This is a genomic window from Bradyrhizobium murdochi (assembly GCF_000472965.1).
In the GTDB taxonomy this organism is placed as follows: Bacteria; Pseudomonadota; Alphaproteobacteria; order Rhizobiales; family Xanthobacteraceae; genus Bradyrhizobium; species Bradyrhizobium murdochi.
On sequence record NZ_AXAU01000001.1, the window covers coordinates 792,114 to 849,491 of the forward strand.

Consider the following 57,378-nt stretch of genomic DNA (forward strand, 5'->3'; position numbering starts at 1 on the left):
CTGATGATAGTGCACGCTCGGGTCATAAACCGTCGTGGGCAGGTTCAGCACCTGCGGCTGCAGCCGTCCGATCTGGTTCAGCACGGAGTATGACGCAACCACGCGATCATGCTGCGCGGTGACGAGCGCGACGCGCGCATTCACCAGCGCCTGCTGGGCGTTCAGCACGTCGAGCGTGGTGCGCTGTCCGGCCTTGGCTTCCTCGCGCACGCCGTTCAGCGCGATTTCCGACGCCTGCACCTGCGCTTGGGCGGAAGCAACCTGCGCCTTGCCGGCGACGAGCTGCCCCCATGCCGTGACAATGTTGGCGCGGGTCTGATCCCGGGTCTGATCGAGCACGAGACGTTGTTGCGCCGCCGTTTCCTTGGACTGGCGGATCAGCGAATATTCAGCGCCGCCCTGATAGATCGGAACGCTGAGCTGCGTGGTCACGGATGCGCCGAACGAGCGGTACTGGATCAGGCTCTGCTCCCAGGACTGCTGCACTGCCGCCTGAAGCGTGACCGTCGGCAACAGCGCGCCTTCGGCCACCTTGACCTGGAGGTAGCTGACGTCGATGCCGAACATCGCCGCGGTGACGTTCGGGTTCTGCGTCAGGCCGAGCTCAACGGCGGCCGGCAGCGTCGATGGCAAAAAGCGATCGACCGGCGAGCCCGGCGCAAGCGCTTGCGGCTCGTTGCCGATGATGCGGCGGAAGTTCGAGCGCGTCGTCGTCAGATTGGCTTCGGCGGTCAGGAGCTGCGTCCTGCCGGCGGCGAGCTGCGCTTCCGACTGCGCAACGTCGGTGCGGGTGACTTCGCCGACATTGAAGCGGTCGCGCGTCTGTTTCAGCGTCTGCTCGAGCACGCGAACGTTGCTCTTCTGCACTTCGACGATCGCCGAATCGCGCAGATAGTCCATGTAGATCGTGGCGGCGCTGAGCAAGACGGACGATTCGAGTGCCCGCAGCGCTTCGCGCGCGCCGGAAACCTGGCTTTCCGCCGCTCTGGTCCTGTTCGCGGTCTGCTGGCCGTTGAATAGCGTCTGCGTGACGGTCCCGCCGATGCTGCGCGGCGGATTTGCGCCGACAATAGGGGTTCTCACGAGCCTGGTTTCGTCACCGCCCTGAGTGCTGAGCGTATCCGTATATTGGTAGCCCGCGCTCGCGGTGACCGAAACCCTGGGACGATAGCCCGACAGCGCCTGCGGCACGTTTTCGTCGGTGACGCGCACCTGCGCGCGCTGCGCGTTGAGCTGCGGATTGTTCTGATAGGCGCGCACCAGCGCAGCCTCGATTGTGTCGGCTAAGACGGGCGTCGGGCCCATGCACACTAATAGAAGGGCCGAAGCCGCGGCCCCGGCAAATGCCTTCACCCCACGCATCCCAAGCAATCCAATCATTTTTGAACGCCCGGCCCATGACCATGATCACACACGATCATTAACCGAACGTCGCTTCACTTGAAGTGAGTCCCGGCTCACCTTATTCCGCACCTAGGCTGGACGGAACACCCCCGCAAGCAAAACCCCATCGAAACTCTTCACGTGGGGCAATCGGGCCACACTTCTGATTTCGAAGGGGATTTAGCTGGCCGCGGCGGGCTATTATTGGGCGTGGAAAGGGCTGAAAGGCTAGAAAACGAAGGCCGGAACAAGTTCCATGCCGGGCAGTACCGGGGCGACGGCATCGAACAGCGTCCGGTGACCGAAATCGCCGTGCGAACAGGTCACCATGGTGGCCCGCGCGGGCTGCGACTTCGCAAAAACGCCCACCAATCGGCCACCATTCTGCAATTGCCCGTAGAGCCGCTCCGGCACGATCTCGGTTGCGCCGTTCAGCACGATGACATCCCACGGCGCGTTGGCCGGGTCTCCATCGGCCGGCGCCGCGGTCCGAACCGTCACGTTTCCACAGCCATTGGCGGCCAGAATCGCCTGTGCCCTCGCCGCCAGCCCCGAATCGCTCTCCGTCGCGGTCACTTGGGTCGCGAATCGAGCGATGACGGCTGCGGCGTAGCCAGTAGCGCAGCCGACCACGAGGACGCGATCAGTCGCCCTGATCTCGGCTGCCTGCAGCATCTTGGCCAGCACTGCCGGCTTGATCAGGAAGCGCTTGGCCGAGCCCCCTTCGCTGACGTCGAGATCGAGATCCAGATAGGCCAGCGCCTGCTTGTTTTCGGGAACGAAGGCCTCGCGCGGCGCCGCCAGCATAGCATCGAGAATTCGGATATCGGTCACGTCGCTCGGACGCACCTGACCATCGACCATTTTCTGGCGCGCGGTCGCAAAACCGGACATAGGCGAAGACCCTGAAAGCATGCGGCGTTGCCGCCGCGGGAGCTGAAACCGGGCCATCTTTGGTACAAGCTCCGGCAAAACGCAACATGCGGGCGGCTGTTGCGAGCCACCGCCGCCTGGAAAAGCCGCTGCTGTCGCCTATTCTATCGGGACGGCTAATCGGGCGATCAGCCGCGCCACCTCATCCAGATGCCCGTCATCATGTTCTTCAACGGCTTGCGCGAGCCGAACCAGACATTCGTCGTCGCTCATGGCGGGAATGTCGCTCGGAACGATCGGAGGTGCCGCACGTGTCAGGTCGGTCACTTTGGCTGGCATCGAATCAGCTCCCGTGAAACCCGGCACCACAGAGGCTCCGGGCCGATTGAGTCGAATTGGCGGCCCGATCCAGGGCCGCCATAGATGACGCAATTACCCGGCGCCCGGTTCCGTCCGCCGTCTGCCCGGAGGACGAAAGCGGTGACAAACTGTTGTAGTGCGGGGACTTTCCGGCCCGGCGTCAAGCAAATGCGGAGCCTGTGATTTGGTCCTTTGCAAGCCCGAAAGGCTTTGTTATACGCTGCCCGCTCGCGAACCTTTGTTTCGCCTATTCCTCGGTAGCTCAGCGGTAGAGCATTCGACTGTTAATCGAATGGTCGCTGGTTCGAATCCAGCCCGGGGAGCCACCCTATGGCTCTTCTATATTTTCCGCCGGGACCGCCATCAGGGTCTGGATATCGGGTCCGGATATCGCCGGGGAACACCTCCTTCCGGGCGCGAATATGGACTATCGCGCAACCTACCGTTCCCATATTTAATTTCGCTTCCCGCGGCCTGACGTCACTCACCGAAAACAACGCAGAAGCCGCCCCTGATCGATCCGGGCGGCTTTTGTTTGCCGGTATCTCCGTCGCCCTACTTCGCCGCAATCGCGGCAATGAACAGCGCGCAAGCCGCTGTCGATGCGACCGTCCGCACGTGGTTCCACCACGTCCAGTCCGTCAAATAGCGCGCCCACAGCGAGGCGGCCTCTTGGCTTGCCGGATCCGCCGCGGCAAGCGCGTTGTTCAGGGGCACGTTAAAGACCATCGTCACCACGAACATGCCGAGCACATAGAGCACGCCGCCGGCCAGCATCGCCACCGCGCCGGGCTCGCTCCAGCGCAACAGCGCGGTCACCGCCAGCGCCGCACTCGCCGCCGTCGTTCCCAGGAAGATCGGCATGAACAGCGACTGCACGATCGTGACGTTGATCGCATTCATCGCCGCGATGCCGGAGGCTTGCCCGATCCGGCCGAGCGCCGTCATGATGAAGGTCGAAAACGCGAAATAAAGCCCGGCGAGCAGACCGCAGCCGATGGCGCAAAACCACAGCAGACTGGTGATCAACATCTGCAGCATGATCATGCCCTCCAGACACCGGTCGCGGCGTTTCGGCGGGCATACTCGGAAAAGTCCCGCGCCGGCCGCCCGAGCGCCTGCTCGACGCCGTGTGCGACAGCCGAATTGCGCCCATCGAGCACGACGGTGAACAGCTCCAACATCAGTTCGATGACGTCGTCCGGCATATGGGGCCGCATGCCGGCCGCAAAATCTTCCGCCACGATCTGCCGGTATCGGACCGGGCGGCCGACGGCACCGGCGATCTCGGCGACCGCTTCCGCGAACGTCAGCGCGCGCGGTCCCGTCACCTCGTAGACCTTGCCGGCATGGCGCCGATCCGTCAGCGCCGCGACCGCGACTTCGGCGATATCGTCGGCGTCGACGAACGGTTCGGGCACGTCGCCCGCCGGCAGCGCGACTTCGCCGGCGAGCACGCCTTCAAGCAGATGCCCCTCGGAAAAGTTCTGATTGAACCAGCTTGCGCGCACGATGGTCCAGGGAACGCCGGATTGCTGCAGCGCCGCCTCCGCCCGCTGCGCGCCCGGCTCGCCGCGCCCCGACAGCAATACGACGCGCTCGAGCCCATTTTCGCGCGCCAGCCGGCCCACTTCCGCGATCGCATCAGCGGCACCTTCGACCGCCAGGTCCGGCTGGTAGGTGACATAGGCCATCGATACGCCGGCAAACGCGGCCGGCCACGTCTCGGGCCGGGTCCAGTCGAAAGGGACAGGTGTCGAACGCGACACCGGCCGCGTCGGGGTGCCGCTCGCCTTCAGCAGCGCATCGACCCGCGCGCCGGTCTTGCCCGCGCCGCCGACGATCAGGATCGGGAGTTCTGACATGGATTACTCCTTTCAGAATACAATGCGAGAACATCTCGTATTTGCTAAACCCGATAAACTCTCGTATTGGTAACGTCAAGTCGCTTTTATGTGAGAGGACCGATGGCGAGGCAAAAAGCCGGACAGAAGGTGGCCGCAACGGCTGCGCCCGTGTTGGCGCGGCTGGTCCCGACCCAGCAGCGCAGCCGCGAGCGCTTCGAGAAAATCCTGCAATGCGCCGCAGAGCTGATGGCCGAGAAAGGCAGCGAAGCCTTCCGCATGAGCGACGTTGTCGAACGCAGCGGCGTGCCGTTCGGCTCGCTCTATCAATACTTTCCGGACAAGACCGCGATCATCGGCACACTCGCGGAACGCTACAACGCGATCGGCCGCGACTGCGTGCGGCGCGATCTCGCCGTGGTCAGGACTACCCGCGATCTGCACCCGGCCCTGTGCCGCATTACCGACAGCTACTATCGGATGTTCATGGAAGTGCCGGTCATGCGCGACATCTGGCAAGCGACGCAGGCCGACCGGGCGCTGCAAAAGCTTGACGAGGAGGACGGCGTCTATCTCGCCGGGCTGCTCGGCGACACCCTGCGGCGGATCGCACCCGATGTATCAGCAACTGCACTGGCCTCGTTTTCCCGACTGATGATGACGCTGATCGCGGCGACCGTCCGCCATGCCATCACTCAGGACACAAAGGAGGCCGTCCGCATCCTCACTTTGTTCAAGCGAATGCTGCCGAAGAATCTGGCGGCGCTGGAGATGTGAGAACGTCGGCGCGGGAATGCCGTACCGCTCTGCCCTTACCGCTCGAACACCGCAGCGCAAGCCGGGCTCAGGCTCGGCTTCTGCCGGCGCAGACATGCGGTGATCGCACGCGCGTTCGGGATCTCGCCGGCACAGAGCCGGTAGACGTCGGGCGTGCAGGCCCTGCGCTGTTCAGGCGTCCCTTGCTGGGCATTGGCCGAACCAGTGGCCATCAGCGTAAGCAGGAAACCGAGCGTCGACGCCCGACGGGAACGGCAGAGAATAGCCGCACCTCGCGCAAACCTTGCCTTCATGAGCCGCATCTCCCTGGACCATGCCCGCCTTGACAAGGCAGGCGTCGTCCGCCGAATACGCGAACTGATTTCTGCAAAAAGTGATTTTTCTCACACGCGCCGCGCGTGTGCGGACGTAGTGTTCGCGCGGGACCTCAACACTTTAGTAACCAGCTTTGCCGCGATCGCCGAATCGTTAAAGTTCGAGCAATCTGCTCAATCTGGAAACAAAATCCATTTGAGACCATCCGCCTCCGGAACCAGGAGAGCGCGATGAGCGAAGTTGAATACGATTTGCTGCTGGAAGCCGTGCAGACGGCCGTTGCGCCAGCCCCGGAGGATGATTTCGTGGTCCAGAACCAGGGCTTTTATCCGTCGCCGCGCGCCGCCAACGACAATGGAGCCTCTTGGCCGCTGGTTCCGTTCCCTGAAGGCTGGTACGCCGCCTGCTGATAGCGGCTGGCCTCCTGCGGCCTCTACACTAAGTCATTGATTATATGAATGGAGGCCACGACCAGAATTGAACTGGTGTACACGGTTTTGCAGACCGTTGCGTAACCACTCCGCCACGTGGCCCCATCGGCGAATGCCTTAGACATTTCCGTCGCTTGTCGCAAGCGCAACCGTTGCGCAAGTGAAGGTGGTTTTGTCACACGCGCCCGTTCTCGTTCCGTATCCGTTCGTGCGTTTGTTGAATTCGATAGCGTTCTCACTCGGCTCGCGGCCAAATTTGGAAAACGCGCGGAAACAGCGGGAATGATCGGCTTCCGTGCCCGATGTGAAGCCGACCAGTCATCGCGTTAATCCGCAGGTTGTCCCAGGATTTTAGAACTAGTAGGCACTGGAACCACAGACGCTCCAATTCCCCGGCATCACGCGCCGCAAGGGCCTTGCCGTAGCGTTCGACGAGATCTGGGCGCTCGATTGCGATTTCCTGAAGCCGATTGGCCAGTTCTCTGATGTCGACTGGATCGAAGTCGGCTGCTTCCAGGCAGGCAATCACTACACCCATGAAGTGGGTCATTGGCCCCATTGACCTTTAGCGGCGGTGGGTCGCCTCAGTTGGCGCTCTCTTTGAGCATGGATACGCAACGGTCTGATCAACCGTTGCAACAGTCATCGTCAAGGCGATCGGTTACGCAAGCGATGTGACTGCGTGAGCGCATGTGTCGCAAGCGCTAAGTCACGCAAGTGCCTATCCTGGCAGAATTTGGACGCCGTTGGCCGAGTACACCAGCTCGCATTTGCAGACCGTTGCGTAACCACTCCGCCACGTGGCCCCATGAGCGGCGTTTAATATAGAGTGTCAGGCACTTAGGCAACCACCCTCGTCTCGCCTGTCGCGAACTTCTGAAACTCCAATCCGTGACAGTCCTGAAGCCGACGTGCCGATCCGATCTTACGCGATCCGTCGGTCGGGTGCTCTCCGAATCCAAGCTCCTGTGTCCTAAAATTGATTTGGGGAACGTCTTAATCTGTCATACGTCTTAGGTGGGAGCGGCTCATGAGTGCACTCACTACATTAGCCATCTACATCGGACCCTTCGTCGTGCTCGGTATCGTCACGAAGATGCTAATGAAGCGAAGGGTCGTTGATCTCAGCGATGTTCAATCGGAAGCGGGGCCGAACCGCAGGCCGCGCAAGGTGTTCCTCCTCGGAGGATGGCGGACTGAAGATTAGGTCCGCCTCAGTCGGCGGACCTATCGCCGAGACGATTGTTCCGCAGACCCAGCTTGGCGGTCCTTGCGCGGATCCCCCCTACCGTTCGCTTCATTTCCAGCGCGATCGCCCTCGGGGGCTTGCCGCTGCCGATCAGCGAGCGCAGCAGCGCATCGTCTTCCGCCGTCCATTCGGCGCCGCTCAGCTGAAAGCGGTCTTCGCAGCCGGTTTCCTTGGCCGGTGCCGCAAACCGTTCCCAGCCCAGCGTCTCATGGAAAATGACGACAAAGGCGATCCAGAGAACGATAGCCCGCCCCTCGGACAAGGCGGCCGATTTGAGATGTTCTGCGCTGAACGTCGCCGGCCGCAAAGCGTCCAGCGCAGGCCAGATGTCTGAAGCGATCGAATTGACGAAATAGACGTACAGCGACACGAAGGGGCCGGAGACGACGGCACCGATGGCTGCGATCAGCCAAAGCGGCAGTTTTCCCTTGGCTCTTTTACTCACCAATTGGGTGGCGAGGCCGGTCAGACACCAGGGCACAACGGCGAGCGAGAGAACATAGAGCGTCGCGCCGGCGCCTCCCATGGTTGCCGCATGCGATCCGAGAACGACCGAAAGCAATGCCAGCACGATCGGAACGCCGCAGAAGAAAACGAGATCGATCAAAGCCTGTTTGGACAGGCGCCTATGCGCCACCAGTTCCATCGCGTTGCTCCGCTTGCATCCGACGAGTCAGTCATAGTGCGAGCGCCGGAATGGAGCAATGTGTGTCCGCAACATCCAACCTGCCATCTGGCGCGGTCGGGGCAACGTCAAACAAATAGAGTGTACGGACGCGGACGGCGTACCGCCGTCGCCGCGCCATCCAGACATCTTCGTTGGCTGGCCGCTATTCCGAATCGCGGCCTATTGCGGCCGGGCTCACGCGCCTCTGTTTGGCGTGAATGCCCGGTTACGCGATTACAACAGCATGCTGATGGCCACGACGATGAACGGCGCGGCCACCAGTAGAACCGGCCACAGCCGGAACATCAGGCGACGAGACTACTACCTGCAATTTTCTTTTTGAGCGTCTCGCAGACGGTGCGGACTTCGGACGTCATCAGGGAACAATCCTCGATCTGCAGGAAGTAGCGCTTGCCTTCCTCGCGATAGTTAGCAGCCAATTCCTTGATCTCGGAAACCATGGCGTGAACGCCGGCCACCATCGCTTCACATCGTTTGGCGGCGTCGGTTAGTTCCGCACCGAGCGCTTCAATCTCCTTCACTGCCGCATCATATTCGCGGACCACAGCTTCGGCCGAGAGTTTGCCGACCTGATTGACCCCTTCCTTGTGCTCGACATAGTCGGGCATCGGGCCTTTCGGCAACGGGTGGCCATCGCTGTGGGGTATTTCTCGGATAGCGGGCGCCCGCCGGGCATTGTAGATGAGAGTACCGATTTCCCCTTCGATTTCATCAGCGTCAAGCAATGGAGATCGAGTGAGAATTTCTGTGGTCAAAGACATCGACTTTGCTCCAAATGGTTACGCGGAGAGCGAAGAATTTATCATCGTCAATGGGAATGTCATCCTTGTCCACAAGCCGCTATGTATTCTTGCAAACATTGGAACCGCCGCGTTGGTATCATGGTCATGACGGTTTACGGGCAACGCTGCACAACTTGAGATGCAGCAATCTCTTCGACGCAGCTCTTGCTTGGGTTAGCCGCGCTTACGACGGCGGTAATCCCGCTTCTTCGGCTTCGGTGCAAGTTCCGGCATTTCCGCCTGAACCTCGCGATACCGTGCAAGCATGCGATCGAAGCTGGCGTTGAGTGCCTGCGCGATCTCGGGCCGCTTCTCAAGCCCGGCGAGCAGCAGGCCGGCGGCCTCGATGGTGGATAGGCCATCGCGGCGCGGTTCCTTGCGGAGTTTGCCGTAACGCGACGGACGCTTCGGGCCCAGAATGACCCGCTGGCACTTCAGCATCCACGCGTTGCGCCACCACAGCGCCTTGGCCTGGCTCCATGTGCCGTCCAGCAGCACGATGCCTTCGATGTCGGACAGGATGGCGCGCTGGTGCGGCTCGACCTCGCCCTTGCGGTTGATCGCCACGATCTCGGCATCGGTGTCGAGATCGTTGACCTTGGCCGAGCCGAGATAGAGCACCGCCCAGCGGGAGGGATCGTCGACCTTCCGTCCCAGCGCCTTGGAGAGGCTCGGCCAGGACAGGCCGATTTTGACGACCGCGTCCTTGAAGTGCATCGCCGTCAGCCGCGCGGTTCCGAGCGCCCTGTCCTGCTCCTGCGGATGCTGCAGGATCAGGAGCGAGATCTTGCTCTCGATCGGCGTGACGCTGCCGCAGATGCAGAGCGGCGGCGGCTTGCCGCAATGCGGACAGTCCGGAACGGCCTCCACCGCGGTTCCGGCCTCGGAATTGGATTGGTCTGACATCCGCCCGCTATACGCTTTCCGCAGGTAGTAATCCAACTATTCGGCAGGCGCGGCGATCGCCGCCGGCCGGGATCGCTGCCGCAGCCGGTCGATCAGAAGGTAGATGACCGGCGTGGTGTACAGCGTCAGGATCTGCGAAACCAAAAGTCCGCCGATGATGGTGATGCCGAGCGGCCGGCGCAGCTCGGTGCCGGGGCCGGTGGCGATGACCAGCGGAATGCCGGCGAACAACGCCGCCATCGTCGTCATCAGAATGGGGCGGAAGCGGGCGCGGCAGGCCTCGAAGATCGCGTCAGCCGACGACAGGCCGCGGTGGCGCTCGGCATCGAGCGCGAAATCCACCATCATGATGCCGTTCTTCTTGACGATGCCGATCAACAGGATGATGCCGACAAAGGCGATCACGGTGAGCGGCGTATTGGTCACCTGCAACGCCAGCAGCGCGCCGAGGCCCGCGGACGGCAGGGTCGAGATGATCGTGATCGGATGCGCCAGGCTCTCATAGAGCACGCCGAGCACGATATACATCGCCACCAATGCCCCGAGGATCAGCAGCGGCTGCCGCCCGCTGGTCTTGTTGAAGTCGCCGGCACTGCCGTCGAAACTGCCGCGGATTCCCTCCGGCATGTGCAGTTCCTCGACCGCGCGCTGGATATTGGAGGTCGCGACCTCCAGCGGCACATCGGGCAGCAGGTTGAACGAAACCGTCGTCGAGGGAAACGATTGCGAGTGGTACACCGCAAGCGGCGACAGGCCGCGCTGGTAGCGCACCACGGCCGATAGCGGCACCTGGGCGTCGTTGGCGCCTGCTACATAAATGCGCTCCAAATTGGAAGGATCGCTCTGGAATTTCGGATCGATTTCCAGCACCACCATGTACTGGTTGCGCTGGGTATAGATGATCGAAATCTGGCGCTGTGCGAAGGCGTTGTTCAGGGCGTTGTCGATGTCCTGGACGCTAACGCCGAGGCTCGAAGCGGTCTTGCGGTCGATCACCAGCGACAATTGCAGCCCGCCGGGATCGCGGTCGCTGGAGATGTCGGTGATGCCCTCCACCGTCTCCATGCGCTTGGCGACCAGCGGCGCCCATTTCTGCAGGAGCTCGAGATTCGTGCTCGACAGCGTGTACTGGTAATCGGAATCGCTTTGCCGGCCGCCGGTGCGGAGGTCCTGTGCCGCGAACATGAACAGGCGGATGCCGGCGACCCGGTAGAGATTCTTGCGCAGGCGATCGATCACCTGCGCCGTCGACATGCCGGCCCGCTCCTCCGGCGGCTTCAGGCTGATGAACATGGTGCCGCGGTTGGACCCGCCGCCGCCCGGACCGGCGGTGCCGCCGAGTGAAGAGCCAATGGCGGCGACTGCCGGATCGGCCATCACGATGTCGGCCAATTGTTGCTGCAGCCCGAGCATCGCCTGGAACGAGGTATCGGGAGATGCGCGTGTCGCGCCGATCACAAGACCGCTGTCGTCGGTCGGGAAGTAGCCCTTCGGCGTCTTGATATAGAGCACCACCGTCAGCGCAATGGTGGCAAAGAACACCAGCAGGGTCAGGAACGGGAAGCCGAGCACCGCCCGCAGCGTCCAGGTGTAGAAGGAAACGATGCGCGACAGCGTGCCCTCGACCAGCCGGTCGAACCAGGTCGCGCGATCGGAGGTCGCTTCCTTGATATAATGCGCGCAGATCATCGGCGTGATCGTGAGCGACACAACGGTCGACACCAGGATGGCAAAGGTCAGCGTCAGCGAGAATTCGCGCAATAGTCTCCCGACGATCCCGTCCATGAAAATCAGCGGCGTAAACGCCGCGATCAGCGACAGGCTGATCGACAGCACGGTAAAGCCGATCTGCTTGGCACCTTCGACCGCCGCCGGATACGGCGCCATGCCATGTTCGAGGTTGCGGTACATGTTCTCGATCATGACGATGGCGTCGTCGACCACGAAGCCGACGGAAATCGCCAGCGCCATCAGCGACAGATTGTCGATCGAGAAGCCGGCGAGCCACATCCCGGCGCAGGTGCCGGCCAGCGCCAGCGGCACGGAGACGCCTGCCGCAATGGTCGGCGTCAACCGGCGCAGGAACGCGAACACGACCACCATGACGAGAAATGCCGTCGCCAGCAGCGTGTACTGCATATCGAGCACGCTGGCGCGGATGGTGCCGGTGCGGTCGACGAGGGTCGAAATTTCCACGCCGCCGGGCAGCCACTGCTTCAGTTCCGGCAGCAGCGCCCTCACCCGATCGACAGTATCGATCACGTTGGCATCGCCCTGCTTGGTGATCTGGATCAGGACTGCCGGCTGCTTGTTGAACCAGGCGATCGAGCGGCTGTTGCGGACGGAGTCCTCGACCTCGGCGACATCGGCGAGGCGGACGAAATTGCCGGCCGAGCTCTTGATGATGATGTCGCGGAACTCGGCCGCGGTACGCATCTGCTTGTTGGTCGAGATCGTCTCGCTCTGGCGGCCGCCGTTGAAGATCCCGACCGGCCCGAGCGGATTGGCATTGATGATCGCGAGCCGCACATCGTCAGTCGCGATCCCGGCATTCGACAGCGCCACCGGGTTGAGCGCAATCCGTACCGCTGGCTGGTCGGCGCCGGTGACGTTGACTTCGCCCACCCCCGGAACCTGCGAGATGCGCTGCGCAATCACGGTATCGGCGACGTCGTACATCGCACTCGTCGTCAGCGTCTTCGACGTCAGTGCCAGCACGAACACCGGGGCAGCCGCGGGATTGGCTTTGCGAAAGCGTGGCAACGACGGCAGGTCGGTCGGCAGATCCGCCAGCGAAGCGTTGATCGCAGCCTGCACGTCGCGCGCGGCGCGGTCGATGTTGCGGCCGATCGAGAACTGCAACTGGATACTGGTGGTGCCGAGCGAACTGGTCGAGGTGATCCGGTCAAGGCCCGCAATCTGGCCGAGCCGGCGTTCCAGCGGCGCGGCAACCGTCGAGGCCATCACGGAAGGATCGGCGCCAGGACGCGTGGCGGACACCCGGATCATCGGGAAGTCGACATTGGGCACCGATGAGACCGGCAGAAAAACATAGGCGACCATACCGACCAGGAAGAGCCCGATCGCCAGCAGCGTGGTGCCCACCGGCCGGCGGATGAAGGGCTCCGAGATCGATGCCATCTACTGCATCCCCTCGGTGGCGCCGGCGACCGGCGGCCCGGTGGGCCCGGGGTCCGGCACCGCCTTCTGAATTTTCCGGTTGAGCCGGTCGAGCGCCAGGTAAATCACCGGTGTCGTATAGAGCGTCAGCAACTGGCTGAGCAGCAAGCCGCCGATGATGGAAATGCCGAGCGGAAAGCGCAATTCTGCGCCGGTGCCGCTTTCGATCGCCAGCGGCAGCGCGCCGAACAGCGCCGCCAGCGTCGTCATCATAATGGGGCGGAAGCGCAACAGGCAGGCCTGCACGATAGCCTCGGAAGGCGACATGCCCTGATGCCGTTCGGCTTCAAGCGCGAAGTCGATCATCATGATCGCGTTCTTCTTGACGATGCCCATCAACAGGATGATGCCGATCAGGCCGATCACCGACAGATCCTCCCCGAACAGCATCAGCGCCAGAATGGCGCCGACGCCGGCGGACGGCAGCGTCGAGAGAATGGTGATCGGGTGAATGTAGCTCTCATAGAGCACGCCGAGCACGATGTAGATGGTAACGATCGCCGCTAGAATGAGCCATGGCTGGCCGGCCAAGGACTTGGAGAATTCGGCCGCATCGCCCGAGTAGACGCCGACGATGCTGCCGGGCATGCCGATCCTGGTCTCGATCCGCTTGACCGCCTCGACGGCATCGCCCAGCGCCTCGCCGGGGGCGAGATTGAAACTGAGCGAGACCGCCGGAAACTGCGCGAGATGCGAGATCGCCAGCGGCGCGGTAGTGCGGGTCAGCGTCGCCACCGCCGACAGCGGCACCTGGGCGCCGGGCGCGCCGGCGATCGCGCTCGCAGCCCCCGGGAGATAGAGTTTCGACAGGATCGACGGATCGCGCTGGTACATCGGCATCGCCTCCAGCACCACGCGATACTGGTTGGCCTGGCCATAGATCGTCGAAATCTGCCGCTGCGCAAAGGCGTCGTTGAGGGTGTCGTTGACCGCCTGGAGGCTGACGCCGAGTTGGCCCGCGCGCTGGCGATCGATGTTGAGCGCGGCGCGCAAGCCGCCCTCCTGTGCTTCCGACGAGACATCGCGGAACAGCGGATCCCGGCGCATCTCGGCAATGAGCTTCTGCGACCACAGCGAGATCTGCGCGGCATCGGTGCCGGTCAGCGTATACTGGTACTGCGAGCGGCTCGACTGGGTCGAGATCTGCACGTCCTGCACCGGCTGGAAATAGATGGTCATGCCGGGAATTTTCGCTGTGCGCTGTTTCAGCCGGTCGACCACCACGGAAATATCATCGTGCCGCTCGCCACGCGGCCTAAGCGTCATCACCAGACGCCCGACATTGGTGGTCGGATTGACCGATCCGGCCCCGATCACGGAGACGACGCCGATCACGTCCGGATCGGCCTGGATCGCGGCCGCCGCCGTTGCCTGCCGGCTTTGCATCTCGGCAAAGGAAACGTCGGGACCGGCCTCGGTCACTGCGACGATCGAGGCGGTATCCTGCAGCGGCAGAAAGCCCTTCGGCGCGATCACGTACATGATTAGCGTCGCGGCGATGGTGGCGAACGTCACCACAAGGGTCGCGCGCTGGCGCTGCAGCACCCACAGCAGCGTGCGATGGTAGAAGGCGACCATGCGGTCGATGAAGCGGCTGACGGCGGCAAGCCCCGGGACCGTCATCTCTTCCCCGACATGCTTCAATAGCCGCGAACACATCATAGGCGTCAGCGTCAGCGACACGATCGCCGAGGTCACGACCGCAATCGTCAGCGTCAGCGCAAATTCGCGGAACATGCGCCCGACCAGCCCGGACATGAACAGCAGCGGGATGAAGACCGCGATCAGCGACACCGTCAGCGAAATCACGGTGAAGCCGATTTCGCTGGCGCCCTTCAGCGACGCCTCCATTACCGATTCGCCGTTCTCCATGTGGCGGACGATGTTCTCGATCATCACGATGGCGTCGTCGACCACGAAGCCGGTGCCGATCGTCAGCGCCATCAGCGACAGATTGTCGAGGCTGAAGCCGCAAAAATACATGATGCCGAAGCTCGTGATCAGCGACAGCGGCAGCGCCACGCCCGCGATCAGGGTCGCGCGCAGCGACCGCAGGAACAGCAACACCACCAGCGTGACCAGCACCACGGAAAGGATCAGCGTGAACTGGACGTCCCGCACCGAGGCGCGGATGGTGACGGTGCGGTCGGAGACGATGTTCAGATTGACGCCGGCCGGGATCGCGCGCTGCACCTTGGGTATTTCGTCGCGGATCTGCCTGACGACGTCGATCACATTGGCGCCGGGTTGGCGCTGGATGTCGATGATCACGGCCGGCGTGCCCTGATACCAGCCGCCGGTCCGGTCGTTCTCCAGCCCATCGACGATGGTGGCGACGTCGCCGATTGTGACAGGTGAGCCATTGCGATAGGCGATGATGATGGGCTTGTAGGCCTCCGCTACTGCGATCTGGTCGTTGGCGGCGATGGTGTAGGCCTGCTGCGCGCCGTCGAGCGAACCCTTTGGCCCGGAGACGTTGGCGCCCGCGATGGCGTTACGTAAATCTTCCATCGAGATGCCGTAGGCAGCGAGCCGCGCCAGATCGGCTTGCACCCGCACCGCAGGCTTGAGCCCGCCGAGGATGGCAACGCGCCCGACGCCGGAAATCTGGCTGAGCCGCTGTCCCAGGATCGTGTCGGCGATATCGCTCATGGCGCGCAGCGAAATCGTCTCCGACGTCAGCGCCAGGGTCAGGACCGGTGCATCCGCCGGGTTTACCTTGGCGTAGGTCGGCGGATACGGCAGATTCCTTGGCAGGACACCTGCCGCTGCGTTGATGGCCGCCTGCACGTCCTGGGTGGCGCCGTCGATGTCGCGGTTGAGGTCGAACTGCAGCGAGATCTGGCTGACGCCGAACGAACTGGTCGACTGCATCGAGGACAGCGAGGGAATCTGCCCGAGCTGGCGCTCCAGCGGCGCCGTGATGAGCGAGGCGACCACGTCGGGGCTGGCGCCCGGCAGTTGCGTCGTCACCTGCACGGTCGGGAAATCGACCTGCGGCAACGCCGATACAGGCAGCGCCCAGTAGCCGAGCGCGCCGCCGATCATCAGCGCGATCCCGAGTAGCGAGGTTGCGATCGGCCGGCGGATGAACGGTTCGGAGACGCTCATGGTTGCGTGCTCACTTTACGAATTCATTTCAGGCGTGCGGCGCATCGATCATGGCTGCGATTTCGCAGCGCCGCCGCGCGCTGGCTCGGCTGGTGCCGGGCCGGTTTGTCCCTTTTGATCGCCCTCGCCGCGCTCGCGCTTGCCGCGGCGCTCGCCATCGTTTGCTTGCCCCTCCTTGCCCGGACCTGCCTTGGCATCGGGGCTGCGGCTGCGCTTGCGCGGCGCGAGGTCGGCGGTCGGCGCCCTGTCGTCGGTGCCGATCAAGACATTGGCGCCGTCGGAGAGATTGGCAAAGCCGGTGGTCACCACGCGGTCGGAGATCGAAAGGCCGCTCGCGATGACGGCATCGTTTTCGTTCTGCTGCGTCACCACGACCGGCTTTGCTGTCGCGACGTTGTCGGGGCCGATCACATAGCTGAATGTCCCAACCGGACCACGTTGCACCGCCGAACTCGGCACCACGATCGCCTTCTCCAGCGTTTCGACCTTCAGCCGCACATTGACGAACTGTCCGGGCCAGAGCTGGAATTTGGCGTTGGGAAACTCCGCCTTCAGCTTCAGCGTGCCGGTGGTCGGATCGACCTGGTTGTCGATGCCTTTGAGCGTACCGGTGTCGATGACGGTCACGCCGTCATTGCCGAACACGTCCACCGTCAGCACGCCTTTGGCGGCGGCAGCGTTGACCCGCACGATCTGCTGCTGCGGCAGGCTGAACTGCACGGCGATCGGCTGCAGTTGGGTGATGATGACGAGGCCGGTGACGTCGGAGGCGCGGATGATGTTGCCCTGATCGACCTGGCGCAGGCCGGCGCGCCCAGACAACGGCGCGATGACCTTGGTATAGCCGAGCATCGCCTTGGCATTGTCGATGGCGGCTTGATCGGCCTGCACCAGCGCCTCCTGCTGGGCGACCACGGCGCGCTGCGTATCGGCCTGCTGCTTGGAGCCGGCATTTGACGCGGCGAGCTGCTGATAGCGCGCCAGATCGAGCCTCTGGTTGGCGAGCAGCGCTTCGTCCTGCGCCTTCTTCGCCACCGCCTGGTCATACTGTGCCTGGTAGATCACGGGATCGATTTCGGCCAGCACGTCGCCCTGCTTGACGTCCTGGCCTTCCACGAAGTTCACCTTGATCAGCTTGCCGTCGACCTGGGCGCGCACCGTCACCGTGTTCAGCGCGCGGACCGAGCCTACGGCATCGAGATAGACAGGCACATCCTGCGTGCGTGGCATAGCCGCCAGCACCGGCACCGGGAGATCGGGACGTGCGCCGGGCCCGCCACGGCCCGTCTGTTTCTGCTGAAAGGCGTTCCAGCCGAGATAGCCGAGCCCGCCGAGGATCAACAGCGTGATCGAAAGCGACACCATCCGCCGGCCAATGCCGCGCACGACGCGCCTGCGCGTCGTCTTCGGGTCGTCCTTCACTTCCGGCTTAAAGAGCATTGACCGGCCTTTCCATCCTGGGCTCCCAGCCGCCCCCCAGCGCCTGATAGAGGCTGACGATTGCCAGCAGCCGGGCCAGTTGAGCCTGCGACAGCGCATCCTCGGCCTGGAACAATGTTAGCTGCGTATTTAGCACAACTACGATGTCGGCAGTCCCGGCCCGCAACTGCTGCTCGGACAATTCAAACGCCCGCCGCGACGACGCCACGACCTCGCGCTGCAGCCGCAGCCTCTCGGTGGTCTGGCGGATCGACATCAGGGCGTTATCGACATCGGCAAAGGCCTGCACCACCGTCTTGCGGTAGGTCTGCAGCAGTTCATCCTGCAGCGCCTTGGTGAGTTCGAAATTGCCGAGGATCCTGCCGCCGTCGAAGATCGGTTGGGTCAGGCTGCCGACCATGCTGAAGAACGCGGCTTGCGGCTGAAACAGCGCCGTCAACGCCGAGCTTTGATAACCGCCCTGCCCCGTCAGCTGAATGCTCGGAAAGAACTGCGCGCGGGCGCTGCCGACATTGGCGGTGGCCGAGGCAAGCTGCGCTTCCTGCCGGCGGATGTCAGGGCGCTGCGTCAGCAACTCGGAAGGCAGGCCCGGCGTGACGCGTGGGGCGGCAATCCGATTGAGGGTTCCGCCGGTGACACGCACGGATTCCGGCGGGCGCGACACCAAAATTGCCAGCGCGTTGATGTTCTGGTCGAGCGTCTGCCGGAGCGGCGGCACCAGCGCACGCTGATTGGCCACCACGCTTTCCTGTTGCGCGACGTCGAGGTCGGTACCGGTACCGGCTTTGAAGCGCTCCTTGATGGCATTGAGGATGCGCTCGGCGCTCGCGATGTTTCGCTGTGCGGTACGAATCCGGTCCTGCGCGGCGAGCACCTGAAAATAGGCATTGGCTACCGTCGTCAGCGTGGTCAGCGCGATGACGTCGCGGTCAAAGCGGCTGGCAACCGCAGTCTCCTCCGCCGCCTGGGCGGCGTCGCGGTTCTTGCCCCAGAAATCCAATTCGTAGCTGGCGCTAAGCGATGCCGAATAGTTGACCACCTCTCGGCCGCCAATGGACAGGCCGCTGCTGCTCGAACGGGAGGTGCGGGAATAGCTTTCCGACCCGGTAGCGCTGAGAGTTGGCAGCAGCGCCGCGCCCGCGATTCGCGCCTGCGCATCGGCCTGCCTGAACCGCGCGGTGGCGGCCGCAATATCCAGATTGACGGTCTGCGCCTCTTCCATCAGGCCCGTTAGCTCCCGCGAACGAAATCCGCGCCACCAGTCGAGCGTCGGAGGTGCATCCGTGGCCTTCGAAAGCCGGGCCGCCTTGTAGCCTTCGGGGATGTCGAGCGCAGGGTCGGGAAGGTCCTTGGTCAGGATGCAGCCCGCGGAGCTGGCGACGAGCCCAAGCACGGCAAGCGATCGCGCCAGCCGCTTGCCGCCCGGAATGAGAACAGGCCAACCTTCGATCGCAGCAGTTGCAATTCGCTGGCTCACACCCGTTCTCCACCGGGCAAGTCCCGGCCCGGCGCAATATGCGCGCTTCTCCTGTTGGGCTGCGATACGTTCACAGGGGGTGATGCTTCCGTTGGAACCGAACGGCGATATTAGCCTTGCGACCAGCACGCGGACAGCCCCGCGCAGCCTCTCGCCGATCATGCGTTCGGGTGTGTAAAACGGGCGGCAAAGAGCTCAATTCCCCTTGTTTTATAGGGTTTGGAACAATATCGGGACGCCGCAGCACCGCCGAATTCTTACGAAGATTTCATGGGGCTTTTCCCCTGTTCTGACGCCCCGATACCGGCTCGTCGCACAGCGGAGCCCCCGGCCTGTGGCCGAATTGAAACTCCAGGAACAGCCGAATCTCGCGCATCGACCGGACACCGTTTCCACGAGACTCGGCCATCGCTTCGGCTATCGCGTGACAAGCCTGCTGATCGATCTGGACGTGGCCGACTCAAATCGCTGCTGCTCTGCATCACCTGCGGCTCTACAGTTTCCAGGAGGCATGTGGGCCGAATGCACGGCAGGCGCGGCCTTCAATACCGGCTTGGCGAGCGGAAAAATCACCGTTTATACTTCGCCGGCGTTGTCCACCCGTGCCAAGCATTGAAGCAGGGTCGATCGGCCATGCGAAGCCCGGTAAACCGCAATTCGATGGATCGCACATGCCCGAGTTGATTTCGGTCACATCGGAAACTGTAGACGCGACGTTTCCGGAATTGCCCCGCATGGCCCGGCTGGCGCTGGGCTTTGGTTCAAAGCTGCAACGCGGCACGCTCGACGTGACGCTGGCCGACGGGCGCGTGGTCCGGTTGGGCGGCAACGCGCCGGGTCCTGCCGCCGTGATGAAGATTTACGATTACGGCTTTGCCTCGCGGCTCTTGCGCGGCGGCGACATCGGCATTGCCGAAGCCTATCTGTGCGGAGAGTGGGACACGCCCGACCTCACGCAATTCCTCTATCTATTCTGCGTCAACCAAGACTGGATGCAGACCATGCTGATCGGCAACCCGCTGACGCGCACCTTCCAGGCCGTCAGACATTGGCTCAACCGCAACACAAAGCGGCAGGCTCGCCGCAACATCTATGCGCATTACGACATTGGCAACGCCTTCTATTCGGCGTGGCTCGATCCGAGCATGACCTATTCGTCGGCACTGTTCGAGGATAACACACCCGACCTGACGGCCGCGCAGCACAACAAATACCAGCGGCTCGCCGAGGCCATCGATCTGCGGCCGGGCCAGAAGCTGTTGGAGATCGGCTGCGGATGGGGCGGCTTTGCCGAATATGCTGCCAAGACGTTCGGCGCCAAGGTCGTAGGCCTCACCATCAGCAAGGAACAGCGCGATTTCGCACAGGCGCGCATTCAGAACGCGGGACTCAGCGATAGGGTCGAGATCAAGCTCAGGGATTACCGCGACGAGCGCGACCGCTATGACCGGATCGTCTCGATCGAGATGATCGAGGCGGTCGGCGAGCAATTCTGGCCGAAATATTTTTCACAGTTGCGCGACCGCCTGCTGCCTGGGGGGCTGGCCGGCATTCAGGCCATCACCATCCAGGACCGCCTGTTCCACGCCTATCGCCGCGAGGTCGATTTCATCCAGCGCTACGTCTTTCCGGGCGGCATGCTGCCGTCGCCGCAGATCCTGAAAACGCTCGGCGAACGCTTCGGCGTTCCCGTCATCAGCGAACGTATCTTTGGGCAAGATTATGCCAAGACGCTCGCGATCTGGCGAAGCAATTTCCGCGCAGCCTGGCCGAACCTGACGCCGTCGGGTTTCGACGATCGCTTTCGGCGGCTGTGGGAATATTACCTCGCCTATTGCGAGGCCGGTTTCCTGTCCGGAAATATCGACGTGCGCCAGGTGGTGTTTGCAAAATCGGGCTGATAGCCTGCCCCAACGCTGGCTTGTATGGCTGGCGGCCCTCCTTTAGGGTCGCCTAACGATTAGGCAAACAAACCGGCGATTTCAAAGTCATGGCCTTCAACAAAGACGTCATCGAAGCGATCGGCAACACGCCCCTCATCAAGCTGAAGCACGCTTCGGAAGCGACCGGCTGCACCATTCTCGGCAAAGCCGAATTCATGAATCCCGGCCAGTCGGTCAAGGACCGGGCCGGCAAATGGATGATCCTCGAAGCCGAAAAGCGCGGCGACCTCAAGCCGGGCGGGCTCGTGGTGGAATCGACCGCCGGCAATACCGGCATCGGGCTCGCCGTGGTCGCCAACGCCCGCGGTTACCGCACGCTGATCCTGATCCCGGAAACGCAGAGCCAGGAAAAGAAGGACATGCTGCGGCTGTGCGGCGCCGAGCTCGTCGAGGTGCCGCAACTCCCCTACGCCAATCCCAACAACTACCAGCATGTCGGGCGGCGGCTCGCCGACCAGCTTCGCAAGACCGAGCCGAACGGCGTTTTGTTCGCCGACCAGTGGAACAATCTCGACAATGCCAAGGCGCACTACGAATCCACCGGACCCGAGATCTGGGAGCAGACCGGCGGCAAGGTCGACGGCTTCATCTGCTCTGTCGGCACCGGCGGCACGCTCGCGGGCGTCAGCCGCTTTCTGAAGGAGAAGAACAAGGACATCGTGACCGCCTGTGCCGATCCGCACGGCTTTGCGATGTACGAGCTGTTCAAGCATGGTCAGGCCAAATCGACGCCAGGCGACTCGATCACCGAAGGCATCGGACTCGGCCGCGTCACGCCCATCATCGAGACCGCAGTTGTCGACGATGCTTTCCTGGTTTCCGACGAGGAAGCCGTAACGGTGATCTACGAACTGGTCGAGCAGGAAGGCCTCTGCCTCGGCGGCTCCACCGGTATCAACGTCGCTGGCGCGATCCGATTGGCAAAGCAGCTCGGACCCGGCAAGACCATCGTCACCATGCTGGCCGATTCCGGCGGCCGCTATCAGTCAAAGCTGTTCAATCCGGCATTCATGCGCTCCAAGAACCTGCCGGTGCCGGCATGGCTGGAGAAGCGCACCAAGATCGACGTGCCGTTCGAGAAGGTGTGAGCGGATTTCGTAGGGTGGGCAAAGGCGCTCTTGCGCCGTGCCCACCATCTATCGGACCGCGACACTGTTGGTGGGCACGCTGCGCTTTGCCCACCCTACGCGACTACAGCAGCCGCTAGTGCCGCAAGATCTGGCTCAGGAACAGCTTCGTCCGCGCGTGCTGCGGGTTGGCGAAGAATTCCTGCGGCGTGTTCGACTCGATGACCTGGCCCGCGTCCATGAAGACGACGCGGTTGGCGACTTCGCGGGCAAATCCCATTTCGTGGGTGACGACCAGCATGGTCATGCCTTCCTTGGCGAGGTCGACCATGGTGTCGAGCACTTCCTTGACCATTTCCGGGTCGAGCGCCGAAGTCGGCTCGTCGAACAGCATCACCTTCGGATTCATGGTCAGCGCGCGGGCAATGGCGACGCGCTGCTGCTGACCGCCCGACATCTGGCCGGGATATTTGTTGGCCTGATGCGGGATCTTGACCCGCTCCAGGAATTTCATCGCGGTCGCCTCGGCGTCCTTTTTCGGAATGTTGCGTACCCAGATCGGCGCCAGTGTGCAGTTCTCCAGCACGGTCAGGTGCGGAAACAGGTTGAAGCTCTGGAACACCATGCCGACCTCGCGGCGGACTTCATCCACCCGCCGCAGGTTCGGGCCGAGTTCGATGCCCTCGACCACGATCTGGCCTTCCTGGAATTCCTCCAGCGCGTTGATGCAGCGGATCAGCGTCGACTTGCCCGAGCCTGAGGGGCCGCAGATCACGATGCGCTCGCCCTTGGCGACATCGAGGTTGATGTCGCGCAGGACGTGAAAATCGCCGTACCATTTGTTGAGTGCGTTGATGCCAACGATCGAGTTTGCGGTCATGGTGATGTACTCAGTTGCGACGATGGGCGTTCAGCCGGTTCTCGACGAACAGCGAGTAACGCGACATCCCGAAGCAGAAGACGAAATAGATCAGTCCGGTAAAGGCAAAGCCGGTGAACAGCGTCGTCGGCGTCGACCAGACCGGATCGCTGAAGGAAGCCCTGAGCTGCCCCAGGAGATCGAACAGCGCGACGATCGAGACCAGCGAGGTATCCTTGAATAGCGCGATGAAGCTGTTGACGAGGCCTGGGATGACGTGGCGCAGCGCCTGTGGCATCACGATCAGCGCCGTGGTCTTGGCCCAGGACAGGCCAAGCGCGCTCGCCGCCTCCGCCTGCCCCCGCGGAATCGCCGCCAGGCCGCCGCGGATCACTTCGGCCTGGTAGGCGCCGGCGAACAGTGCAATGCCGATCAGGGCACGCATCAGCCCGTCGATGGTGAAGCCGGCCGGGACGAACAGCGGTAGCATATAGGTTGCGAAGAACAGCACCGTAATCAGCGGAACGCCGCGCCAGAACTCGATGAAGGCAATCGAGAAAATCCGGATCAGCGGAATGGTCGAGCGCCGCCCCAGCGCCAGCGCAATGCCGACGGGCATCGAGGCGACGATGCCGGTAACGGATACCACCAGCGTCACCAATAGGCCGCCCCACAATCGCGTGTCGACCTCCGGAAGTCCACCGTTATCGAGCCCCATCACCGCGATCACCAGCGCGATGGCGACAAAGACCCCAAGGCAGGTGATGAGCGGACGCCAGCCGGCGCGCAAGCCGCCGCCGAGCCAGAACAGCAGCGCCGAAACGATCACCGTGGTCGCGCCGAGATCAGCCCAGACCGGCTGGCCGGAGGCCTGGATCTGGTCGCGCAGCGAGGTCAGCGGCAGCAGCACCCAGCCGACGATCGTGCTCAGCAGCACGATCAGCTTGCCGATGACCCATAGCAGCGGGCCGATGACGGCCGTCGCCTCGCCGGAGGCCACCAGCTTCCTGCCGCCGTCGCCGATACTGTCGTTGAAGCCCGCGAGAAGCCCGGCCGTCCAGCTCACGCCGAAGCCGCCGATCCCGCCGCCGCGCAGCAGGAAGAAGCCAATGACGGGAAACGCCAGGAAGAACAGGATGGCGTTCGGACCCTTGGCCGGCAAACGCGGAATCAGCAGCGGCACCAAGAGGATCGCGGCAAGAATGAAGGTCAAATTGACCCGCCAGCGTTCCGGCTCCGGATAGAATCCGTAGATGAATTGCGAGAACTTGGCCTGAATGAAGGGCCAGCAGGCGCCGACTACATCGGTCGGATTTTTCGGGAGGCAGGCGGTGCGGTCCTTGCCGATCCAGACCGCATCGACGAACGCGAATTTCAGCGCGGGTACCAGGATGACCCACAGCAACAACACGCTGACGATCGTGATCAGGATATTGGTCGGCGAATTGAACAGCCGCGTACGCAGGAAGCCGATGAAGCCGGTGGTCTTCACGGGCGCGGCCCGCTCGGGCACGAGGTCTTGGCGGACGAAAATGGATGAAGTCGTGTCGCTCATCCGCCCATGCTCCGGCTGATCCGCCATCCATAGAAACTCATGATTGCGCTGGTGACCAGCGAGATCAGGAGATAGACGCCCATGGTGATACCGATGATTTCGATCGCCTGCCCGGTCTGGCTCAGCGTGGTTCCGGCGAACACCGAGACCAGATCGGGATAGCCAATCGCGACCGCCAGCGAGGAGTTCTTGGTCAGGTTGAGATACTGGTTGGTGAGCGGTGGCAGGATCACGCGCATCGCCTGCGGGATCACGATCAGCCGCAGCACCGAACCGCGCTGCAGCCCGAGCGAGGAGCCGGCTTCCATCTGGCCCTTATGCACGGAGAGAATGCCCGCGCGCACGATCTCGGCGATGAAGGCTGCCGTGTAGGTCGACAACGCCAGCGTCAGCGCGACGAATTCCGGTATCAGCCGCGAGCCGCCGGCGAAGTTGAAGCCCCTGAGCACGGGCACCTCAAACGTGACAGGTACGCCGAAGATCAGCACGCTGAGCAGCGGCAGGCCGATCAACATGCCGAGCGCATAGGGCCAGACCTTGATCACCGTGCCGCTCTGGAAGAGCTGACGGCGTGCGTATCGCCACAATGCGATCGCGGCGACGATCGCAACCAGCACGGCGACGACAAACGGCTCGAAGCCGGCCTGGCCGATCGGCTTCGGAATGACCAGCCCGCGGTTGCTGAGAAAGAAACTGTCGAAGACCGAGATGCTCTGCCGCGGATTGGGCAAAGCGGCGAGCACCGCGAGATACCAGAACAGGATCTGGAACAGCAGCGGCAGGTTGCGGATCAGTTCGACATAGCCGCCCGAGATTCGCGCCAGTAGCCAGTTCGGCGACAGCCGGCCGAGGGCAATCAGAAAGCCGATCAGGGTGGCGAAGAAGATGCCGATCACAGAGACCAGCAACGTGTTGAGCAGGCCAACCACAAAGACGCGCGTGTAGGGATCGGACCCCGAATAGGGGATCAGGCTCTGGCTGACGTCAAAGCCGGCATTGTTGGCAAGGAAGCCGAAGCCCGCGGTGATCCGCTGCGCCTGCAAATTGGCGCGGGCATTGGCGACGATCTCGTAGGAGATCCACGCGAGCGCGGCGACGAACAGCAGTTGGAGGACGAAGCCGCTCCAGCCAGCACGGCCGCCGAGCGCGCGCTGCAGCCTGGTAAGTAGCTGCGATGGTGGTTTTCGGGGTTCGATGGCCATCGCCGCAGCCCCTCTCGCTGGCGCTTAGCGGATCGGCGGGGCGTACTGGATACCGCCCTTGCTCCAGAGTTGGTTGAGGCCGCGGGCAATACCGAGCTTGGAGCCGGAACCGACATTGCGCTCGAAGGACTCGCCGTAATTGCCGACCGCCTTCACGATCCGCACCATCCAGTCCTTGGTCAGGCCGAGTTGCTCGCCCAGATTGCCGTCCGTGCCGACGGCGCGCTTGACCTCGGGTTTGTCGGACTTGACCATCTCGTCCACATTCTTCTGTGTCAAGCCGAGCTCTTCGGCGCCGACCATCGCATAAAGCGTCCATTTCACGATATCGAACCACTGATCGTCGCCATGGCGGACCATCGGCCCGAGCGGTTCTTTCGAGATCACCTCGGGCAGCACGACGTGCTCGGCCGGGTTGGCGACCTTCAAGCGTTCGGCATAGAGCTGGGAGACGTCGGAGGTGAAGACGTCGCAGCGGCCGGATTCATAGGCCTTGATGGTCTCGTCGGCGGTCGCGAACGCGATCACCTCGTACTTCATGTTGTTGCCCTTGAAGTAGTCGGCGAGGTTTTGCTCGGTCGTGGTGCCGGTCTGCACGCAAACCGACGCACTGTTGAGCTCCAGCGCCGAATTCACCTTCAGCGACTTCTTCACCAGGAAGCCTTGGCCGTCATAATAGGTGACGCCGGTGAAGTTGGCGCCCAGCGAAGTATCGCGCGACAGCGTCCAGGTGGTGTTGCGGGACAGCACGTCGATCTCGCCCGACTGCAGCGCGGTGAAACGGTCCTTGGCCGAGAGCGGGACGAACTTGATCTTGGTCGCGTCGTTGAAAACGGCAGCCGCGATCGCGCGGCAGATGTCGACGTCGAGCCCGGTCCAGTTACCCTTGTCGTCCGGCGTCGAGAAGCCTGGCAGGCCCTGGCTGACGCCACAGGACAGCATGCCCCGGTCCTTGACCGTCTTGAGGGTTTGCGCCGAGGCGGCCTGGGCCGAGAGGCCGGCGGCAAGGGCAAGGGTAACAACCAAAGATACGCGTTTCATGGGTTAGGCCTTTCAAAGGGACGTCCGGAGATCGTTTTAGGCAACGCCTGACGTTGTGGGGCCAACCCGCTGATCCCTCGCTGAAAAGCATCGTCCCGACCGTGCATTTAGCGTGCCAGTCCGGTCAGGCGGTGGATCTGATATCGCGGCAGGCCCCTCAACTTGCAGCGACTGTTCGTTGGCGCGCATCTCAGAACGACTGGCGTGCCGGGTCAAGGGGTTGACTGCCCTCTTCTGTCTCTTGTTATTAACGCACCCGGTCTCGACCCGCCGCTCGCCAGTGTTTTCGCGATCAAGTTGTGGCTGCGGCATAACGTCTTGGATAATGCAAACGCATGAGCTTTTCGCACGACGGTTCGTCCAACCCGCAAAGACCCGAAACCAGACTGGTCACGGCGGGCCGCGACACCAAGGGACAAAGGGGGTTTGTCAATCCGGCGGTGTACCACGGGTCGACCGTGCTCTATCCGACCGCCGAGGACCTGCACGCCCACCGTGCCGAATTCTCATACGGGCGTCACGGGAGCCCGACCACACTGGCGCTGCAGGACGTGCTGATGTCGCTGGAAGGGCCGCAATGCGCCGGTGTCGGCCTGGCGCCGTCGGGCCTTGCCGCAATCAGCACCGCCCTGCTGTCGGTCTTGAAGGCCGGCGATCATCTGCTGGTGACCGATAACGTCTACCGGCCGTCGCGCAACTTCTGCAACGGCATGCTGGCCCGTTACGGCGTCGAGGTCGGCTATTTCGACCCGCTGATCGGCGCCCGGATCGAGGAACTGTTCAAACCGAACACCAGGGCGGTGCTGGTCGAGGCGCCCGGCTCGCAATCGTTTGAAATGAGCGACATTCCCGCCATCGCTGAAGTCGCGCATGCAAGGGACGCGCTCGTCATCGACGACAACACCTGGGCGACGCCACTGTTTCACCGCTCGCTCGACCAGGGCGTCGACATCAGCATGCAGGCCGCCACCAAGTATATCGGCGGCCATTCCGACATCATGTTCGGCACGATTTCGGCGAATGCAAAAGCCTGGCCGCTGCTCACCGAGGGTATCCGCCTGCTCGGCGTCTGCGCCGGACCCGACGACGTATTCCTGGCGCTGCGCGGCACCCGCACGCTGTCGGTGCGGCTCGCGCAGCATTATCGCTCGGGCCTGGAAATGGCGCGCTGGCTCGCCGGCCGGCCAGAAGTCCTGCAGGTCTTGCATCCGGCGCTCGAAAGCCATCCCGGCCACGCGATCTGGAAGCGCGACTTCACCGGCGCATCCGGCCTGTTCAGCATCGTGCTGAAGCCGGTGCCGCAGAAGGCGGTCGATGCCCTGCTCGATGCGGTCAGGCTGTTCGGCATGGGCTATTCGTGGGGCGGCTTCGAAAGCCTCATCATCCCCTTTGACTGCGATCCCTACCGCACCGCGACCAAATGGTCTCCCGGCGGGCCGACGCTGCGGCTCCATATCGGCCTGGAGAATGTCGACGACCTCAAGGCCGATCTCGAGCGCGGTTTTGCGGCATTGAAGGCGGCCACCTAGGGCGTGAAGCCATAAGCTCGAGCGTCCAGGGCTTCAGCCGCAAGAGCGCCCGGCCGGGCCCTCGCCTGCAGGCGGGACACCGCCTCGGCCAGAGGAACGTCGGCCTGTGAGCCGTCGCGCTCGCGCAGGGTTACCCGGCCGTCCCTCATCTCGCGCCCGCCGACGATAGCCATCACCGGCACTGCCATTTCATGGGCCGCCACGATGCGCCGCGAAAGGGTATCGGCGCCGTCATAGGCAACGGCCCGGATTCCGGCATCCTCGAAAGCCGACAGCACGTCCGCGCCGTATCCGGCCTGGTCTTTCGAGATCGGCGCAACCGCGACCTGGTCTGGCGACAGCCAGAACGGAAGCACGCCGCCGTGGTGCTCGAGCAGGATCGCGATCATGCGGCCGAGCGATCCGAAGATGGCGTGGTGGATCATCAGGGGCCTCGCGCGGCTGCCGTCCGGGGCGACGTAGGACGCCTCGAGCCGCTGCGGCAGCACGCCGTCGACCTGCACGGTGCCGCACTGCCAGGATCGTCCCAGCCGGTCGCGCAGCGCGAATTCCAGCTTTGGTCCGTAGAACGCACCTTCGCCGGGGTTGATCTGAGGCACGAGGCCGCATTGCCGCGCGGCATCGCCGAGCTTCGCCTCCGACCAGTCCCAGACCGCATCGTCGCCAGCACGCACCGCCGGCCGCGTCGCCAGCGCCACCTCGTAGTCGGGAAAACCGAGCTCCCGGTAGACCTCGTCCAGCAGGGCGATGAAGCACGCGACTTCGCCCTCCACGTCCTCCTCGCGGCAGAACACATGAGCGTCGTCCTGCTCGAAGGCGCGTGTCCGCATGATGCCGTGGAGCGAACCGGACGGCTCATTGCGGTGGCAAGCGCCGAACTCGGCATAGCGGATCGGAAGCTCCCGCCACGAGCGCAGCCCCTTGTTGAAGATCTGCACGTGGCACGGGCACGACATCGGTTTCAGCGCCATCGCCAGTTCGCCGTCGTCGACCCGGAACATATGCTCGCCGAACTTGTCCCAGTGCCCGCTGCGGCCCCAGAACTCCTTTGGTAGAAGCTGCGGTGTCCGGACCTCGGCATAGCCGGCTTGGCGCATCTTGCGCCGGACATAGTCCTCCAGCACCCGGTAGACCGCGTAGCCGCGCGGATGCCAGAACACCATGCCCGGCGCATCTTCCTGAAGGTGCCAGAGTTTGAGCTTCACGCCGAGATTTCTGTGGTCGACATCGTCCATTGCTGTATTCCTTGTGACGGGAAAAAGCGCGGACGGGCACCATCAAAAACCAGAAAAGGCCCCGTCCGTCGCCGGCGGGGCCTTTTCTGCGTGAAGTACGCTTGTCTCTAGCGCGCGCAACCAGCAGGCGATCCGCCGTAAGCGGTCGCGGTCAATGCGGCTGACTGAAGCTTCTTCATGCGCTGTATATGGCGGTAAAACGCTCAGGCGTCAACGCCAGCAGCCTAGCGTTCGTCAAGCTCGCATCCATTCGCACCTGGCTGTGTGCTAATGAGTCCGAGGCCGAGGCCGGCGCTTCACGCCACCCGATTTCGCAACCCGGCCGTATCAGCCATCTCAGCCGCGAGCAACAAGGCCGCGCGGCTGGCGCCAACCGAGGCGACGCCCTGGCCGGCGATGTCATAGGCCGTGCCATGCGCCGGCGTGCAGATCGGAAACGGGAAGCCGCCGAGAATTGTCACTCCGCGATCGAAGCCCATCAGCTTCATCGCGATCTGGCCCTGGTCGTGGTACATCGTCAGCACCGCGTCGAAGGCCCCGTTCTTGGCGCGCAGGAAAACCGTATCGGCCGGAAACGGCCCTTCCGCCGCTATTCCTTCGGCCCGGCCGGCCATGACCGCGGGCTCGATCACATCGATCTCCTCGCGTCCGAAATTGCCGCCGTCACCGGCATGCGGGTTGAGACCAGCCACCGCGATACGGGGCTCGGCAAAGCCGGCCTGTCGCATGCAGGCATTGGTCAGTTTCAGCGCGCGATGAATACGTTCGACGGAGAGACGCGAGGCCACATCCTTGAGCGCGATGTGCGAGGTGACGCGGGCATTCCAGAGCCTGTCGAGCACGTTGAATTCGCTGGCTGGCGTTTTCAGGCCGGCGACCTCGGCGGAGAACGCGATCTCGTCGTCATACTCCGCGCGCGCGAGCCGCATCGCCTTCTTGTTGAACGGCGTGAAGCAGACGGCGTCGGCCTGCCCGTCACGCGCCAGCGTGAGCGCGCGACGATAATTCTCCAGCGCGAACGCGCCACCGGCCTGGCTCGCGACACCACGTTCGACGGTCGCGGGATCGAGATGGCCAAGGTCCATAAAAGCGGCGTCACTGCCGATTGTTCGCGGGTCCCCAGATGGCGCTACATTTGGCAGGTCCGTCCTGACGCCGGCCACGCGCGCGCCTTCGTCGAAAACGCGGCGGTCTCCGATCACGATCAGGCGTGCGCGGGAAAGGATTTCATCGAGGCAGGCGAGTTTTGCGGTCAACTCCGGGCTGATACCGGCGGGGTCTCCCATCGCCAGCGCGATCACCGGCTTGCCGGGGTTATGCAGCTTCATATGGTCCTCACCTTTTCATCAGCGGCTTCCTCCGGCTTTCGCAGCAGACGCACGATCTGCAGGGCGAGCGGAAGCAGCAGCAACGCCATCCCGGCCAGAACGAGGGTCGTCACCAGCCGGTTCGCAAAGAATATCCCGAGCGATCCCTTCGACATCAGCATGGCCTGCCGGAACGCGTCCTCAGCCTTGTCGCCGATCACGATCGCAAGCACCAACGGAGCCAACGGATAATGCAGCTTCTTGAAGAGATAGCCGACGACACCGAAGCCGAGCATCAAGACGACGTCGAGAAAGGAGTTCGAGACCGAATAGGCGCCCACCACGCAGATGATGACGATCAGGGGAGCGATGACGGCGAAGGGAATGCGCATCAGGGCGGCGAACACGGGAACGGTGAGCAGCACGAGCGCAACCGCAACGATGTTGCCGACATACATCGAGGCGATCAGCCCCCAGACGAAATCCTTCTGGTCGACGAACAGCATCGGTCCGGGATTCAATCCCCAGATCATCAGCCCGCCCATCATGACAGCAGCCGTAGCCGAGCCGGGAATGCCGAGCGAGAGCATCGGCAATAGCGCGCTGGTGCCGGCGGCGTGGTCGGCGGTCTCGGGCGCGACGATGCCCTCGGCCTCGCCGGTGCCGAAATGCGCGCCATTGCGCGAGAAGCGCTTGGCGATACCATAGCTCATGAAGGAAGCCGCGGTCGGACCGCCCGGCGTAATGCCCATCCAGCAGCCGATGGCGGCGCTGCGCAGCAACGCAATGCCATGCTGCGGCAGACGCCCCAGCGCCCGGAAGACTTCCTTCCAGTCCACCCTCGACGATACCGCGCGGGCCTGAAACTCCTCCTCCACCGCAATCAGCAACTCGCCGATGCCGAACAGCCCCATCACGGCTACGACGAAGCTGACGCCCTTCACCAGTTCGTCGATACCCATGGTGAGCCGCACGCTGCCCGAGACCGTATCGATTCCGATCGCGGCGATGGCAAAGCCGATCGCGAGTGCCACCACCGTCTTGATCGGCGCCGCACCGCCCATGCCGACGAAACTGGCGAAGGCGAGGAAATAGACCGCGAAATATTCGGGCGGTCCGAAGGCGAGCGCCACCTGCGCCACCCACGAAGCCAGAAACGTAATCAGGACAACGCCGACAAGGGCGCCGAACGCCGCGGAACCGAAAGCGGTGGCCAGCGCCGTCGTCGGCCTGCCGTCGCGCGCCATCGGATAGCCGTCGAAGGTGGTGGCGACCGACGAAGGTTCGCCCGGGATGTTGAACAGGATCGACGTCACCGAACCGCCGAACAACGCGCCCCAATACATGCTCGAAAGCAGGATGATCGCCGACACCGGCTGCATGCCGAAGGTCAGCGGCAGCAATAGCGACACTCCGTTTGGCGCACCAAGGCCAGGCAGAACGCCGACGAGAATGCCGAGCAGAACGCCGATCACCATCAGCGTCAGGTGCGGAACGGTGACCGCGATGGTGAAACCGTGCAGCAGCGATTGAAGATTTTCCATCGCCCGTCCCTTCAGAAACCGAACGCGGCGGCGAGCGCGCCGTGCGGCAGCGACACCTGGAACATGCGCTCGAACACGACGTAAAGCGCAAGCGGCGTGGCCGCGGCGATGACAAGTGCGCGCAGGACCGATTGCCGTTTCGGCAACGCCAGCACCGCAAAAACGTAGCCTGCCGAGGCGAGATACATTCCAACCATTGGAATGACGGCGACGAAAATCGCGGCTGGAACGAACAATCCCGCGAGGCGGCGCAACTCGGATGGCGTTATGGCTGTCCTGACCATTGCGAGGGTGCCGCGCCCAATGGCGCCCTGCCCCATGTTGTAAAGGCTGCCGAGCACGATGATGATGCCGGTCAGGAACGGAAACGTGCCGGCATCGACGCCGGCGCTCGACCAGCCGATGCCGTTGTCGATGCTGGAAACAATGACAACGACGCCAAAGAGCCCAGTCAGCGCCGCGGCGGCTATCTCGAGCGCGCGTCGTGATATCATCGGTCCGGCCCTACTTCACCAGCCAGCCCTGTTCGCCCGCGACCTGCTTTACATGTTCGAGGTCCTGCTTGATGAAGTTGTCGAGCGCAGGGCCGGTCAGGAAGGTATCAACCTGCGAGGTCTTTTCGATGTAATCCTTCCATTCCGGCGTCGCCTGCACCTTCTTCAACAGATCGACGTAGAACGCCGCCTGCTCCGGGCTGACCTTGCCGGGCAGCCACACCGTGCGCGGCTGCTCATATTGTGAAATCGCAAGCCCTTGCTCGACACAGGTCGGCACGTCGCTCCAGCCTTCTGACGTCGTGACCTTCGGCCCTTGCGGCAACCGCTTCGGGCTGAACGCGCAAAGCGGACGCTGGGTGCTGCCGCGCCATTGCCCAAGGCTCTCGGAGGGATTGTTGACGTGGGCATCGATATGGCCGCCGGCCAGTTGCACGGCAGCCTCCGCGCCGCTCTTGAAGGGGATGTAGGTGAATTTGACGCGCGCCGCCTTCTCGATCATCCGCGTCAGCACCTCGTCGGTGTCCTTGGACTGCGCGCCGCCCATCTTGAACTCGGTCGCGGCCGCCGCCTTGAGAAAGTCGCCCGCCGTCTTGTAGGGCGCGTCCTCTTTCACCCATAGCAGGAACTCGTCCTGCGCCATCGCGGCGATCGGGGTGAGATCGGTGTAGTTGAAGGCGACCTTGGAGACGAGCGGTTGCTGCCACGCGTTCGAGGTACCAAAGATCACCTTGTAGGGATCGCCGGCGGACGCCTTGCCGTAGACATAGCCTTCCGCCCCGCTGCCGCCGCCCTTGTTGACGACCACGATCGGCTGATCGGTCAGTTTGTACTTGGTGACGATGCTCTGGACGGCGCGCGCAAGATTGTCGGTGCCGCCGCCCGGTCCCGCCGTTGCGACGAACTCGATCGGCTTCTGCGGCTGCCAGGCCGCGGTGGCCGGAAGCGCGCCCGCGAGCATGAAAGCCGTCGTGGACAGCAGCAGTTTTGACGTGATCTTCATGGTTTCCTCCCCGTAGGCATTTTTTGTTGTCGTTCGTATTCTCGTTTTCTCGTCAGGCGACCTGCTCCTTGCGGCCGGCCGAGGCGGCAACGATCGCACCCTCCCGCTCGAACGTGTCGATCTGCGCCTGATCAAAACCATGTTCGCGCAGCACCTCGCGCGTATGCTCGCCATAAACAGGCGCGCCCGAACGCACCTTGCCTGGGGTCGCCGAGAATTTGACCGGCAGCCCGATCGTCTTCACCGGCCCGAGCGTCGAATGTTCGACCTCAACCACCATCTCGCGCGCGAGCGTCTGCGGATCGCTGAGCGCTTCCAGCATGTCGTGCACGGGGCCGCAGGGCACGCCCTTCTCGTCAAGTGCCGCCAGCCAATGCGCCCGCGTCTGTTTGCGGAAACGCCCGCTCAATTCGGCTTCGAGCTCCTTCAGATTCGCCATGCGGTCGGAGCCGTTGACGAAGCGCGGGTCGGAAGCCAGTTCCAGCGCGCCAAGCGCTTCCAGCATCAATAGCCAGTGCTTCTTGTTGGCGCCGCCTACCACGAGCCAGCCATCGGATGCCTCGAACGCCTGATACGGTGCGTTGAGCGGATGGGCCGAGCCCATGGCGCGCGGCGCCATGTTGCTGGCGAGCGCAATGGTCGACTGCCAATAGGTCTGCACCAGCGCCGCCTCGTAGAGCGAGGTCTCCACCCATTGCCCTTCACCGGTCTTGAGCCGGTGCGAATAGGCGGCCAGGATCCCCATGCTGGCGAGGAGTCCGGCCGTGATATCGGACAGCGGCGGGCCGCATTTGACCGGCGGACCATCCGGCCGTTCGCCCGTGAAACTCATGATTCCGCTCATCGCCTGGGCGACCAGATCGAAACCCCGGCGATGCTTGTACGGGCCGGTTCGGCCGAAACCGGAGAGCGAGCAATAGATCAGCGCTGGAAAATCCCGATGCAGCTCCTCATAGCCGAAGCCTAACCGTTCCATCGCGCCCGGCGCGAAATTCTCGACCAGCACGTCGGCATCAGCGATCAGCCGCCGCAGCACTTCCTTGCCGCCTGCGGTCTTCAGGTCGAGCACGATGCCCCGCTTGTTGCGGTTCATCATCAGAAAAGAGGCCGCCTCGTCGCCGATCTTCGGTGGCACCGAGTGCCGCGTGTCGTCGCCATTTGGCCATTTCTCGACCTTGATGACATCGGCGCCCATGTCGGCGAGCATCAGCGTGCAGGTCGGTCCCGCCATCACATGGGTGAGATCGATGACCTTGAGGCCGGCAAGCGGCCCCGAACGCGGCGTCGTGTCGTTGTGAAGGGACATGCGGGCTCCTATTGGCCGCGCCATTGCGGCGCGCGCTTGGTGAGAAACGCGTCGAGCCCTTCACGGAAATCCTGGCTGGTGTAGCACATCAGGATGAGGTCCTCGCCCTCCTCGCGCGTCAGCCGTTTCTGCAGCCGGGCGACTGCCTGCTTGGTCGCGCTCAGCGTCAGCGGCGCGTTGCCGGCAACAAGCCGTGCGATCTCGTCGGCGCGCCTGTCGAGCGCGGCCAGATCATCGACGACCTCGTTGAGCAGGCCCACCGAGGCCGCCTCCTCGGCTTCCACAAGCCGTGCGGTGAAGATCAGATCCTTGACGCGCGCCGGGCCGATCAACGCGGCGATGCGGCTGACATTCGACATCGACAGGCAGTTGCCGAGCGTGCGCGCGATCGGAAACCCGATCCGCGTGCTCCGGGTGCCGATGCGTAGGTCACAGCAGGCCGCGATTCCCGCGCCGCCGCCGGTGCAGCCGCCATTAATGGCGGCAATGGTCGGCACCCGACATGTTTCGAGAATGCCGAGCACTCGGTCTATGCGGTTCTCGTAGTCGAGTCCGTCCTGCGGCACCTTGAAGGCCCGGAACTGGTTGATGTCGGTGCCCGCGGCAAACGCCTTGTCGCCGGCTCCCCGCAGCAGCAGCACCTTGATCGCATGGTCGCGGTTGGCGCGCTCGCAGATCTCGGCCAGCCGCTCGTACATCGCGAAGGTGAAGGCGTTGCGCGCCTGCGGTCTGTTGAAGGTTATCCGGCCGATACCGTCATCGAGAGCAAACAGGAGGTCATCCTCCCCTGCAGTCGCGTCCTGATCCATGCTGCCGGCCCTTTCTTAATCGACCTTAACCAATTCTGAATGCAAAAATACGGTTTATCAAGCTGGAACTAGAAAAATCCCGGTGATATAACCATTTTTGCATTCAAATTGGATCTTTACGGGATGCTTCATGAGGAAGTCGTAGGCCGCGTCCGCGCCATGTTGCTCGATGGCGAGATCCCGCCGGGCGCACGGATTCCCGAGCGCGACCTCTGTGAAAAGCTGCAGATCTCGCGCACGCCGCTGCGCGAAGCCCTCAAGGTGCTCGCCGCCGAGGGCCTGGTTCAATTGCTGCCGAACCGCGGCTCGCGCGCGGCCAGGCTGACTGACAAGGACATGCGCGACCTGTTCGAGGTGTGCCAGGGGCTCGAAGCGCTGGCCGGGGAGCTCGCCTGCGAGCGCATCACGGATGCCGAGGTCGCCGAGGTCGCCGCCGTCCACGCCGCGATGGTTCGGCACTACGGCGATCGCGACCTTCTCCAATACTACCGCTGCAACCGCACCATCCACGAGGCGATCATCGCCGCGGCCGGCAACCCGGTGCTATCGGGCCTATATGAATCCGTCACGGCCCGCATTCGGCGTGCGCGCTACGTCACGCCGATGACACCGCGGCGCTGGGCGCTGGCGGTGCAGGAGCACGAAGCGATCCTCAATGCACTCCAGCGCCGCGACGGCGTGGGGCTGTCGCATATCCTGCGCGCGCATCTGCGGCACAAGCGCGAGGAAGTCTTGCAGGCCGGCTTCGCGGAGACCGAACCGCAAAATGAGGCTCGCGCGTCATAGCAGCGTCTTGCCTGACGCTAATTCTCATCCGAAGCGCCCGTCCATCTCTACCCGCATCGGCCCGTTGCTGCGCCCACGCCGACACGACTCCGGGTTTTTGCGGAGCGGTTTTTCAAAACGATAACCACCCGTTCACCATGACGGCGAATCCCGCCGTGCGATCGACCAAATAATTCAACCCTCAAGTTCCCTTATACCTTTGATGCCTAGTCATACCTCCGGGGATGGCTGCCATTGCCGTGCAGTTGGGGCCTCCCTGCGTAAGAGTAGTAAAGCGTATGAACATCGCACGTGTCGTCGTTCTGACCATCGCATTGAGTGCCGGCGGCGTTGCCGCCTATCTCGCCCGTGGCACCGAAGAACAACCCCGCCCGGCGACCGAACCGGTCGCTCAGTTGCCGACGGTGGAAATCCTGGTCACGAAGTCCGACATCGGGCTCGGCCAGCCGGTCAAGGCCGAGGATCTGCAATGGCAGGCCTGGCCGGCCGCGACCGCCGGCAGCAATCTGATCAACCGCGCCAGCAAGGCCGAAGCTATCAACGAAATCGCCGGCTCGATCGCGCGCAGCCCGTTTTTCGCTGGCGAGCCGATCCGCGAACAGAAACTGGTCAAGGCCAATGGCTCCGGCTTCATGGCAGCCATCCTGCCGACCGGCTCGCGGGCGCTCTCAACCGAGATCTCGCCGGAAACCGGCGCCGGCGGGTTCATTCTGCCCAACGACCGTGTCGACGTCATCCTCTCCAAGCGTGAAAAGAATCCAGACGGCAAGGGACCCGACGTCGTCCTATCGGAAATCATTCTCTCCAACATCCGCGTGCTGGCGATCGATCAGGCGCCGAAGGAAAAAGAGGGCAGCAACTCCCTCGTCGGCCGCACCGCCACACTCGAACTGAAGCCCGAGCAGGCCGAGACGCTGGCGCGCGCGCGCCAGACCGGCACGCTGTCGCTCGCGTTGCGCAGCATCACCGATGCGGCGGCCGAAGGCCGCTCCGAGGAACCGGCTCAAAAACGAAGCGAGAGCGTCAACGTGGTTCGCTACGGGGTCGCCAATCAAACGACGGCACAGAAGTGACCGAAAGGACGCCTGAAATGACGTTTGGGGAAAATCAGTCAGCGATGCGAACCGTGGCGGTGCGCACCCTGTTATTGTCGGCCGTCGCCGCGCTGACGCTCGGGCCGCTGCTGCCCGTGGTCGCAGCCGAGTCCGAGAAGGATCCGGTGACGACGTCTGCCATCGGCCCGGTCAAGATGCGCTTCCTATCGCTGGGCATCGGCAAGTCGGTTGTCGTCGACCTGCCGCGCGATGTGAAGGATGTGCTGGTCGCGGACCCAAAGATCGCCAACGCCGTCATTCGCTCCCCGCAACGCGCCTATATCATCGGCGGCGCCGTCGGCCAGACCAACGTGGTGTTTTTCGACGGCGACGGCCAGCAGATCGCCTCCTACGACATCGCAGTCAAGCGTGATCTCAACGGTGTGCGCGCCGCGCTGCGGCAGTCGTTGCCGGGGATTCAGATCGAGGGCGTCGGCGACAGCGTGTTGCTCACCGGCTCGGTTTCGAGCCCGGTCGAAGCCCAGCAGGCCGGCGAGATCGCCGCGCGGCTGGTTGGCGGATCCGAGAAGGTCGTCAACTCGATCGTCGTTCGCGGCCGCGACCAGGTGATGTTGAAGGTCACTGTTGCGGAAGTCCGGCGGGACATCATCAAGCAATTGGGTATCGATCTCAGTGCCAACATGAATTACGGCACCGCGGCGGTCGTTTTCAGAAATAACAATCCATTCACCGCCAACAGCGCACCGCTCGTTCCCGACAACGGCTTGCTCGGGGCGGCTTTGAACAAAGCTGGTGTGCCAACGGTCACCGCAACCCTGCGCGCGATGGAGAGCGCAGGTGTGGTGCGGACGCTGGCGGAGCCAAATCTGACGACGATCTCCGGCGAGTCCGCGACATTTATTTCAGGCGGCGAATTTCCCATTCCGACCGGCGTGAGCTGCCAAACATCAACGACTGGTGTCATTTCGGGATGCGTCCAGACCGTCAGTTTCAAGAAATTCGGCATCTCGCTCAACTTCACGCCGGTGGTGCTCACGGAGGGGCGGATCAGCCTGAGGGTGATGACCGAAGTGTCGGAAGTCTCGACCGAAAACGCTTTGCAGGGCGGTGCCGGCGGAACAACGATTCCCTCGATCAAGACGCGTCGCGCGGAAACCACGCTGGAAATTCCGTCCGGAGGCTCGATCGCGATGGCGGGACTGATCCAGGAACAAACCAAGCAGGCCATCAACGGATTGCCCGGCGTGGACCAGATACCGATTTTTGGACAGCTTTTCAGGAGCCAGGACTACGTCAACCACCAGACCGAGCTGATGGTCATCGTGACGCCCTACGTCGTGCGCGCGGTCGCGCAAAAGGAACTGTCGCGGCCCGACGACGGGTTTGCGCCGGCATCCGACTCCCAATCCGCGCTGCTCGGGCGCATCAACCGGATCTATGGCGTCGCCGCCCGCGACGAGCCGGCCGCGGCCTATCCGGCCAATTTCGGCTTCATTATTGACTGACGAAGCGACGGGGGACAGGACGATGACGGGCAGACATCATCTCGATCGCTATCGCACGCTGCGCCTTGTCGGCGCCCTTGCCTGCCTCTCGGCGGTGCTCGGCGCTTGCACCTCGACCGGCGAGGAAGTGACCGCAAGCGTTCCATACGACTACCGCCACCGTCATCCGATTGCGGTGACCGAAGCCAACCGCTCAATCGTCGTGTTCGTCGGCCATGCCCGCGGCGGCCTCTCAGGGTCGCAGCGTGCCGACGTCTTGGGCCTGGCGCAAACCTGGGTGCGCGAAGGCACCGGCGCGATCATAGCCGATGTCCCGGTCGATACGCCGAACGCGCGCGCGGCTGCGGCGTCGTTTCGGGAAATCCAGTCGGTGCTGATGGCGGGTGGCGTGCCCTCACGCGCCATCACGATGCGTCACTACCGGCCGGACGATCCACGCACGCTGCCGACGATCCGGCTCAGCTATCCGAAGATTTCCGCTGTCGCCGGCCCTTGCGGTCTGTGGCCGCAGGACCTCGGACCGAATATCGACAACGTCGCCTACAACGAAAACCGCCAATACCATAATTTTGGCTGCGCCACCCAGCGCAACCTGGCGGCGATGATCGACAATCCGGCGGATCTCGAGCAGCCGCGTCCAGAGTCCGCCGCCTACACGTCGCGGCGCAGTATCGCCTTTGACAAATATCGCAAGGGCGTTGCGACCGAGACCACCTACCCCGAAGCCGACAAGGCCAAACTCAGCGATACAGGCAAATGATCAGCCGCGTCTTTCAAAACTCCGACGATCAACTGGACGACACGCCGACGCAGCCCGAGGAATACATCTCGCCGGCACCGCGCGTATCGGTACAGGCCTTTTGCGCCAGTGTGGCGATCGCAACCGCGGTTCGCGCGGCGAGCGAAGACCGCCGTCTCGGCAAGGCCCATCTTTCGGTTCACATGGGCGGCATTGCCGCCGCCATCGAGGCCTACCACACGGCGCCAACGCCGAACGTGATCTTGCTGGAGACCGAACCCGGCAGCGATATCCTCGAAGGGCTCGATGAACTCGCGACCGTCTGCGACGCGGGAACGCGCGTCGTCGTGATCGGCAGCGCCAACGATGTCACGCCCTATCGCGAACTGGTGCGGCGCGGCGTCAGCGACTACGTTACCGGACCGATCGAACCCATCGACGTCGTGCGCGCAATATGCGGCCTGTACGCGGCCTCCGAGGCGGTGGCCGTCGGCCGCATCGTCGCCGTCGTCGGCGCCAAGGGCGGTGTCGGTGCATCCACCGTCGCGCATAACGTGGCCTGGATGATTGCGCGCGATCTCGCGCTCGATTCCGTCGTGATCGATCTCGATCTTGCCTTCGGCACCGCCGGCCTCGATTACAATCAGGATCCGGTCCAGGGCATTGCCAATGCCGTCTTTCAGCAGGAACGGCCGGACTCCGCCTTCATGGAGCGTCTGCTGGCGAAATGCACCGATCGCCTCAACCTGTTGGCGGCGCCCGCAACCTTGGACCAGGTCTACGATTTCGGCGCCGACGCATTCGATGCGATCTTCGATACGATGCGCATGACGACCCCCTGCATCGTGCTCGACGTTCCCCACCAATGGTCGGCATGGACCAAGCGCACGCTGGTCGGCGCAGACGACATTCTGATCGTCGCTGAGCCTGACCTCGCCAATATGCGCAACACCAAGAACATGCTGAACGTGCTGAAGGCGGCGCGGCCCAACGACCGCCCGCCGCTCTATTGCCTGAACCAGGTTGGCATGCACAAGCGTCCGGAGATCTCCACGCGCGAATTCGCCAAGGCAATCGAGAGCCAGCCGATCGCGGCCATTCCGTTCGATTCGAAGATGTTCGGCACCGCCGCCAACAACGGCCAGATGATCGCGCAGATTGCCGCCAAGCATCGCACCACCCAGATGTTCCTGCAGATCGCGCAGCGCATGACGGGCCATGCCGTGACCAAGCGGTCGCGGACTTCGTTCCTGGCACCGATCATCAAGAAGCTGCAGGGCGCGACGGCCCGCAGGGCCGCGAGCAAAGGATAACGGCGCAGCGGCGTTGGACGGCGACGCTGATCGCGTTTTCGGGCGAAAGCCTGCCCCGGACTTAATCGGGATAGCGCTTCGTGTGAAGAAAACGCGTCAAAACAAAAACTAAAGCTCTATACCGCCGTATCATGGTCGGCGCTCAATGCATTCATGAAGTTTGCTCTAGCCGGAGCCAACCTCTCGTGCTCTTAATTCGGGAGTGGCTTTATCTTTGGCCGCGCGGTCGCCTACTTCGTAGTGCGCTCACCCCGTGGAGTGGCAGCCATGGTGCAGAACCTCGTAACCGGATTTGTCGTAGTGGCTTTGATTATCATGGGCGTGATTGCTTACGCCCAGAAACATGAAGGGTGCTTGCACGGACGCTCGCTCCAAACCTTCAAGCCCTGCGGATCAATCAGCGCTAATATATAGCGGCTGCCCGCAATGCCGCGGCTAACATCGCGAGACAGTGGCTCTGCCGTATAGGTGCTGCGCTAATTTTCAGCCGGCGTAGCTCCTAATGGGAGAGCGGGTGCTTTGTACGCATCAGGTTGCTGGTTCAAGTCCAGCAGTCGGCTCCATCGGGAGACCGGGGTACTCCGGTCGGTCAGCGTGGGGCCCGGCTCATCACAGAAAGGCATCCGAGCGGCACTGCAATCAAACCATCAGTGTTCCGACTGTAGGTTTTGGCGCGGCTCTATCACGTGTTGATGGATATGTCCGCGAGTGGCCCAAATGTGAACCGGCCGGTGCGTTGGGCGACGTATAGCGCGGTGTAGCGTTAGTGGGCTGGGCCTTGATTTGGTTGTGAGTTCCAGGCTCGCTTTTGATGCGATTCACGACGGGGAGTGGTAGGTCACCGATTGGTAGGCTCAATTTTTTCGATGACACGTGCGTTTCATATCGTTGTTTATCGGGGATGCGCAGGAGATGTACGTTCTTGCTCTGGTCACCCAAAAAGGCGGAAGCGGCAAGAGCACGCTGGCCGTCGGACTTGCAGTCGCGGCAATGGAGAACGGGGAGCGCGTCGCATTTGTCGAGGCTGATCCACAAGGCACGATTTCAAAATGGAAGGAGCGGCGCGGCAATCCCTTTCCGCGGGTCGTTCGGGTCGCCGATCCTGCCGAGATAGAAGGGGCGCTGGTCCGCCTCGAAGCTGAGGGCATCTGGCTTGCGATCATCGATACTGCCGCCACGAACAATGCGCTGGCCACGCACGCCATCACGAAGGCCGATCTTTGCCTGATCCCGACGCGTCCGAGTCCCGCGGACATCGAAGCTGCAATACCGACGCTGATTGCTATTCGTAGGTTCAAGCGCCGATTTGCGTTCGTCCTCAATCAGACGCCACCGCGGGGCTGTCGTTTGAGCGAAGCTGCAACTTCCCTCAATTCGCTCGGCGTACTAGCGCTTCCCTACGTCGGACAGCGCAACGACCACCAGGACGCGCTGGGGACGGGATTGGGTGTGACCGAGTTTGCACAAGAGGGAAAAGCCTCGGAGGAAGTTCGTGAGCTGTGGCGCTGGGTCTTGAAAAAGCTTGTCGAGGGGTCGTTAGATCATGAGCCACACGCAAAAAAGGCGGCGTGCTAGCCATACCCGCTTTGCGCGACGCTCGCTGGTGGAGCTTACCGCGGCGGCGAGCCGAGTCGTTGACGATGGCCTGTTTGTGTTGTCCAGCGGGATTGCTGCTTCCAATCCGCGATCGGAGCACACGGGCGAGAAGACGTCTGATCAAGCAATCCTTGCAAGGCAAGCGATGGCTCCGAGTCCCGTTGCGGTGCTTGAATCTCGGAATGCGGCGGCGCCGCGCAAGGATGAACTCCTAGATTCCGACACTACCACCGAGATGATGGTGAAGATTGCCAAGGACTATCAAAACAGAGCTTTTGAGGACATCAAAACCAGTCTGAATGCTGCGTTGGGCCATGCAAAGGACCTCGTAGAGACACGGGTGGGAGGCGAAGCGGCGTCGAAAGGCATCGGCGGTTCCAATCTTGAAAGCAATTTTTTGACCGTTCTCAAAGAAGCCGCAACGGAGTTCCGCGCTGATGTGGTCGAATTGAGTGTGCAGAAGGAACCAGCCGACGGCGCAGGGCAGCCGCAACCGCGATACATGCGGCGGCTCACCGACGAGGCGGTCAGATTGCTGGACGATCTTCGGAGCGGCAAGCTGGAGAATCAGGCGAACTTCATCTTGAGCGAATGCTTCAGAGAAGCCGCCAGCGCCTTCTCTATGATCAATCAGCAGCTCAAGCGCGAGGGCTATGCCGCGAGCATTGATCCATCAATCTTCATCTGGCTTGCCAATATCACCGAACCGGAGACGCGCGACACCGGGACCATGCGGCTTGAGATCGTACCCAACCACCGAGGTCGTCCGAGCACGTACACGCGCCAAGTCGCTCAGTTCATCTGGCACCTTGTCGAGGGGCAGGGCTGCCGGCGACAGGCCGCATATCAGGCGGCGCTCACGAAGTTCACCGTAAGCGCGAGTTTCGCCGAGAAGGCCTATGCCTTTTGGGAGCCGATCTTCAAACGGGCGGGACCACACGTGAAGATGCTGACCCGCATTTCAGATCCAGAAATGTAAAGCTAAGCAGCGCGGGCATTTGGCGTCCGATTTGACTGAGGCCGAGGCCCCGCCGAGGACCGCCCGGCAACTTCGTCCGAGCTTTGGACGAAGAGGACGCTGACGTTAGGGCCGTTCCTGCATGGCCCACGATTGCGCTGATAAGGGGCCGGAGCGAAGCCGGCTGATCTGCCGGTCCAGACGCCGACCAAGTACGAGCTGATGGTCAATCTGAAAACCGCCAGGGCGCCCTAATGAGAACCGATAGAGCTTTATTCGGAACGCCGGGCCGCGGCGATCGGCATCTTGTCGGCCTCGGCCCGCGCGTTCTCCTTGTCCTTTCGCACCAGCATCCGCTTCAATTGCGCGACGTGGGCGGCCGCCTCGGCGGGCGGCAGGTCGGCCTTCACGATCTTTTCTGCCTCGGCAAAACGACCCTGCAGGCCAACCGCCAGTGCAAGATTGGCGCGCACGCGCGGATCGGTCCCCGCCAGATTGTGGGCGCGGCGCAGCGTCTCCTCGGCCCTGGCTAGATCCTTCGAAAGCACGTAGGACAGTCCGAGATTGGACAGCACCGACGGATGGTCGGGCACGATTTTCAGCGCGCTCGCATAGTATTGCCGCGCCTCCTCGTATCGGCCGAGTTGATCGAGTGTTGCTCCCTGCGCCGACAACAGCCGCCAATCGGGATCGTCGGGGCTGTGGGCGCGGCCGAGCACGTCGAAAGCCTGCTGGAAATTGCCGTTGTCCGCCAACGCGCGGCCGTAGGCTGCGAGCAACAGCTTATTGCCCGGGTGGGCGATGGAGGCCTGTTCGAGCACCGCAACCGCCTGCGACCGCTGCCCTGTCGCGCGAAGCGCCTTACCGTATTTCAGCGCCGCGTCGGCATCCTTCGGATTGGCGCGATAGCGTTCCTGGTAAAGTTGGATATCGCGGCGCGGATCGGTGGCGTGGTCAGTGTAGGCCTTCTCGCCGATCGAACCGGTAATGTCTGACAGTCCCGAGGTCTGGCAGCCGCCAAGCCCCAACGCCAGGATCAGGGTCGACGTGCACGCAAGGAGCCGCGTGACGCGGGGCGGATGGGACAATTTCTGGAGCATGTAGCGGGACTCACGGCGGCGACTGTCCCAGAAGTGTTCACAGCTTAACCCTAAGTTCCGGTTAAGCTGGCCCGCTTTTGCGGTAATTGGCGACCTTGGCGGGCGGCTCCCGCCAGGCATGCGCTTGCCGGCCCGCTCTCGGGCCGACCGCACCGGCGGGGCGATGGCCTAGTCGAGGAATTGCGCGCCGAGTTCGCAACCGATCCGCCAGGCCAGCTTGCACTGACGCGGCCTTCCCTCCGAAAAGATCACCGTGAATTCGGGAGGAATTTCGGGATATTCGGCGATGATCTTCACGCCGCCATCCGACATGTCCGTAATCATGCAGTCGCGCGGCAATCCGCCGGTCGCAAACTGTATTTTCGCAAAATTTCTGCACGCACGTCGTTCGCTTCTGCGGCGATTCGCTAACATGTCTACCCTGGCCTTGCTGGAGTGATTCACCCGAAGGTGCCCTCAGCTTTACCGAAGAATTGTTGGAATTGACCTAGCGCAACGGCTCGCAATGTAACTGATCCGTTCGAATTCCGTTTACCGAATCCGGAACCTTCGAGCACCTGCAAGCCACGCTGCAATTTTCAGCAAATTAGAGGATGATCGCGACGCGGCGTCGAGCCGCTGACGGTCAGCGATCGAGCGTCTTCGAGGCGGTGGCACGGTTCTTCACGATCAGCATGATGTTTCTGATGTAGATGATCGTGGCCATGGACTGGCCGATGATGATCACGGGCTCGCGCTTGGCGATGCCGTAGATCAGCGTCATCATGCCGCCTCCCATCGAGAAGAGCCAGAACGCCATCGGCACCACGCTCTGTCCGGCCCGTTCGCTCGATATCCACTGCACCAGGAATCGCGCGGTGAACAGCAATTGCGCGATCAGCCCGAACGCCAGCCAGAAATCGAACTTGGCGACGAACACGTCGTAGAGATAGTCGCCGAGCGCCTGGCCAAATTGAATCAGCATCAGCGAACCTCGATGGCAACGGGCGTCGACTTCTTGCGCCGGATCAGCCACCACACGCCGGCGAGATCCATGATCCCGATCCATAACCGGTCAAAGAAGCCGTAATTGGACACGCCGGATTGGCGCGGGCGGTCGATCACGTCGACGTAAGCGATGTCGAAACCTTCGCGGCGCACCAGCGCCGGCAGGAACCGATGCAGCCCGTCGAAATAGGGCATCGACAGGAACACTTCGCGCGGGAACGCCTTCAGCCCGCAACCGGTGTCGCGGGTACCATCGCGCAGGATCGCGCTGCGCACGCCGTTGGCGATCCGCGACTGCAGTTTCTTGAAGCCGGTGTCCTTGCGCCCGACGCGTTGGCCTGCCGCAAGACCGACGCGGCCGTCGCCTTTTTCAACTGCCGCGATCAGGTCCGGCAGGAACGCCGGATTGTTTTGCCCGTCGCCGTCGAGCGTCGCCACGATGGCGCCGCGCGCGGCCCGCACGCCGCTGCGCACCGCTGCCGATTGCCCGGTCGAGGCGGCGTGCTTCAGGTGCCGAAGCTGCGGATATTGTTTCATCATCGCCGCCAGCCGCTCGGCGGTCGCATCCGTCGAACCATCGTTGACATAGATGATCTCGTAGGCCCAGCGGCTGCCGAGCGCGCTGACCATTTCCGCAATCAGCGGCGCGACGTTGTCCGCCTCGTTGCGTACCGGTACGACGATTGAAACGGCGACCGCATCTCTGTCGGCAGGTATCAAATCGGCACTCGTCTGGTTGGTTTGGAAGGACCCGGAACCGGGCGTATCGGGCCGTCTGGCGGCGTCCGCTTTTATGGGGCGAAAGCGCCCCGGGCAACCCTTTTGAGGCGCCCGGACGAGGGCCCCGCAAGGGACACGATGCTGCCGTCGCGCTGGATCGCAAATCCGAGCCGGCGGGCCGCAAACCAGTATCGTACGAACATCGCTCCGACGATGCCGACCAGGGCCCCGGCAACCACGTCACTCGGATGGTGGGCGACCAGCACCAGACGGGTCGCCGCGATGATGAGGGCATAGACGGCCATCGCAAAGCGAGCCTTCGGCCAGATGACCGACACGGCGAACGCGAGCGCAAAGGCGGTCGTGGCGTGGCCGGAAGGAAAGCTGAAATAAGCGGGGTTGCCTGCGAAGTGCGAGAAGTGGAAAGCATTGGCCTCGCCGCCGACAAATGGCCGACCGCGACCGATGCTGTATTTCAGCACCTCGGTGACCAGACTGGACAGGGCGACGGCGCAAAAGATGAACTGCAGCCGTGTTCCGAGACCGAGCAGCAATGAGCGGCGGATGCCATGGAGGGCCGGTGCGGCGATCGCGACCGCGATCAGCAATCCTCCCAGCCCCGCCAACACATATTCGTCCTTGCCGAAATCGGTGAGAATGCGGACCCACCACAGCGAGGGCGTGCCGCGCTTTGGCATCTGGGCGATTTCCCATGCGTCGATCGCATACATCAACACCACGATCGCCGCGCCCAGACCTGCCGAGATCCACAAGGCGTGACGCGCCGCTCGCCGTGCGGCCTCGGCCCGCCGAGAATGCGACGGCGACCGCACGAGTTGCGCCAATGACAGCCACGTCAGCGTGGAGAAGCGCGCAAGATAGTTTTTGGAATCGTCAACAGAAGGGCTCGCAGCCATCTTACTCCGTGCCTTCCGAGCGGAAGATGGCGATTGAGATCGCCTTGCCCTGCGAGATGTTATAGCCCTCGATCCGCGTCGCCACGTTGTAGCGCAGCCCGATCGCTTCGGCGCGCTGGACGAAGGCGCGTTCGGTGCGCGATTCCACCAGCGCGAAGCGGCAACTGCCCTGCCCGAGGAAATCGGCCGCGCCCGATCCGTCGGTGAGCAGCGTGCCGGTACCGGTCATGAAGACAAGGCTCGGCTCGTGAAAGCCCGCGGCCGCCGCCTTTGGCCCGACGCAGACCACGTTGCGAAGCGCGCGTGCGATCTCGGCGCTTGGAAACATCGCAGTGAGCGACGGCATGACAATACCGTAGATTCCGACCGCCAGAAACATCGCCGCGACCACGGCATTCAGCAGCGAGCGCTCGGCGCGGCTGTCCTCGAACATCCACCACGCGATCAGGCCGAAGATCATCGCTGCCGCCAGGAAGGGCCAGGCCGGAAATGCCGGGTAGTGCGTCAGCTTGATGGCGCCGATGACGGCGATCACGGATGCCCCGGCCGGAATGACAAACCACCAGGCCGCGCCGCGCATCAGCCAGGACCGCGACAGCACGCGGCGCTCCAGCGCGCCGGCGGTGAGGATCGCAATCGCCGGATAGAGCGGCAGCACGTAATGCGGCAGCTTGGTCAGCACCAGTTCGAACACGATCCATGATGGAACCAGCCACGCCAATAGATATTGCGCGCCGGGCTCCCGCCGCGCGCGCCATACCGCCGGCGCCGCCATTCCCGCCAGCGCCGCACCGGGCCAGAACGTGACCCAGAACAGCAGCAGATAGAGGCCGGGCGGCGCGCCGTGGGATTCCTGCGCGCCGAGCTTGCTCAGCATGTCGCCGCCGAGCGAATTGGAGAAAAAGGCCTCGCCCGCGCGCCAGAAGATGGCAACGAACCAGGGCAGCACCAGCACCAGCGTCCACATCAGCCCCCAGACCGGGCGCAGCCGCCAAAGCCATGCCGCCGAGCGGTCGAGGATCGCGAGCGCCAGGATGGTCAGTCCGACGAACATCAGGATCAGCGGTCCCTTGAGCAGGATGCCGCCGGCCAGCGCCGTCCAGAAGATCGCCGGCGGGGCCCAGGGCGGACGCGCCGGATCCTCACCCCGCTGCCAGGACAGATACACCCGCGCCATTGCCCCCATCGCGGCGACAACGGTCAACAGCAGCATCGCGTCGGTTTTGGCCAGCCTTGCTTCGGCGCCGAGCAGGACGGAACTGCACATCATCAGCGCCGCCAGCGCGGCCCCGCGCCGCGTGACAAAGGCGAGCGCCGCCCAGTAGGTCAGGAGAACCGCGCCGATGGCCCCGATCAGGGAGGGAATCCGGTAAAGCCAGATGCGCAACTGCGCGCGCGGCAGGCCGAGCGATGAGGCGGTTTCGACCACGGCGGCCTGCAGCCAGTAGATGCCGACCGGCTTCTTGTAGCGGACGTCGTCCTGGAAGCGGATGTCGACGAAATCGCCGCTTTCGACCATCTGCTTGGTCGCCTGCGCAAAGCGCGCCTCGTCGCGGTCGATCGCCGGAATGTTGAAGAATCCGGGCAAGAAGAGCACGATGCCGCAGAGCACCAGAAACGCGATCGCGCGAAAATGGTTCGCGGTGGCATAGTCGAATACAACCGCCAGCCTGCGACCGGAATGTGCAGGTTTTACAGGCTGTTGGCCCGCTCCAAAGCGTGGGGAGTGCAAGGTTTCCACCATGCTGTTCGCATACGATGAAACCGCAGTGCAAACAACACCGCAAAACCCCTAAGTCGTGGTCAACAGAGCGTTTTTCCTTACTGTACCCGGATGACCACGGTATCGGCCGCCCCCGTCGCATCGATTACGGTCAGCCGGGCAAAGCCCGGTCCGGGCGGATCGACCAGCCCCCGGCGCCGGCTATCGATCTCGCCGACCGAGGCGCCGTTCACCATGACGGTCAGCGGCAGCACGCCGCCGGCGACCTTGACCGGCAGCGCGGCGGCCTGCCCGTCGCGTGAACGGTCGACGTCGATGCGCGAGCCGTTCAGGGGAAACTGGATGCGCGGCGCAGAATCGCTGCCGGTCCGGATCAGTTCGCCGACCGGATGGAACCGCCGCAACGGCAATGGCAGTTTGGCGTTGCTGGCGATCAGCGCTCCCTTTGGCGGCTTCGGCAGCGCCGCCGGGATTTTTCCGGTGCGCGCAAAGGCGTCGAACAGGATCGGCGCGGCGGCGGTGCGGCCGACCAGACCCGGCACCGGCGCGCCGTCGGGGCGCCCGACCCACACGCCGATCGTGATGCGGCCATCGAAACCGACCGACCACGCGTCGCGATAGCCGTAGCTGGTGCCGGTCTTGAACGCGATTCTGTTATGCACGCCGTTTTCCGGCGGCGGCGTGCCGAGCAAGACGTTGCCGACCTGCCAGGCAGCGGTCTGATCCATCAGCCGCAGCGGCTCGCGCTCGTCCTCGGTGAGCATGATCTCGCGCAACGGCCGCGCCGCGCCCAGCCGCGCCAACCCGGCATAGAGCTGCGCCAGGTCCTGCAAGGTAACGCCGACGCCGCCAAGGCCCATCGCCAGGCCCGGCGCTTCGTCCTTCGGCAGCACGAGATTGCCGCCGGCCTGCTTCAGCCGCGACGTCAGCCGGCTGGAGCCGACGCGGTCGAGCAGCGCGATCGCCGGTACGTTCAGCGAGAGTTGCAACGCCTTGCGCACCGGCACGGTGCCCTGGAACATCATGTCGAAATTTTCCGGCGCATAGGAGCCGAAGCGGATCGGGCGGTCGTCGATTAGGCTTTCAGGGTGCACAAAGCCATCCTCGAACGCGAGCCCGTAGATGAACGGCTTTAGCGTCGATCCAGGCGAGCGCACCGCGCGGGTCATGTCGACCTGCCCAGCGCGGCGCTCGTCGAAATAATCCGCCGAGCCCACGCGCGCCAACACGTCGCCTGTTTCGTTGTCGACCGCGATGATCGCGACTGAAATATTCGGCCCCTGCGCCACGGCACGGTCGCGCGCCAAGACTTCCAGCGTCTTCTGCAAGCCGGAATCCAGCGTGAGCTTGATCAGCCGCGTATCTTTCACCGTCGCCATCGCGGCATCGGAGGAATGCGGCGCCAGGATCGGCATCGGCTTGCGCAGCCGCGGTACTGCGACCGCCTTGGCCTGCGCCGCGTCCTCTTTCGACACCACGCCATCCTCGACCATCCGTGCGAGCACGCGGTCCCGCGCCGCGTGGGCGGCTTCCGGATGACGGTCGAGCCGGCGGCGTTCCGGCGATTGCGGCAGCGCGACCAGTAGTGTGGCCTCGCTAAGCGAAAGCCGCTTCGGCTCCTTGCCGAAATAGGCAATGGATGCGGCGCGGATGCCTTCGAGATTGCCGCCGAACGGCGCCAGCGCCAGATACAGATCGAGGATTTCGTCCTTGCTCAGTTGCCGCTCGAGCTGGACCGCGCGCACCATCTGGCGCAGTTTTGCATACACCGAGCGCTCGCGCCGCGGCTCCATCAGCCGCGCCAGTTGCATCGTAATCGTCGAGCCGCCGGAGACGATGTGGCCGCTTGTAGCGAGCTGCAGCGCGGCGCGTCCCAGCGCCAAGGGATCGACACCGCCATGCGACCAGAACCGGCGGTCTTCATAAGCGAGTAGCACCTTGAGATATCCGGGATCGACCGCGGTCTTTGCATCGACCGGCAGCCGCCAGCGACCATCGGCCATCGCATAGGCGCGCAGCAGCTTGCCGTTGCGATCGACGATGGTGGTGGAGACTTTGCGCGCCTCTTCCAGCGGCAACGGACCGAGCGAGTAGACCCAACCCGCGAAGGCGGTCGTGATGACGACGAGGGCAAAGGCCAGCGTCACGGCGATCCGGAAAAAGCGGCGAGGCCCAATACGGCCGTCATGGCCGGGCTTGCCCGGGCATGACGATTGAGATTGTCGTGACACTGCGTCGCTCATTTCGCCGGACGCACCTCGACCGAGCCGGTGCCGGTACGGCCGTAGCGCGAGGGGTTGTACATGTCCTCGACATAGGCCTGCGGCAGCACGTATTTGCCGGGCGAGACCGCGCGCACGATGTAGGCCACCGTGAAAACCGACTGGTCGTCGCTGGCACGGTCGATCGCCGCGGTGAAGCGGTCGTCGCGGAACTCGGTATGCTCCGGCTCCTCGCCGTCCTCGATCCAGTCCAGCGTGCCGGAGTCACCGGACGACACCAGGCGCGGGTTGTCGATCTCGAGACCGGCCGGCAGATAGTCGGCCACCATGATGTGCCCGTGTTCCGGCTTGGCCTCGGTGATCTTCAGCACCACCGCAAAACGATCGTTCTGCTTGGCCTTGGTGACGTCGGCGGGCTTGCCGTCGAGCGTGAAGTAATTGCGCTCGATCTTGAAGCCGTTGGAAGCCGCGGGCTCCGGCGTAACCGGCGAGCCCGAGACCGAGACCACCGCCTGCAGCGGCGCATCGCCGGTGTTGGTGATCCTGACCGGCTTGCCGGCCACCGCCTCGGCCTTATAGCTGCGATAGACGGCGGCCTTGACCGGCGATCCATCGATATCAAGCGCCAGCGTTTCCTTTGACAGCGCTCGCGCGGCCAGCACCATCCAAGCATTCTCCTGCGTGGAGGTGTAGGGCGTCAGCCCCCGCGCCGCTTCGACCCGCTGAACGGCCTGTGTTAGTGTCGCCCGCGGCGCGTTGCCTTCACTGGCGAGCGATACCAGCGCCGCTGCGTCGCGCAGTGCCGAGCCATAATCGACGCGGCCGAACTCGAGCGCCGGTTTTGGCGCCAGCGCATCGAGTGCCGCAGCATAGACCCGCTCCGCCCGCGTCTTGTCGCCGACCAAGGCCAGCGCCGCAGCGAGCTGCGATTTCGCAATCGGGGTTGCGAGATTACTCAGCTTGGTATCGGCGAGATAACGGAGATCGCCGATTGGCGCTGCGCCATTGCGGGCGAGCACGTAGAGGCCGTAGGCCAGATCGCGGCCGCCGTCCTTTTCCGGCTCGTTGGCATTGACCACGGAGTTGCGGATGCGATCCAGCGCGTTCTTGAACAACACGTCCGGCACCGCAAAGCCCTTTTCGCGGGCCCGCGTCAGGAAGTCCGTCACATAGGCATCGAGCCAGGCGTCTTCGCCGCCCGCCGACCACAGGCCGAACGAGCCGTTCGAGCCCTGCCGCGCCAGCAGCCGTTCGATCGCGTCCTTGATGCGCTGGTCGACGGCGGTATCCATCGCCAGATGCGCGCCGGCTGCCAGATCATTGACATAGAGCAACGGCATTGCGCGGCTCGTGATCTGCTCGGAGCATCCGTGCGGATAGCGATCAAGCGCCTTCAAAATGGTCGCCGCATCGAGTGCGGTGGACAGGCTGACCGACAGCGACACGCTGCCGGTGCCCGACACCAGGTCGGAGAACATGTCCGAGGTCAGCGTGAGGCTCTCACCTTTCGCCAGCGTCCGGATCGAGCGCCGCGCCAGCACCTGCGTCGCCGCCTTGACGTCGAGCGCATAATGCCGTGCCAGGGTCAGGCCGTTCGGGCCCTTGATGTCGACGTCGAGATTGGCAGTGCCGGCACCGCCGGCGTCAAGCGCCAGCGACATCGAGGTCCGCTGCTTGGCGGCGAGTTTGACCGTCGTGGCCGGATTACCCGTCACCTTCACGGGTCCCGAGGTCTTCACACTGATGCTGTAGTCGCCAGGGGCGCCCTCGACATTGTCGAGGTCGAAACTCATCGTGCCCTTGTCGCCATTGAGCAGGAAGCGCGGCAGCGTCGCCGTCAGCACGACGGGATCGCGCACCGTGACATCGATGGTGGCACGGCCGAGCTTGGTCGCCGTCCACCCGACCGCCATCACCCGCGCAGTGCCGGCGAACTCCGGAATGTCGAAACTGACCTCGGCGGTGCCGTCGGCGCCAACCGTGACGATGCCCGAATAGAGCGCGAGCGGCTTCTGCGTGGGCGGCGAGCCCTGCATCTCGGCGCCGGCGGAATCGCCGCCGGTCCTGATTTGGCCGCGGGTACCCTGCATGCCATCGATCAACTGCCCGTAGAGGTCGCGGATTTCGGCGGTCAGGCGGCGCTGGCCGAGATAATAGTCATCGGGTGCCGGCGGCTTGTAATTGGTCAGGTTGAGGATGCCGACATCGACCGCGGCAACCACGATCTTGGCGTCCTCGCCGGGATTGAGCCCGCCCAGCTTGACCGGGATCTCTAAGCTGGTGCCGGGCCGAACCAGCGGCGGCGGCGACAGCGCGACCTGCAGCGTGCGGACCTTCTTGTCGATCCCAAACCATTTTAGCCCGATCGCCCGTCCGGGCATCCGCAACGCTGCCGCGTCCAGCGGTCGCCGCAGCGTCGCCAGCACATAGGCGCCGGTGCCCCAATCCTTGCCGACGGTCAATTTGACCTGCTGGGTGCCTTCCTTGACGTCGACGGTTTGCGTGGTCAGGAGGCGATCGCCGAGCACGTTGACCGTGAGCTTGCCGGCGGTGCGGGCATTGACCGACACCACCATGGTGTCGCCGGAAGCGTATTCCGGCCTGTCGATCGAGGTCTCCAGCAGGTCCGGCGTATCGGCGCTGCCGTCGGAATACCAGCCAACATCGAACTGCACCGAGGTGATCGGGCCATCCGCCTCGTTCGATTTGACGTCGAGGCGGTAGCGGCCGGGCTCCGGCGCGACCGACACCCGCGCTGCTTTGTCTGATGTCAGCGCCAGGTCGCCGTCGGCAACGCGCCTGGTCGATTTGACCGGCTCATATTCCCAGGACGAGTTCTGGCGATACCACTGATAGCGCGACTCCATCTTGAGGAGTTCGTAGCGCAGGCCATCTCGCGACAGTTGCTTGCCGTCCGGGTTGACGAAGACCACGTCGAACTCGGCCTTGTCGCCCTCAGCGACGCTCTTGTCGCCGAACAGCGGCTTGATGCCGATCTGGGCCGCGGTCGGCGCCACGGGGAGCACCAGCTTGCGCTCGACAGCGCGGCCGCCGGTCTCCACCATCCGGATGAAGATCTGCGCCTCCTGCGGCTGGGTCGAGGTCGGCGTCTTCGCCAGCGACACCGGGAAGGTCGCCACACCGTTGGCGTCGGCCTCCGGCAGGTTCTCGATCGGGGTGCGCTCGTTGGAAGCGGTTTCCTCGTCCTCCACGCCGAACTGATAGCCGGGATAGCCGGGCCGCCCGGAGGCCGCTGGGGCGACCAGCATGTCGCCTTCGAGTTGCAGGCCCGACGCCGGCGCACCATAAAGGAATCTACCAGCGACCTTCAGTTCAACCGGAGTCTCAGCCTTGATCACCTTCTCCTTGGCCGAGACGTCGAATTCGATCCGTTCGGGGATGTAGTCCTCGACCATGAAGGTGGTCTCACCGACGGACGAGCCCTTGGGGTCGGTAAAGGCGCGCACCCGCCAGGTCCCGGTCGGGACCGCCGAATTGAGCGGCACGGCCATGGAGCGGCCGCCCGCGCCCTGGTCGGGGAGCTGGGCGCGGCGGAATTCGACGCCATCCGGCCGCTCGATCACCAGCGTCAGCGGCCCGCCCGCCATGGCGTTGCCCTGCCCGTCGCGCAGCAGTGCCGTCAGGTAGACCGTCTCGTTCGACCGGTAGACCCCGCGCTCGGCATAGACGAAGGCGTCGGCGCCAGGAGGCACGACCCGTCCCGACACACCGCGGTCGGTGAGATCAAAGGCGTTGGTCTTCAGGCTGAGGAACGCGTAGTCCGCCTTCTCGCTCATCACCGTCAGCAACGCCGGCGAGAGCCCGCCCTCGCCGCGCGCAAGCCCGGCCTCGAACAGCACGTGGCCGGCATCGTCGGTCTTGCGCGTGGCCAGGATCTCGTTGTTGCGCGCGACCAACCGCACTTCGGCCTTAGATACGGCTTCGGTCGAAGCTAGCGAATTGACAAAAACATGGATGCCGTCATTGCCGGAAAACGCCGTTAGCCCCATGTCGGAGACGATGAACCACTGCGTCGCCAGCGTGCCGTCATCGTCGCTGCTGCTGCCCGGGCCCTTGGCGGCGGCCGTCATCACGTAGACGCCCGGCTGCAGATCGCCGAGCGTCTGGTCGACCGGGAACGCCGTCACCACGTCCTGGTTTAGCGTGGAGGCGGTGGCGAGCTCGCCGGACCAGACCTTGACGCCGCGCTCGTTGCCGAGATCGGAGAGCTGATAGCTCGAGAGCGTCTTCTGAAAATCGCTGTCGACCACCGTGTTGATCAGATTGCGGTCGCCGATCCGGAACACGTTGACGTTCACCGAAGGCGTATTGACGCTGACCAGCGGAATGCCGCGCTGGCCGGTGCGCGGCAGCACATAGGCGCGGCCGGTGAAGCGCACGAACGGCTTGCGGTCGCGGACGTAGACGTTGAACTCGGCCGATTTCGGCAGACTCTCTTTCACGGTGGACGGCAGGCCGGCGCGCAGGTTGATGTTGTAGCGCTCGCCATGCTTCAGCCCGTCGACGCAGAGCTGCTTGCCCTCGCTCGTCAGCGCCGGCTTGTCGGTGCCGGCCTGCGCCACGAACGGCGCGAAATCGACCCGCTTGGCGAGGTCTTCGGAGAACTGGAAACAGGCGCGCGGCGAGGCGCCGTCGGAATCCACGGTATAGTCGAGCAGCCGAAAGCCGTGCTGGTCCCGCACCTTCTCGTACTGGCCGCGGACCTCGGCGACCTCGCGCATGTCGAGCGACAGCCGCAGCGCATCGAGTGCCGGGCGCCACAGCTTGCGCTCGGACATCGCCCTGCCGAGCACCGCCAGCGCATCGGCCTCCTCGGCCTGGTTGCCGGCGCGCTGATAGGCGATGTAGGCCGCGGTCGAGGCGCGCTCGTAGAGGAAGGTCTGTTCGCTGGAACTGACGGAGCGGATCTGGAAGATGGTCTTGGCGAGCCGCAGCCAGTTGGCGCTGTCTTCCGGCGTGGTCGCTGCGATCTGGCCGAGGATCTGCAGGCCCACCCGGAAGTCGGCGCGCTTGAAGGCGGCATCGGCGTCGTTGCGCAGCGTCGCGGAGGATTTCGCCACCGGCCCCGCCTCGCTCTTGATCTGGGCCTCCAGCTTCACGGCCGAATCGGCCAGCTCGTCGCGCTTGAACGCCTTGTCCGCGGCCCCCGCCGCCGTCAGGCCAAGCGCCAGCGTGGCGCAAATCACTGTGGCGCGAACCAAACCGATCATGATGGGCTCCTTGCCGCGGACAGATGCCGCGTAATGACCAAAAAAGGCGCGAAAGGTGACGGACTGATGGCGGCGGTGAAGGCTTGCGGAAGGGTCGCATGCATGGCTTAGGCAGTCCAAACGGTCGCGGCCGTCCCGTAGCAGACGGTCAGCGGGGAGGCATGTATATTGGGGCAGGCCCGAGGCTACAGCCCGCCGTCTGGCTTTGTCGCCCCCTTGAGGAAATCGGTTCGACCGTCTTGGCGGAAAGGCGGATTTTTCATATTGGCAGTGGTAGAAAGGCTCAAGGCGGCGAGACCGCCCCGACGGTCCCGTAGCTCAACCGGATAGAGTAGCGGATTTCTACTCCGCGGGTTGCAGGTTCGAATCCTGCCGGGATCGCCACCACCATTTCGCGCTTTTCCGCAATTTCGACTTCATTCTCGTCTCGGTTGGATTCTCGGCTTATGATGCCGGCCAGCGATTGCTTCCGTTGCCCTGACAAAGGATGCGGACGTCATGCCAAAAAAGGGAATCACCGGCCACGACGAATGGGTCGTAACAGAAGCGCTGGCGACGGCGCTGGTCGCACTTGAGCAGCTCGAGCCGACCCAGCAGTCGCGCCAGCAGATGGACGATATCCGCAAACTACTGGCGGCCAATTGTCAGCCCGGGACCATCAACCTGCATCTCGCCCAGGCCAAGTGCCGGCTGAACCCCCATGCCGATCGCGCCGTCATCTATCGCGAGTACGGATTTCAGGACTGGGAAGTCTGAACGGCGAGTGTGCTACCTGCTGGAATAAGCTCGGAGCGCTGGTGTTCTGTCGTGGGGAGA

At 63.5% G+C, this 57,378-nt stretch carries 48 protein-coding genes and 4 tRNA genes (1 of these 52 cut by a window edge); 18 read left to right on the forward strand and 34 right to left on the reverse strand.

Annotated elements, in window-relative coordinates:
- The 3 genes from YUO_RS0104020 to YUO_RS0104030 all read right to left on the reverse strand — a co-directional run.
- Nucleotides 1–1,362 carry the 5' portion of a TolC family outer membrane protein gene (locus tag YUO_RS0104020; protein WP_028346132.1) on the reverse strand. The gene continues 45 nt to the left of window position 1, outside the view, so only the first 1,362 of its 1,407 coding nucleotides appear in the window; its start codon is at nt 1,360–1,362; its stop codon lies off the left edge, out of view.
- Nucleotides 1,363–1,611: 249 nt separating this feature from the next.
- The gene (locus YUO_RS0104025; RefSeq protein ID WP_028346133.1) at nt 1,612–2,277 is read right to left on the reverse strand and encodes a protein-L-isoaspartate O-methyltransferase family protein; all 666 of its coding nucleotides are present in this window, start codon (nt 2,275–2,277) and stop codon (nt 1,612–1,614) included.
- A 138-nt stretch (nt 2,278–2,415) separates the two neighbouring features.
- Complete coding sequence (locus YUO_RS0104030; protein ID WP_028346134.1) at nt 2,416–2,595, reverse strand: hypothetical protein; 180 nt, start codon at nt 2,593–2,595, stop codon at nt 2,416–2,418.
- Nucleotides 2,596–2,867: 272 nt separating this feature from the next.
- Here YUO_RS0104030 and YUO_RS0104035 point away from each other — a divergent pair.
- Nucleotides 2,868–2,942: transfer RNA gene (locus YUO_RS0104035), tRNA-Asn, on the forward strand.
- A 229-nt stretch (nt 2,943–3,171) separates the two neighbouring features.
- Here YUO_RS0104035 and YUO_RS0104040 read toward each other — a convergent pair.
- Together YUO_RS0104040 and YUO_RS0104045 are read right to left on the reverse strand one after the other, a co-directional pair.
- The gene (locus YUO_RS0104040) at nt 3,172–3,657 is read right to left on the reverse strand and encodes an anthrone oxygenase family protein (protein WP_028346135.1); all 486 of its coding nucleotides are present in this window, start codon (nt 3,655–3,657) and stop codon (nt 3,172–3,174) included.
- Between the two features lie 2 nt (nt 3,658–3,659).
- Nucleotides 3,660–4,481: an NmrA family NAD(P)-binding protein gene (locus YUO_RS0104045; protein WP_028346136.1), complete on the reverse strand. Its 822-nt coding sequence runs from the start codon at nt 4,479–4,481 to the stop codon at nt 3,660–3,662.
- 102 nt (nt 4,482–4,583) lie between these two features.
- Between YUO_RS0104045 and YUO_RS0104050 the strand changes: the two genes are divergently transcribed.
- Nucleotides 4,584–5,237, forward strand: a complete 654-nt coding sequence (locus YUO_RS0104050) for a TetR/AcrR family transcriptional regulator (RefSeq protein WP_028346137.1) — start codon at nt 4,584–4,586, stop codon at nt 5,235–5,237.
- Nucleotides 5,238–5,272: 35 nt separating this feature from the next.
- On the opposite strand, the gene YUO_RS0104055 is transcribed toward YUO_RS0104050, so the two are convergent.
- Nucleotides 5,273–5,530, reverse strand: coding sequence for a hypothetical protein (locus YUO_RS0104055; protein WP_028346138.1), 258 nt, complete (start codon nt 5,528–5,530; stop codon nt 5,273–5,275).
- 252 nt (nt 5,531–5,782) lie between these two features.
- Between YUO_RS0104055 and YUO_RS0104060 the strand changes: the two genes are divergently transcribed.
- Nucleotides 5,783–5,962 (forward strand): hypothetical protein, encoded by a 180-nt coding sequence (locus YUO_RS0104060; RefSeq protein WP_028346139.1) that lies wholly within the window; start codon nt 5,783–5,785, stop codon nt 5,960–5,962.
- A gap of 49 nt (nt 5,963–6,011) precedes the next feature.
- Here the strand turns inward: YUO_RS0104060 and YUO_RS0104065 are convergent.
- Both YUO_RS0104065 and YUO_RS0104070 read right to left on the reverse strand, forming a co-directional pair.
- Nucleotides 6,012–6,085 (reverse strand) — tRNA-Cys (locus tag YUO_RS0104065).
- Between the two features lie 133 nt (nt 6,086–6,218).
- Nucleotides 6,219–6,533, reverse strand: coding sequence for a hypothetical protein (locus tag YUO_RS0104070; RefSeq protein ID WP_028346140.1), 315 nt, complete (start codon nt 6,531–6,533; stop codon nt 6,219–6,221).
- Nucleotides 6,534–7,013: 480 nt separating this feature from the next.
- Between YUO_RS0104070 and YUO_RS46990 the strand changes: the two genes are divergently transcribed.
- Nucleotides 7,014–7,190 carry a hypothetical protein gene (locus YUO_RS46990; RefSeq protein WP_198027960.1) on the forward strand — a complete coding sequence of 59 codons (177 nt, stop codon included), beginning with the start codon at nt 7,014–7,016 and terminating at the stop codon, nt 7,188–7,190.
- 7 nt (nt 7,191–7,197) lie between these two features.
- On the opposite strand, the gene YUO_RS0104080 is transcribed toward YUO_RS46990, so the two are convergent.
- The 7 genes from YUO_RS0104080 to YUO_RS0104110 form a co-directional block, all read right to left on the reverse strand.
- A complete protein-coding gene (locus tag YUO_RS0104080; RefSeq protein WP_028346141.1) occupies nt 7,198–7,878 on the reverse strand; it encodes a hypothetical protein in 681 nt (226 codons plus the stop codon).
- Between the two features lie 326 nt (nt 7,879–8,204).
- Nucleotides 8,205–8,681 (reverse strand): hypothetical protein, encoded by a 477-nt coding sequence (locus tag YUO_RS0104085; RefSeq protein WP_198027961.1) that lies wholly within the window; start codon nt 8,679–8,681, stop codon nt 8,205–8,207.
- 195 nt (nt 8,682–8,876) lie between these two features.
- On the reverse strand, nt 8,877–9,608 hold the full coding sequence (locus YUO_RS0104090) for a tRNA-uridine aminocarboxypropyltransferase (RefSeq protein ID WP_028346143.1): 732 nt from the start codon (nt 9,606–9,608) through the stop codon (nt 8,877–8,879).
- Between the two features lie 36 nt (nt 9,609–9,644).
- On the reverse strand, nt 9,645–12,749 hold the full coding sequence (locus tag YUO_RS0104095; RefSeq protein WP_028346144.1) for an efflux RND transporter permease subunit: 3,105 nt from the start codon (nt 12,747–12,749) through the stop codon (nt 9,645–9,647).
- Nucleotides 12,750–15,899 (reverse strand): efflux RND transporter permease subunit, encoded by a 3,150-nt coding sequence (locus YUO_RS0104100; RefSeq protein ID WP_028346145.1) that lies wholly within the window; start codon nt 15,897–15,899, stop codon nt 12,750–12,752.
- Between the two features lie 48 nt (nt 15,900–15,947).
- Nucleotides 15,948–17,339 (reverse strand): efflux RND transporter periplasmic adaptor subunit, encoded by a 1,392-nt coding sequence (locus YUO_RS0104105; RefSeq protein WP_028346146.1) that lies wholly within the window; start codon nt 17,337–17,339, stop codon nt 15,948–15,950.
- Nucleotides 17,329–18,789, reverse strand: a complete 1,461-nt coding sequence (locus YUO_RS0104110; protein ID WP_028346147.1) for an efflux transporter outer membrane subunit — start codon at nt 18,787–18,789, stop codon at nt 17,329–17,331. The genes YUO_RS0104105 and YUO_RS0104110 overlap by 11 nt, the downstream gene beginning before the upstream one ends.
- Nucleotides 18,790–19,150: 361 nt before the next feature.
- On the opposite strand from YUO_RS0104110, the gene YUO_RS0104115 reads away from it, so the two are divergent.
- The 3 genes from YUO_RS0104115 to YUO_RS0104125 all read left to right on the forward strand — a co-directional run bounded on the left by YUO_RS0104115 (nt 19,151) and on the right by YUO_RS0104125 (nt 21,847).
- Nucleotides 19,151–19,432: a hypothetical protein gene (locus YUO_RS0104115; protein ID WP_028346148.1), complete on the forward strand. Its 282-nt coding sequence runs from the start codon at nt 19,151–19,153 to the stop codon at nt 19,430–19,432.
- A 55-nt stretch (nt 19,433–19,487) separates the two neighbouring features.
- Nucleotides 19,488–20,717, forward strand: a complete 1,230-nt coding sequence (locus YUO_RS0104120) for an SAM-dependent methyltransferase (RefSeq protein WP_028346149.1) — start codon at nt 19,488–19,490, stop codon at nt 20,715–20,717.
- 89 nt (nt 20,718–20,806) lie between these two features.
- Nucleotides 20,807–21,847 carry a cysteine synthase A gene (locus YUO_RS0104125; protein ID WP_028346150.1) on the forward strand — a complete coding sequence of 347 codons (1,041 nt, stop codon included), beginning with the start codon at nt 20,807–20,809 and terminating at the stop codon, nt 21,845–21,847.
- Between the two features lie 115 nt (nt 21,848–21,962).
- Here the strand turns inward: YUO_RS0104125 and YUO_RS0104130 are convergent, their stop codons facing one another.
- Genes YUO_RS0104130 through YUO_RS0104145 form a run of 4 tightly spaced genes read right to left on the reverse strand, consistent with a single transcriptional unit; the run spans nt 21,963 to nt 26,483 of the window.
- On the reverse strand, nt 21,963–22,706 hold the full coding sequence (locus YUO_RS0104130) for an amino acid ABC transporter ATP-binding protein (RefSeq protein WP_028346151.1): 744 nt from the start codon (nt 22,704–22,706) through the stop codon (nt 21,963–21,965).
- Between the two features lie 10 nt (nt 22,707–22,716).
- A complete protein-coding gene (locus YUO_RS0104135; RefSeq protein ID WP_028346152.1) occupies nt 22,717–24,240 on the reverse strand; it encodes an amino acid ABC transporter permease in 1,524 nt (507 codons plus the stop codon).
- Nucleotides 24,237–25,442, reverse strand: a complete 1,206-nt coding sequence (locus YUO_RS0104140; protein ID WP_028346153.1) for an amino acid ABC transporter permease — start codon at nt 25,440–25,442, stop codon at nt 24,237–24,239. Before YUO_RS0104140 ends, YUO_RS0104135 begins: the two co-directional genes overlap by 4 nt.
- A 24-nt stretch (nt 25,443–25,466) precedes the next feature.
- Nucleotides 25,467–26,483, reverse strand: a complete 1,017-nt coding sequence (locus tag YUO_RS0104145; protein WP_028346154.1) for an amino acid ABC transporter substrate-binding protein — start codon at nt 26,481–26,483, stop codon at nt 25,467–25,469.
- Nucleotides 26,484–26,818: 335 nt separating this feature from the next.
- Here YUO_RS0104145 and metC point away from each other — a divergent pair, with 335 nt between their 5' ends.
- The gene (gene metC, locus YUO_RS0104150; RefSeq protein ID WP_028346155.1) at nt 26,819–28,012 is read left to right on the forward strand and encodes a cystathionine beta-lyase; all 1,194 of its coding nucleotides are present in this window, start codon (nt 26,819–26,821) and stop codon (nt 28,010–28,012) included.
- Here metC and thrS read toward each other — a convergent pair.
- The 7 genes from thrS to YUO_RS0104185 all read right to left on the reverse strand — a co-directional run bounded on the left by thrS (nt 28,009) and on the right by YUO_RS0104185 (nt 35,710).
- Nucleotides 28,009–29,247 (reverse strand): threonine--tRNA ligase, encoded by a 1,239-nt coding sequence (thrS, locus tag YUO_RS39705; RefSeq protein WP_051379211.1) that lies wholly within the window; start codon nt 29,245–29,247, stop codon nt 28,009–28,011. The genes metC and thrS overlap by 4 nt on opposite strands.
- A 296-nt stretch (nt 29,248–29,543) precedes the next feature.
- A complete protein-coding gene (locus YUO_RS0104160) occupies nt 29,544–30,575 on the reverse strand; it encodes a 4-hydroxythreonine-4-phosphate dehydrogenase PdxA (protein ID WP_028346156.1) in 1,032 nt (343 codons plus the stop codon).
- Nucleotides 30,572–32,098, reverse strand: a complete 1,527-nt coding sequence (locus YUO_RS0104165; RefSeq protein ID WP_028346157.1) for a tripartite tricarboxylate transporter permease — start codon at nt 32,096–32,098, stop codon at nt 30,572–30,574. Before YUO_RS0104165 ends, YUO_RS0104160 begins: the two co-directional genes overlap by 4 nt.
- 11 nt (nt 32,099–32,109) lie before the next feature.
- Nucleotides 32,110–32,592, reverse strand: coding sequence for a tripartite tricarboxylate transporter TctB family protein (locus tag YUO_RS0104170; RefSeq protein WP_028346158.1), 483 nt, complete (start codon nt 32,590–32,592; stop codon nt 32,110–32,112).
- A gap of 10 nt (nt 32,593–32,602) precedes the next feature.
- Nucleotides 32,603–33,595, reverse strand: a complete 993-nt coding sequence (locus YUO_RS0104175) for a Bug family tripartite tricarboxylate transporter substrate binding protein (RefSeq protein ID WP_028346159.1) — start codon at nt 33,593–33,595, stop codon at nt 32,603–32,605.
- 52 nt (nt 33,596–33,647) lie between these two features.
- Nucleotides 33,648–34,901 (reverse strand): CaiB/BaiF CoA transferase family protein, encoded by a 1,254-nt coding sequence (locus YUO_RS0104180; protein ID WP_028346160.1) that lies wholly within the window; start codon nt 34,899–34,901, stop codon nt 33,648–33,650.
- 8 nt (nt 34,902–34,909) lie between these two features.
- Complete coding sequence (locus tag YUO_RS0104185) at nt 34,910–35,710, reverse strand: enoyl-CoA hydratase/isomerase family protein (protein ID WP_028346161.1); 801 nt, start codon at nt 35,708–35,710, stop codon at nt 34,910–34,912.
- 123 nt (nt 35,711–35,833) lie between these two features.
- Here YUO_RS0104185 and YUO_RS0104190 point away from each other — a divergent pair, with 123 nt between their 5' ends.
- From YUO_RS0104190 to YUO_RS0104225, 8 genes are all read left to right on the forward strand, one after another.
- Nucleotides 35,834–36,496 (forward strand): GntR family transcriptional regulator, encoded by a 663-nt coding sequence (locus YUO_RS0104190; RefSeq protein WP_156908467.1) that lies wholly within the window; start codon nt 35,834–35,836, stop codon nt 36,494–36,496.
- Nucleotides 36,497–36,774: 278 nt separating this feature from the next.
- Nucleotides 36,775–37,569, forward strand: coding sequence for a Flp pilus assembly protein CpaB (cpaB, locus tag YUO_RS0104195; protein WP_028346163.1), 795 nt, complete (start codon nt 36,775–36,777; stop codon nt 37,567–37,569).
- Between the two features lie 17 nt (nt 37,570–37,586).
- Nucleotides 37,587–39,056, forward strand: a complete 1,470-nt coding sequence (locus YUO_RS0104200) for a type II and III secretion system protein family protein (protein WP_035725850.1) — start codon at nt 37,587–37,589, stop codon at nt 39,054–39,056.
- Nucleotides 39,057–39,078: 22 nt separating this feature from the next.
- The gene (locus YUO_RS0104205; protein WP_028346165.1) at nt 39,079–39,816 is read left to right on the forward strand and encodes a CpaD family pilus assembly protein; all 738 of its coding nucleotides are present in this window, start codon (nt 39,079–39,081) and stop codon (nt 39,814–39,816) included.
- Nucleotides 39,813–41,108, forward strand: coding sequence for a CpaE/TadZ family protein (locus YUO_RS0104210; RefSeq protein WP_028346166.1), 1,296 nt, complete (start codon nt 39,813–39,815; stop codon nt 41,106–41,108). Before YUO_RS0104205 ends, YUO_RS0104210 begins: the two co-directional genes overlap by 4 nt.
- Before the next feature lie 486 nt (nt 41,109–41,594).
- Nucleotides 41,595–41,671 (forward strand) — tRNA-Thr (locus tag YUO_RS0104215).
- A gap of 310 nt (nt 41,672–41,981) precedes the next feature.
- Nucleotides 41,982–42,683: a ParA family protein gene (locus tag YUO_RS0104220; RefSeq protein ID WP_235782617.1), complete on the forward strand. Its 702-nt coding sequence runs from the start codon at nt 41,982–41,984 to the stop codon at nt 42,681–42,683.
- Entirely contained in the window at nt 42,652–43,683 is a 1,032-nt protein-coding gene (locus YUO_RS0104225) for a hypothetical protein (RefSeq protein ID WP_156908468.1), read from the forward strand. Before YUO_RS0104220 ends, YUO_RS0104225 begins: the two co-directional genes overlap by 32 nt.
- A gap of 251 nt (nt 43,684–43,934) precedes the next feature.
- Here YUO_RS0104225 and YUO_RS0104230 read toward each other — a convergent pair whose 3' ends face one another.
- The 8 genes from YUO_RS0104230 to YUO_RS0104265 form a co-directional block, all read right to left on the reverse strand.
- Complete coding sequence (locus YUO_RS0104230) at nt 43,935–44,762, reverse strand: tetratricopeptide repeat protein (protein WP_028346169.1); 828 nt, start codon at nt 44,760–44,762, stop codon at nt 43,935–43,937.
- A gap of 168 nt (nt 44,763–44,930) precedes the next feature.
- Entirely contained in the window at nt 44,931–45,176 is a 246-nt protein-coding gene (locus tag YUO_RS48615; RefSeq protein WP_028346170.1) for a PilZ domain-containing protein, read from the reverse strand.
- A gap of 211 nt (nt 45,177–45,387) precedes the next feature.
- Nucleotides 45,388–45,726 carry a lipid-A-disaccharide synthase N-terminal domain-containing protein gene (locus YUO_RS0104240; protein WP_028346171.1) on the reverse strand — a complete coding sequence of 113 codons (339 nt, stop codon included), beginning with the start codon at nt 45,724–45,726 and terminating at the stop codon, nt 45,388–45,390.
- Complete coding sequence (locus YUO_RS0104245) at nt 45,726–46,466, reverse strand: glycosyltransferase family 2 protein (protein WP_028346172.1); 741 nt, start codon at nt 46,464–46,466, stop codon at nt 45,726–45,728. The genes YUO_RS0104240 and YUO_RS0104245 overlap by 1 nt, the downstream gene beginning before the upstream one ends.
- Before the next feature lie 74 nt (nt 46,467–46,540).
- Nucleotides 46,541–47,386, reverse strand: coding sequence for a phosphatase PAP2 family protein (locus YUO_RS0104250; RefSeq protein WP_028346173.1), 846 nt, complete (start codon nt 47,384–47,386; stop codon nt 46,541–46,543).
- 1 nt (nt 47,387) lies between these two features.
- The gene (locus YUO_RS0104255) at nt 47,388–49,130 is read right to left on the reverse strand and encodes an ArnT family glycosyltransferase (protein ID WP_028346174.1); all 1,743 of its coding nucleotides are present in this window, start codon (nt 49,128–49,130) and stop codon (nt 47,388–47,390) included.
- Nucleotides 49,131–49,207: 77 nt separating this feature from the next.
- Entirely contained in the window at nt 49,208–51,352 is a 2,145-nt protein-coding gene (pbpC, locus tag YUO_RS0104260) for a penicillin-binding protein 1C (RefSeq protein WP_051379212.1), read from the reverse strand.
- Nucleotides 51,349–56,562 (reverse strand): alpha-2-macroglobulin family protein, encoded by a 5,214-nt coding sequence (locus YUO_RS0104265; protein WP_028346176.1) that lies wholly within the window; start codon nt 56,560–56,562, stop codon nt 51,349–51,351. Before YUO_RS0104265 ends, pbpC begins: the two co-directional genes overlap by 4 nt.
- A 307-nt stretch (nt 56,563–56,869) precedes the next feature.
- Between YUO_RS0104265 and YUO_RS0104270 the strand changes: the two genes are divergently transcribed.
- Both YUO_RS0104270 and YUO_RS0104275 read left to right on the forward strand, forming a co-directional pair.
- Nucleotides 56,870–56,946, forward strand: a tRNA-Arg gene (locus YUO_RS0104270).
- Between the two features lie 114 nt (nt 56,947–57,060).
- Entirely contained in the window at nt 57,061–57,318 is a 258-nt protein-coding gene (locus YUO_RS0104275) for a hypothetical protein (protein ID WP_028346177.1), read from the forward strand.
- Nucleotides 57,319–57,378 lie beyond the last annotated feature (60 nt).

Excerpts from the sequence above, each read along its gene's own strand:
- YUO_RS0104060 (WP_028346139.1), top strand. The coding sequence starts at position 5,783 with ATGAGCGAAGTTGAATACGATTTGCTGCTGGAAGCCGTGCAGACGGCC.
- YUO_RS0104070 (WP_028346140.1), bottom strand. The coding sequence starts at position 6,533 with ATGACCCACTTCATGGGTGTAGTGATTGCCTGCCTGGAAGCAGCCGAC.
- metC (WP_028346155.1), top strand. The coding sequence starts at position 26,819 with ATGAGCTTTTCGCACGACGGTTCGTCCAACCCGCAAAGACCCGAAACC.
- YUO_RS0104040 (WP_028346135.1), bottom strand. The coding sequence starts at position 3,657 with ATGCTGCAGATGTTGATCACCAGTCTGCTGTGGTTTTGCGCCATCGGC.
- YUO_RS0104125 (WP_028346150.1), top strand. The coding sequence starts at position 20,807 with ATGGCCTTCAACAAAGACGTCATCGAAGCGATCGGCAACACGCCCCTC.
- YUO_RS0104085 (WP_198027961.1), bottom strand. The coding sequence starts at position 8,681 with ATGTCTTTGACCACAGAAATTCTCACTCGATCTCCATTGCTTGACGCT.
- pbpC (WP_051379212.1), bottom strand. The coding sequence starts at position 51,352 with ATGAGCGACGCAGTGTCACGACAATCTCAATCGTCATGCCCGGGCAAG.
- YUO_RS0104025 (WP_028346133.1), bottom strand. The coding sequence starts at position 2,277 with ATGTCCGGTTTTGCGACCGCGCGCCAGAAAATGGTCGATGGTCAGGTG.
- YUO_RS0104185 (WP_028346161.1), bottom strand. The coding sequence starts at position 35,710 with ATGGATCAGGACGCGACTGCAGGGGAGGATGACCTCCTGTTTGCTCTC.
- YUO_RS0104050 (WP_028346137.1), top strand. The coding sequence starts at position 4,584 with ATGGCGAGGCAAAAAGCCGGACAGAAGGTGGCCGCAACGGCTGCGCCC.
- YUO_RS0104265 (WP_028346176.1), bottom strand. The coding sequence starts at position 56,562 with ATGATCGGTTTGGTTCGCGCCACAGTGATTTGCGCCACGCTGGCGCTT.
- YUO_RS0104090 (WP_028346143.1), bottom strand. The coding sequence starts at position 9,608 with ATGTCAGACCAATCCAATTCCGAGGCCGGAACCGCGGTGGAGGCCGTT.
- YUO_RS0104095 (WP_028346144.1), bottom strand. The coding sequence starts at position 12,749 with ATGGCATCGATCTCGGAGCCCTTCATCCGCCGGCCGGTGGGCACCACG.
- thrS (WP_051379211.1), bottom strand. The coding sequence starts at position 29,247 with ATGGACGATGTCGACCACAGAAATCTCGGCGTGAAGCTCAAACTCTGG.
- cpaB (WP_028346163.1), top strand. The coding sequence starts at position 36,775 with ATGAACATCGCACGTGTCGTCGTTCTGACCATCGCATTGAGTGCCGGC.
- YUO_RS0104140 (WP_028346153.1), bottom strand. The coding sequence starts at position 25,442 with ATGGCCATCGAACCCCGAAAACCACCATCGCAGCTACTTACCAGGCTG.
- YUO_RS0104160 (WP_028346156.1), bottom strand. The coding sequence starts at position 30,575 with ATGAAGCTGCATAACCCCGGCAAGCCGGTGATCGCGCTGGCGATGGGA.
- YUO_RS0104175 (WP_028346159.1), bottom strand. The coding sequence starts at position 33,595 with ATGAAGATCACGTCAAAACTGCTGCTGTCCACGACGGCTTTCATGCTC.
- YUO_RS0104170 (WP_028346158.1), bottom strand. The coding sequence starts at position 32,592 with ATGATATCACGACGCGCGCTCGAGATAGCCGCCGCGGCGCTGACTGGG.
- YUO_RS46990 (WP_198027960.1), top strand. The coding sequence starts at position 7,014 with ATGAGTGCACTCACTACATTAGCCATCTACATCGGACCCTTCGTCGTG.
- YUO_RS0104135 (WP_028346152.1), bottom strand. The coding sequence starts at position 24,240 with ATGAGCGACACGACTTCATCCATTTTCGTCCGCCAAGACCTCGTGCCC.
- YUO_RS0104120 (WP_028346149.1), top strand. The coding sequence starts at position 19,488 with ATGCCCGAGTTGATTTCGGTCACATCGGAAACTGTAGACGCGACGTTT.
- YUO_RS0104165 (WP_028346157.1), bottom strand. The coding sequence starts at position 32,098 with ATGGAAAATCTTCAATCGCTGCTGCACGGTTTCACCATCGCGGTCACC.
- YUO_RS0104030 (WP_028346134.1), bottom strand. The coding sequence starts at position 2,595 with ATGCCAGCCAAAGTGACCGACCTGACACGTGCGGCACCTCCGATCGTT.
- YUO_RS0104240 (WP_028346171.1), bottom strand. The coding sequence starts at position 45,726 with ATGCTGATTCAATTTGGCCAGGCGCTCGGCGACTATCTCTACGACGTG.
- YUO_RS0104045 (WP_028346136.1), bottom strand. The coding sequence starts at position 4,481 with ATGTCAGAACTCCCGATCCTGATCGTCGGCGGCGCGGGCAAGACCGGC.
- YUO_RS48615 (WP_028346170.1), bottom strand. The coding sequence starts at position 45,176 with ATGTTAGCGAATCGCCGCAGAAGCGAACGACGTGCGTGCAGAAATTTT.
- YUO_RS0104230 (WP_028346169.1), bottom strand. The coding sequence starts at position 44,762 with ATGCTCCAGAAATTGTCCCATCCGCCCCGCGTCACGCGGCTCCTTGCG.
- YUO_RS0104055 (WP_028346138.1), bottom strand. The coding sequence starts at position 5,530 with ATGAAGGCAAGGTTTGCGCGAGGTGCGGCTATTCTCTGCCGTTCCCGT.
- YUO_RS0104190 (WP_156908467.1), top strand. The coding sequence starts at position 35,834 with ATGCTTCATGAGGAAGTCGTAGGCCGCGTCCGCGCCATGTTGCTCGAT.
- YUO_RS0104250 (WP_028346173.1), bottom strand. The coding sequence starts at position 47,386 with ATGGCTGCGAGCCCTTCTGTTGACGATTCCAAAAACTATCTTGCGCGC.
- YUO_RS0104080 (WP_028346141.1), bottom strand. The coding sequence starts at position 7,878 with ATGGAACTGGTGGCGCATAGGCGCCTGTCCAAACAGGCTTTGATCGAT.
- YUO_RS0104255 (WP_028346174.1), bottom strand. The coding sequence starts at position 49,130 with ATGGTGGAAACCTTGCACTCCCCACGCTTTGGAGCGGGCCAACAGCCT.
- YUO_RS0104200 (WP_035725850.1), top strand. The coding sequence starts at position 37,587 with ATGACGTTTGGGGAAAATCAGTCAGCGATGCGAACCGTGGCGGTGCGC.
- YUO_RS0104100 (WP_028346145.1), bottom strand. The coding sequence starts at position 15,899 with ATGAGCGTCTCCGAACCGTTCATCCGCCGGCCGATCGCAACCTCGCTA.
- YUO_RS0104180 (WP_028346160.1), bottom strand. The coding sequence starts at position 34,901 with ATGTCCCTTCACAACGACACGACGCCGCGTTCGGGGCCGCTTGCCGGC.
- YUO_RS0104205 (WP_028346165.1), top strand. The coding sequence starts at position 39,079 with ATGACGGGCAGACATCATCTCGATCGCTATCGCACGCTGCGCCTTGTC.
- YUO_RS0104210 (WP_028346166.1), top strand. The coding sequence starts at position 39,813 with ATGATCAGCCGCGTCTTTCAAAACTCCGACGATCAACTGGACGACACG.
- YUO_RS0104105 (WP_028346146.1), bottom strand. The coding sequence starts at position 17,339 with ATGCTCTTTAAGCCGGAAGTGAAGGACGACCCGAAGACGACGCGCAGG.
- YUO_RS0104275 (WP_028346177.1), top strand. The coding sequence starts at position 57,061 with ATGCCAAAAAAGGGAATCACCGGCCACGACGAATGGGTCGTAACAGAA.
- YUO_RS0104145 (WP_028346154.1), bottom strand. The coding sequence starts at position 26,483 with ATGAAACGCGTATCTTTGGTTGTTACCCTTGCCCTTGCCGCCGGCCTC.
- YUO_RS0104225 (WP_156908468.1), top strand. The coding sequence starts at position 42,652 with ATGAGCCACACGCAAAAAAGGCGGCGTGCTAGCCATACCCGCTTTGCG.
- YUO_RS0104130 (WP_028346151.1), bottom strand. The coding sequence starts at position 22,706 with ATGACCGCAAACTCGATCGTTGGCATCAACGCACTCAACAAATGGTAC.